At 41.6% G+C, this 57,671-nt stretch carries 55 protein-coding genes and 2 pseudogenes (2 of these 57 cut by a window edge); 34 read left to right on the forward strand and 23 right to left on the reverse strand.

Annotation, left to right across the window (positions count from 1 at the left end):
* Positions 1-994, reverse strand: partial view of a Rieske 2Fe-2S domain-containing protein gene (locus MWG72_RS05320; RefSeq protein ID WP_247143387.1) — the 5' portion only. It extends 56 nt beyond the left edge of the window; the window shows 994 of its 1,050 coding nt (coding positions 1-994); the start codon lies at positions 992-994; the stop codon falls past the left edge of the window.
* A gap of 310 nt (positions 995-1,304) precedes the next feature.
* Here MWG72_RS05320 and puuE point away from each other — a divergent pair, with 310 nt between their 5' ends.
* The 5 genes from puuE (at position 1,305) to MWG72_RS05345 (ending at position 5,460) form a co-directional block, all read left to right on the forward strand.
* Positions 1,305-2,267 carry an allantoinase PuuE gene (puuE, locus tag MWG72_RS05325; protein WP_180087028.1) on the forward strand — a complete coding sequence of 321 codons (963 nt, stop codon included), beginning with the start codon at positions 1,305-1,307 and terminating at the stop codon, positions 2,265-2,267.
* Positions 2,268-2,410: 143 nt separating this feature from the next.
* Positions 2,411-2,914 carry a 2-oxo-4-hydroxy-4-carboxy-5-ureidoimidazoline decarboxylase gene (uraD, locus tag MWG72_RS05330; protein ID WP_247143388.1) on the forward strand — a complete coding sequence of 168 codons (504 nt, stop codon included), beginning with the start codon at positions 2,411-2,413 and terminating at the stop codon, positions 2,912-2,914.
* Positions 2,911-3,231, forward strand: coding sequence for a hydroxyisourate hydrolase (gene uraH, locus MWG72_RS05335; protein WP_004280258.1), 321 nt, complete (start codon positions 2,911-2,913; stop codon positions 3,229-3,231). Before uraD ends, uraH begins: the two co-directional genes overlap by 4 nt.
* 30 nt (positions 3,232-3,261) lie before the next feature.
* A complete protein-coding gene (locus MWG72_RS05340) occupies positions 3,262-4,620 on the forward strand; it encodes a nucleobase:cation symporter-2 family protein (protein ID WP_247143389.1) in 1,359 nt (452 codons plus the stop codon).
* Between the two features lie 126 nt (positions 4,621-4,746).
* Positions 4,747-5,460, forward strand: coding sequence for an outer membrane protein OmpK (locus MWG72_RS05345; RefSeq protein WP_086044844.1), 714 nt, complete (start codon positions 4,747-4,749; stop codon positions 5,458-5,460).
* A 57-nt stretch (positions 5,461-5,517) separates the two neighbouring features.
* Here the strand turns inward: MWG72_RS05345 and MWG72_RS05350 are convergent, their stop codons facing one another.
* Both MWG72_RS05350 and alc read right to left on the reverse strand, forming a co-directional pair.
* A complete protein-coding gene (locus tag MWG72_RS05350) occupies positions 5,518-6,015 on the reverse strand; it encodes an ureidoglycolate lyase (protein ID WP_004646920.1) in 498 nt (165 codons plus the stop codon).
* Between the two features lie 12 nt (positions 6,016-6,027).
* Positions 6,028-7,032 carry an allantoicase gene (gene alc / locus MWG72_RS05355; protein WP_004280253.1) on the reverse strand — a complete coding sequence of 335 codons (1,005 nt, stop codon included), beginning with the start codon at positions 7,030-7,032 and terminating at the stop codon, positions 6,028-6,030.
* Positions 7,033-7,242: 210 nt separating this feature from the next.
* On the opposite strand from alc, the gene hpxO reads away from it, so the two are divergent.
* On the forward strand, positions 7,243-8,400 hold the full coding sequence (hpxO, locus tag MWG72_RS05360) for an FAD-dependent urate hydroxylase HpxO (protein WP_247143390.1): 1,158 nt from the start codon (positions 7,243-7,245) through the stop codon (positions 8,398-8,400).
* A gap of 81 nt (positions 8,401-8,481) precedes the next feature.
* Here the strand turns inward: hpxO and MWG72_RS05365 are convergent, their stop codons facing one another.
* The gene (locus tag MWG72_RS05365; RefSeq protein ID WP_247143426.1) at positions 8,482-9,405 is read right to left on the reverse strand and encodes a LysR family transcriptional regulator; all 924 of its coding nucleotides are present in this window, start codon (positions 9,403-9,405) and stop codon (positions 8,482-8,484) included.
* A 278-nt stretch (positions 9,406-9,683) separates the two neighbouring features.
* Between MWG72_RS05365 and MWG72_RS05370 the strand changes: the two genes are divergently transcribed.
* The 8 genes from MWG72_RS05370 to wecB all read left to right on the forward strand — a co-directional run bounded on the left by MWG72_RS05370 (position 9,684) and on the right by wecB (position 20,357).
* On the forward strand, positions 9,684-10,739 hold the full coding sequence (locus tag MWG72_RS05370; protein ID WP_247143391.1) for an aromatic ring-hydroxylating oxygenase subunit alpha: 1,056 nt from the start codon (positions 9,684-9,686) through the stop codon (positions 10,737-10,739).
* Between the two features lie 714 nt (positions 10,740-11,453).
* Entirely contained in the window at positions 11,454-12,554 is a 1,101-nt protein-coding gene (locus MWG72_RS05375; protein WP_005246410.1) for a BMP family ABC transporter substrate-binding protein, read from the forward strand.
* A 120-nt stretch (positions 12,555-12,674) separates the two neighbouring features.
* Entirely contained in the window at positions 12,675-14,276 is a 1,602-nt protein-coding gene (locus MWG72_RS05380) for an ABC transporter ATP-binding protein (RefSeq protein ID WP_247143392.1), read from the forward strand.
* Between the two features lie 41 nt (positions 14,277-14,317).
* Positions 14,318-15,415: an ABC transporter permease gene (locus tag MWG72_RS05385; RefSeq protein ID WP_247143393.1), complete on the forward strand. Its 1,098-nt coding sequence runs from the start codon at positions 14,318-14,320 to the stop codon at positions 15,413-15,415.
* Positions 15,416-15,448: 33 nt separating this feature from the next.
* Positions 15,449-16,369 (forward strand): ABC transporter permease, encoded by a 921-nt coding sequence (locus tag MWG72_RS05390; protein WP_247143394.1) that lies wholly within the window; start codon positions 15,449-15,451, stop codon positions 16,367-16,369.
* A 43-nt stretch (positions 16,370-16,412) separates the two neighbouring features.
* Positions 16,413-17,786 carry an amidohydrolase family protein gene (locus MWG72_RS05395; RefSeq protein ID WP_247143395.1) on the forward strand — a complete coding sequence of 458 codons (1,374 nt, stop codon included), beginning with the start codon at positions 16,413-16,415 and terminating at the stop codon, positions 17,784-17,786.
* Positions 17,787-18,024: 238 nt separating this feature from the next.
* The gene (locus tag MWG72_RS05400; protein WP_247143396.1) at positions 18,025-19,209 is read left to right on the forward strand and encodes a tetratricopeptide repeat protein; all 1,185 of its coding nucleotides are present in this window, start codon (positions 18,025-18,027) and stop codon (positions 19,207-19,209) included.
* A gap of 2 nt (positions 19,210-19,211) precedes the next feature.
* Positions 19,212-20,357, forward strand: coding sequence for a non-hydrolyzing UDP-N-acetylglucosamine 2-epimerase (gene wecB, locus MWG72_RS05405; RefSeq protein ID WP_247143397.1), 1,146 nt, complete (start codon positions 19,212-19,214; stop codon positions 20,355-20,357).
* Here wecB and MWG72_RS05410 read toward each other — a convergent pair.
* Genes MWG72_RS05410 through MWG72_RS05430 form a run of 5 tightly spaced genes read right to left on the reverse strand, consistent with a single transcriptional unit; the run spans position 20,354 to position 25,944 of the window.
* Positions 20,354-21,229, reverse strand: a complete 876-nt coding sequence (locus tag MWG72_RS05410; protein WP_045796775.1) for an alpha-amylase family protein — start codon at positions 21,227-21,229, stop codon at positions 20,354-20,356. The two genes, wecB and MWG72_RS05410, sit on opposite strands and share 4 nt — an antisense overlap.
* Entirely contained in the window at positions 21,229-23,049 is a 1,821-nt protein-coding gene (locus MWG72_RS05415) for a hypothetical protein (protein WP_338149393.1), read from the reverse strand. Before MWG72_RS05415 ends, MWG72_RS05410 begins: the two co-directional genes overlap by 1 nt.
* Positions 23,046-24,299 (reverse strand): glycosyltransferase family 2 protein, encoded by a 1,254-nt coding sequence (locus tag MWG72_RS05420; RefSeq protein ID WP_247143399.1) that lies wholly within the window; start codon positions 24,297-24,299, stop codon positions 23,046-23,048. The genes MWG72_RS05415 and MWG72_RS05420 overlap by 4 nt, the downstream gene beginning before the upstream one ends.
* Positions 24,296-25,189, reverse strand: coding sequence for a hypothetical protein (locus MWG72_RS05425; RefSeq protein WP_247143400.1), 894 nt, complete (start codon positions 25,187-25,189; stop codon positions 24,296-24,298). Before MWG72_RS05425 ends, MWG72_RS05420 begins: the two co-directional genes overlap by 4 nt.
* A complete protein-coding gene (locus tag MWG72_RS05430) occupies positions 25,186-25,944 on the reverse strand; it encodes a hypothetical protein (protein ID WP_247143401.1) in 759 nt (252 codons plus the stop codon). Before MWG72_RS05430 ends, MWG72_RS05425 begins: the two co-directional genes overlap by 4 nt.
* Before the next feature lie 620 nt (positions 25,945-26,564).
* On the opposite strand from MWG72_RS05430, the gene MWG72_RS05435 reads away from it, so the two are divergent.
* The 7 genes and pseudogenes from MWG72_RS05435 (at position 26,565) to MWG72_RS05465 (ending at position 34,554) form a co-directional block, all read left to right on the forward strand.
* A complete protein-coding gene (locus MWG72_RS05435; protein ID WP_247143402.1) occupies positions 26,565-27,572 on the forward strand; it encodes a DUF1852 domain-containing protein in 1,008 nt (335 codons plus the stop codon).
* 45 nt (positions 27,573-27,617) lie between these two features.
* Positions 27,618-28,661, forward strand: coding sequence for a methionine synthase (locus MWG72_RS05440; protein WP_247143403.1), 1,044 nt, complete (start codon positions 27,618-27,620; stop codon positions 28,659-28,661).
* Between the two features lie 92 nt (positions 28,662-28,753).
* Positions 28,754-29,248 (forward strand): flavin reductase, encoded by a 495-nt coding sequence (locus MWG72_RS05445; RefSeq protein WP_005246437.1) that lies wholly within the window; start codon positions 28,754-28,756, stop codon positions 29,246-29,248.
* A 251-nt stretch (positions 29,249-29,499) separates the two neighbouring features.
* Positions 29,500-30,765: pseudogene (locus MWG72_RS05450) on the forward strand (MgtC/SapB family protein).
* A 105-nt stretch (positions 30,766-30,870) separates the two neighbouring features.
* Positions 30,871-32,556 (forward strand): phosphoethanolamine transferase, encoded by a 1,686-nt coding sequence (locus MWG72_RS05455; RefSeq protein WP_247143404.1) that lies wholly within the window; start codon positions 30,871-30,873, stop codon positions 32,554-32,556.
* Between the two features lies 1 nt (position 32,557).
* The gene (locus MWG72_RS05460) at positions 32,558-33,229 is read left to right on the forward strand and encodes a response regulator transcription factor (RefSeq protein ID WP_247143405.1); all 672 of its coding nucleotides are present in this window, start codon (positions 32,558-32,560) and stop codon (positions 33,227-33,229) included.
* Positions 33,230-33,234: 5 nt separating this feature from the next.
* Complete coding sequence (locus MWG72_RS05465; protein WP_219309457.1) at positions 33,235-34,554, forward strand: sensor histidine kinase; 1,320 nt, start codon at positions 33,235-33,237, stop codon at positions 34,552-34,554.
* A gap of 66 nt (positions 34,555-34,620) precedes the next feature.
* Here the strand turns inward: MWG72_RS05465 and MWG72_RS05470 are convergent, their stop codons facing one another.
* Together MWG72_RS05470 and MWG72_RS05475 are read right to left on the reverse strand one after the other, a co-directional pair.
* Complete coding sequence (locus MWG72_RS05470; protein ID WP_247143406.1) at positions 34,621-35,292, reverse strand: phosphatase PAP2 family protein; 672 nt, start codon at positions 35,290-35,292, stop codon at positions 34,621-34,623.
* Between the two features lie 39 nt (positions 35,293-35,331).
* Positions 35,332-35,718, reverse strand: a complete 387-nt coding sequence (locus MWG72_RS05475; protein WP_005107001.1) for a diacylglycerol kinase — start codon at positions 35,716-35,718, stop codon at positions 35,332-35,334.
* A gap of 187 nt (positions 35,719-35,905) precedes the next feature.
* Between MWG72_RS05475 and MWG72_RS05480 the strand changes: the two genes are divergently transcribed.
* Positions 35,906-36,640: a thermostable hemolysin gene (locus MWG72_RS05480; protein ID WP_247143407.1), complete on the forward strand. Its 735-nt coding sequence runs from the start codon at positions 35,906-35,908 to the stop codon at positions 36,638-36,640.
* Positions 36,641-36,678: 38 nt separating this feature from the next.
* Complete coding sequence (locus tag MWG72_RS05485; RefSeq protein ID WP_247143408.1) at positions 36,679-37,464, forward strand: AMP-binding protein; 786 nt, start codon at positions 36,679-36,681, stop codon at positions 37,462-37,464.
* Positions 37,465-37,562: 98 nt separating this feature from the next.
* Here MWG72_RS05485 and MWG72_RS05490 read toward each other — a convergent pair whose 3' ends face one another.
* Both MWG72_RS05490 and lipA read right to left on the reverse strand, forming a co-directional pair.
* Positions 37,563-38,654 (reverse strand): sigma-54-dependent transcriptional regulator family protein, encoded by a 1,092-nt coding sequence (locus MWG72_RS05490; protein ID WP_247143409.1) that lies wholly within the window; start codon positions 38,652-38,654, stop codon positions 37,563-37,565.
* Between the two features lie 233 nt (positions 38,655-38,887).
* Positions 38,888-39,862 (reverse strand): lipoyl synthase, encoded by a 975-nt coding sequence (gene lipA / locus MWG72_RS05495; RefSeq protein ID WP_004979608.1) that lies wholly within the window; start codon positions 39,860-39,862, stop codon positions 38,888-38,890.
* Positions 39,863-40,204: 342 nt separating this feature from the next.
* On the opposite strand from lipA, the gene MWG72_RS05500 reads away from it, so the two are divergent.
* The 6 genes from MWG72_RS05500 to MWG72_RS05525 are packed head-to-tail and all read left to right on the forward strand — an operon-like array spanning position 40,205 to position 47,028.
* Positions 40,205-41,167, forward strand: coding sequence for a thiamine pyrophosphate-dependent dehydrogenase E1 component subunit alpha (locus tag MWG72_RS05500; RefSeq protein ID WP_004979607.1), 963 nt, complete (start codon positions 40,205-40,207; stop codon positions 41,165-41,167).
* Between the two features lie 15 nt (positions 41,168-41,182).
* Positions 41,183-42,202 (forward strand): alpha-ketoacid dehydrogenase subunit beta, encoded by a 1,020-nt coding sequence (locus tag MWG72_RS05505; RefSeq protein ID WP_004979604.1) that lies wholly within the window; start codon positions 41,183-41,185, stop codon positions 42,200-42,202.
* A 1-nt stretch (position 42,203) separates the two neighbouring features.
* Positions 42,204-43,739, forward strand: a complete 1,536-nt coding sequence (locus MWG72_RS05510) for a 2-oxo acid dehydrogenase subunit E2 (protein ID WP_148826056.1) — start codon at positions 42,204-42,206, stop codon at positions 43,737-43,739.
* Positions 43,740-43,750: 11 nt separating this feature from the next.
* Positions 43,751-45,151 (forward strand): dihydrolipoyl dehydrogenase, encoded by a 1,401-nt coding sequence (lpdA, locus tag MWG72_RS05515; RefSeq protein WP_247143410.1) that lies wholly within the window; start codon positions 43,751-43,753, stop codon positions 45,149-45,151.
* Positions 45,152-45,162: 11 nt separating this feature from the next.
* A complete protein-coding gene (locus tag MWG72_RS05520; protein WP_087012899.1) occupies positions 45,163-45,948 on the forward strand; it encodes an acetoin reductase in 786 nt (261 codons plus the stop codon).
* A 21-nt stretch (positions 45,949-45,969) separates the two neighbouring features.
* Positions 45,970-47,028 (forward strand): 2,3-butanediol dehydrogenase, encoded by a 1,059-nt coding sequence (locus MWG72_RS05525; protein WP_218289552.1) that lies wholly within the window; start codon positions 45,970-45,972, stop codon positions 47,026-47,028.
* A 323-nt stretch (positions 47,029-47,351) separates the two neighbouring features.
* Here the strand turns inward: MWG72_RS05525 and MWG72_RS05530 are convergent, their stop codons facing one another.
* Complete coding sequence (locus MWG72_RS05530; RefSeq protein ID WP_003651786.1) at positions 47,352-47,588, reverse strand: VF530 family protein; 237 nt, start codon at positions 47,586-47,588, stop codon at positions 47,352-47,354.
* Between the two features lie 454 nt (positions 47,589-48,042).
* On the opposite strand from MWG72_RS05530, the pseudogene MWG72_RS05535 reads away from it, so the two are divergent.
* Positions 48,043-48,292, forward strand: a pseudogene (locus MWG72_RS05535) (ISNCY family transposase); the annotation flags it as partial.
* Positions 48,293-48,294: 2 nt separating this feature from the next.
* Here MWG72_RS05535 and MWG72_RS05540 read toward each other — a convergent pair.
* From MWG72_RS05540 to MWG72_RS05570, 7 genes are all read right to left on the reverse strand, one after another.
* Positions 48,295-49,056 carry an alpha/beta fold hydrolase gene (locus tag MWG72_RS05540; protein ID WP_247143411.1) on the reverse strand — a complete coding sequence of 254 codons (762 nt, stop codon included), beginning with the start codon at positions 49,054-49,056 and terminating at the stop codon, positions 48,295-48,297.
* A gap of 898 nt (positions 49,057-49,954) precedes the next feature.
* Positions 49,955-50,323 (reverse strand): hypothetical protein, encoded by a 369-nt coding sequence (locus MWG72_RS05545; RefSeq protein ID WP_247143412.1) that lies wholly within the window; start codon positions 50,321-50,323, stop codon positions 49,955-49,957.
* A complete protein-coding gene (locus MWG72_RS05550) occupies positions 50,324-50,686 on the reverse strand; it encodes an immunity protein Imm33 domain-containing protein (RefSeq protein ID WP_247143413.1) in 363 nt (120 codons plus the stop codon).
* A 129-nt stretch (positions 50,687-50,815) separates the two neighbouring features.
* Positions 50,816-51,418, reverse strand: a complete 603-nt coding sequence (locus MWG72_RS05555) for a nitroreductase family protein (protein ID WP_247143414.1) — start codon at positions 51,416-51,418, stop codon at positions 50,816-50,818.
* A gap of 433 nt (positions 51,419-51,851) precedes the next feature.
* The gene (locus tag MWG72_RS05560) at positions 51,852-52,343 is read right to left on the reverse strand and encodes a hypothetical protein (protein WP_004280216.1); all 492 of its coding nucleotides are present in this window, start codon (positions 52,341-52,343) and stop codon (positions 51,852-51,854) included.
* Between the two features lie 126 nt (positions 52,344-52,469).
* Positions 52,470-53,864: a class II fumarate hydratase gene (gene fumC, locus MWG72_RS05565; RefSeq protein WP_247143415.1), complete on the reverse strand. Its 1,395-nt coding sequence runs from the start codon at positions 53,862-53,864 to the stop codon at positions 52,470-52,472.
* Between the two features lie 140 nt (positions 53,865-54,004).
* The gene (locus tag MWG72_RS05570; protein ID WP_247143416.1) at positions 54,005-55,012 is read right to left on the reverse strand and encodes an NAD-dependent epimerase/dehydratase family protein; all 1,008 of its coding nucleotides are present in this window, start codon (positions 55,010-55,012) and stop codon (positions 54,005-54,007) included.
* Between the two features lie 70 nt (positions 55,013-55,082).
* Between MWG72_RS05570 and tusD the strand changes: the two genes are divergently transcribed.
* Genes tusD through MWG72_RS05590 form a run of 4 tightly spaced genes read left to right on the forward strand, consistent with a single transcriptional unit; the run spans position 55,083 to position 56,474 of the window.
* Positions 55,083-55,451 (forward strand): sulfurtransferase complex subunit TusD, encoded by a 369-nt coding sequence (gene tusD, locus MWG72_RS05575; protein WP_004280211.1) that lies wholly within the window; start codon positions 55,083-55,085, stop codon positions 55,449-55,451.
* A 44-nt stretch (positions 55,452-55,495) separates the two neighbouring features.
* Entirely contained in the window at positions 55,496-55,846 is a 351-nt protein-coding gene (locus MWG72_RS05580; RefSeq protein WP_247143417.1) for a hypothetical protein, read from the forward strand.
* A gap of 17 nt (positions 55,847-55,863) precedes the next feature.
* Positions 55,864-56,148, forward strand: a complete 285-nt coding sequence (locus MWG72_RS05585) for a DsrH/TusB family sulfur relay protein (protein ID WP_247143418.1) — start codon at positions 55,864-55,866, stop codon at positions 56,146-56,148.
* 14 nt (positions 56,149-56,162) lie between these two features.
* Entirely contained in the window at positions 56,163-56,474 is a 312-nt protein-coding gene (locus MWG72_RS05590) for a TusE/DsrC/DsvC family sulfur relay protein (protein ID WP_180038677.1), read from the forward strand.
* 115 nt (positions 56,475-56,589) lie between these two features.
* Here the strand turns inward: MWG72_RS05590 and MWG72_RS05595 are convergent, their stop codons facing one another.
* Together MWG72_RS05595 and MWG72_RS05600 are read right to left on the reverse strand one after the other, a co-directional pair.
* A complete protein-coding gene (locus MWG72_RS05595; protein ID WP_213687226.1) occupies positions 56,590-57,072 on the reverse strand; it encodes a hypothetical protein in 483 nt (160 codons plus the stop codon).
* A gap of 69 nt (positions 57,073-57,141) precedes the next feature.
* Positions 57,142-57,671 carry the 3' portion of a YncE family protein gene (locus MWG72_RS05600; RefSeq protein ID WP_247143419.1) on the reverse strand. Its footprint extends 724 nt past the window's final position, so 530 of the gene's 1,254 nt are visible here — the last part of the coding sequence; the start codon falls outside the window, past its right edge; its stop codon occupies positions 57,142-57,144.

Consider the following 57,671-nt stretch of genomic DNA (forward strand, 5'->3'; position numbering starts at 1 on the left):
TCGAGCTTCGATCTGCCGGAAAATGCGCTTCTAAAGATAAGTCCAGAGGTAAATATTCAGGTTTCTGATTTTCTACAATCACACGATCTTCCTCGAAAATTTTCATATTAAAGGCATAGGCATCTTCAACCGGTAAATCTTTATCATAATTGCGGCAAATAGGTGCAAAAAGTCGTGTTGAACGCGCAGTCATGGGTGAAGCCGCATTCATGATGACCTGCTTGGCATGATTTGGAAAATGAATCGTAAGTGTTGCAGTAAAGGGTAGGCTCACTTCAAAATGACGTAACCATTTAAAATCTTCCTGGCCACGCTGCTCGATTCCGATCGGATAACGTCCCACACTGCTGATATAATCTGCATTAAAACCGACCTCCGTTTCTGTCGTACTGTAATCAGGAACTTCTACATCCTCCGGATCGCCAAAAGTGTCTGGATGCACCCAGGCAAAATGAGCCACATCAATAAAACCTTCGAGCTGTCTTCCTGCAAAACATTGAATGTCTATCTGAGGGCAGACCAGTTGCTGATACTCAGCATCATCCCAAAAAGGCATGTTAGGAATATGAGGTTCTGCATCTTTTGTAGCGCTTAATGAACACCAGATCAGACCATACTTTTCTACCGCAACATAAGTTTTCAAATGGAAACGTTCCGATATTTTATGCTGAGGATGTGCAGGAATACGGTTGCATTTACCTTCATTGCCAAAGCGTAAACCGTGATAACGACACACCACGCCTTGGCCGTCATTTTTTCCCAAGCTTAAAGGTACACCGCGATGCGGACATGCATCTTTCGCCACCACCAGTTCATCGTTCATTTTATAAATCACCAGCGGCATATCAAGCAGCATGCTACTTGTTGGCTGATCTGTAATATCACGCGCAAGTGCAATCGGATACCAGTACTGAGCCAAAAGATGCCAGTCATGTTCCTCGAATGTCATATGGACTGGTAAGTCGGGACTAAAAGCGGCGATATTTGTATTCATAATGGGTTCTGTGTCATGACCTTTAGCTGGACTATAAAACAGCAAGGTGTTCTATGAAATTTCAATTAATAGGACATAGGATTGCGTAAATCAGAACACTGACCGGCGATTGAAAACAAATAAGCATCTTTCTAGGTTTTTTATATTCAACCACGCAAATATTGAGATGGGATATTTCTAAGCTTAAATTTCGCTGAAAATATTTTTTTAAAAAGCGTGCTCTCAGTTTCAATGCTCTAGTTTGGCGCATAAATTGCTTATCACGCGTATAGAAAATTGATCATTTACTCAGAATCGACAAGGAATTGATGTGACGACTAGCTACTTACGCGGACAAGAACTTATCGACAGTATTCGCAATGCACCTTATTCGCGTGACCTGATTGGTTATCATGGCGAACCACCAAAAGTGCAATGGCCAAACGGCGCGCGTGTCGCGGTACAGTTTGTGCTGAATTATGAAGAAGGTGGTGAAAACCACATTGAACATGGTGATGCCGGTTCAGAACAGTTTTTATCTGAAATCATCGGTGCTGCCAGCTTTCCAGACAAACATATGTCGATGGATTCGATGTACGAATATGGTTCACGTGCAGGCTTCTGGCGGATTCATCAGGAGTTCCAGAAACGTGGTTTGCCGATGACTATCTTTGGAGTCGGTATGGCCTTAATACGTAATCCTTATGTGGTCGAGGCGATTAAATCAGCTCATTATGATGTGGTTTCACATGGGCAGCGCTGGCTACATTATCAGGACATGCCGCTTGAACTTGAACGTCAGTATATGGATCAGGCGATCAGTGTTCTGGAAAGCCTGTTTGGTGAAGCGCCTATTGGGTGGTATACCGGTCGGGACAGTCCAAACACCCGTCAACTTCTGGCTGAATTTCCTCACATCAAATATGACGCTGATTACTATGGAGATGACTTGCCATTTTGGAGCACCTTGACCAATCAGGCAGGGGAAACACGTCCGCATTTGATTATTCCTTATAGCCTGGATAGCAATGACATGAAATTCAGTTCACCGGGCGGTTTTAATAGCGGGGAACAGTTTTATCAATATCTCAAAGATGCTTTTGATGTGCTCTATGCCGAAGGCGAAACTGCGCCAAAAATGCTGTCGATTGGCATGCACTGCCGTATTTTAGGACGGCCGGGACGTTTTAAAGCTCTACAAAAGTTCCTGGACTACATTCAAAATCATGACAAGGTCTGGATTTGCCGTCGTGGGGATATTGCCGAGCACTGGTATAACCATCATGCGCCATAATCATAAAACATATTGGAAAAGATCAGTTTAGATGCTCTTTTTTGAGTCATGTACTTTATAAAAATAACAAACACATCAGCTTTGGCACTGTTATTGCAAAACCAGTTTTAAATAACCAAGCAATATAAACAGGCGATTGAATAGTGCAACTTGTTGAATTTAATCAAGCATCAGCAGAAGATGCGATGATCTTTTTAAAGCACTGTGTGCAAATACCCAGCTGGTCGACCGAACTTGCAGCAAAACGTCCTTATGCATCGCTTGAGGATATTTTGAATGCAGCGAACCAACAGGCGGCGACCTGGAGTTGGGATGAAATTAAAACTGCGCTGGATAATCATCCCCGTATAGGTGAAAAACAGGCACAGGCTGAATTAAGTGAAATAGAAAAAGACTTTTCCCATCGTGAGCAATCCTGCATTACAGCAGATGACGATACCCAGCTCGCGCTGCTTAAAGGCAATCTTGCCTATGAAAAAAAATATGGGTTTATCTTTCTGATCAAAGCTGCTGGATTGAGCAGTGAAGACGTCCTTCAAGCCCTGAACTATCGTTTGCTAAATGATCCAGAGATTGAGAAACGTATTGTCCATCATCAACTGGCAGAAATTGCCTTGTCACGACTGGCTCAGGAGCTTCATGCATGATTAGCACGCATATTTTAGATACACATCTGGGAAAACCTGCGACAGACGTGGTGGTACGACTTTTTGCTGAAGACGGTCGCTTGCTTGCTGAGACAAAAACCAATACAGACGGCCGCGTCAGTGATTTTGGCATAGTCGATTTAAAAACAGGTATCTATAGTCTTGAGTTTTTTACATCTGCTTATTTTGAAGGTTTGGGTTTAGAAACTTTTTTTCCTAAAGCAGTTATTCATTTTTATGTGAAAGATGCATTCCAGCATTTTCATATTCCTTTACTGATCAGCCCATTCGCGTACTCCACATATCGCGGAAGCTGATTTTATATTTAGACTTTGAGGGTGAGAAAAATGACAGAACAAAGTAAAACAATATCACCTGAACATGAATATTTAGGTGCGGGGAAAAGTGCAGCTTATGGTTTGCAACACGTACTGACCATGTATGGTGGAATTATTGCACCACCTTTAATCGTGGGAACAGCAGCCGGCCTAGAAGCTTATCAAATTGGATTATTGATTGCGGCGGCGCTATTTGTCGGTGGTTTAGCCACAATTTTGCAAACCGTTGGGGTGAAATATATCGGTGCAAAACTACCTTTGGTGCAAGGGGTTTCTTTTGCCGGTGTCGCAACGATGGTGGCGATTGTGACTACAGGCGGTGGTTTGCAAGCCGTCTACGGTGCAGTCATTGTCGCATCATTGATCGGTTTTTTCCTCGCACCTTATTTTTCCAAAATTATCCGTTTCTTTCCACCAGTCGTGACCGGTTGCGTCATTACTATCATTGGTTTGTCTTTATTGCCGGTGGCAGTCCGCTGGATGATGGGCGGCAATCCCAAGGCACCAGAATGGGGAAGTGTCGAGAATATTGGTCTGGCATTGATGACCTTGGCTTTAGTAATTTGCCTGAATTTGAGCCGACATGCTGCTATTCGTCGCTTGTCTATTTTACTGGCAATTGTTTTAGGTTCAGTACTGGCTTATTTATTCGGTTTTGGTGATTTCTCTAAAGTTGCGAATGGAACATGGATTCAGGTACCCAGCTTCTTCGCCTTTGGACTACCGACTTTTGAGCTCACAGCCATTATTTCCATGCTCATCGTTACTCTCGTGATTATGACCGAAACCACAGCAGATATCATTGCAGTGGGTGAGATTGTAGGTACCAAAGTGGATGCGGATCGTATCTCGAATGGCTTGCGTGCCGATATGTTATCGAGTGCGATGGCACCGGTTTTTGGTTCATTTATGCAAAGTGCTTTTGCGCAAAATGTCGGCTTGGTGGCGATTACCGGAATTAAAAGCCGATTTGTGGTCGCTGCGGGTGGCATGATTTTAGTAGTGCTGGGTTTACTGCCCATTATGGGACGTTTGATTGCTGCCATTCCTGTACCGGTATTAGGTGGTGCAGGTCTGGTACTTTTTGGAACAGTCGCTGCAAGCGGGATTCGTACCTTGGCTAAAATTGATTATAACGAGCAAAAAAATCTCATCATTGTTGCGACCGCTATTGCTGCCGGTATGATTCCAATTATTGATCATTCCTTTTATGCCAATTTTCCAAAATGGGTACAAACCTTGTTTCATTCAGGCATCAGCTCAACCTGCTTAATGGCCATTTTACTCAACCTGTTGTTCAATCAACTGAACTTATTTAAAAATAAAAGTACAGCAACTACAGAAATTGTGGCAAAACTTCCCCATTAGAAAATTTAAACCAGAATGAAAGCAGCCCGGAAAGTGGGCTGTTTTTTTATCAAAAATTAAAAATGTTGGCTTTGTTTTTGCTTAATTCAGAATGTGATTTTTTCATTCCACTGGGGACCCTTATTTATGAAATTCACTCAACTTACTGCTGCAACTTTACTTGTATTGGGTGCGGCATCCGCACAGGCAAAACCGATCTGGCAAGACTTCAGTGTCACCGGACTTTATGGAGAAAACTATGAGGTGGTCAATGAGAAACAGGCGACTGCGACCTTTGAATATACGGCAAAAATAAAATATGCAGATGTCTTCTTCTTCATTGACCGTATGCGCGGCGCAGATGACTTTAAATCCAGTTATTTTGAATTTTCACCACGTTTGAGCTTGGGTGAAGTGTCGGGTCAGAAGCTTGCCTTTGGTCCGGTTAAAGATGTACTGGTTTCAACGACCTGGGAAGGTGGAGAGGGTTTTGATAACTTCCTGTACGGCGTAGGTTTCGATCTGGATATTCCATATTTCCGTTATGCCAGCATTAACCTTTATCGCGTGAATAATGAGAATATTGATGATGATTACCAGTTGACACTGACCTATGGCGTGCCAATTAAACTGGGAACTGAAGAATTTCTGGTGGATGGCTTCTTGGACTGGTCTACAGAAGAAGATACTCATGACAGCGAGATGAACTGGACCACCCAATGGAAATGGAATGTCGGTAAACACATTTCTCCAGACACCAATTTATATCTGGGGATTGAACATTCTATCTGGAACAACAAATTCGGTATCCCAAATGCCGATGAAAATAATGTCAGTGCTTTAGTGAAATATCACTTCTAGGCAAAGTGATGAAGAAATAAGTTAAAAGCCCTGATAAAAGGGCTTTTTTTAATGCGTTTAAAATACGATCTGGATGTTTTCAGGAAAAGGATGAACATCACAATTTGATCCGCTACCTATACGATCCACTACAACAAACTCGCTGGGTGCTTCAAGGGTCAATAATGGATGATGCCAGGTTCCGGCACGATAATTTATCCCTTGAGAACCATCACTGATAAATACCTGAATCTGACTAATATCGGGCTGTGTATAATCAAGTTCAGGCGCTACAACGATTAAAAATTGCTGGCCGTGCATCGGAATAAAAGCCTGTGATCCTAGAGGATGCCTTTCCAGCATTGAGATTTGAAAAGGAATTGCCGTAGCTTGCATATTTCTAAAAATACTCAGTCCGACCTTGGTGTCACTTTCTACTTCAGCCAGGGCATGATAACGCTCAGTCTGCTGCTCATTGATATGAAAATAATGATTACCCTGACAGGCAATGACTTCTCCAAAAGGCAGAAAACTTTCAGTGCTTAAAGGCTGTATTTTTATACTTTGCATAGACATATCATTGATCACTCAAGCCAATTTTCCCCAGAGACGAATCCGGCTGATGCCACCGTCCGGAATCATGTTGACACGAATATGGGAAATTTTTTCGTGTTGTAAAATTTCATTGATGTAATGATGAATATGATCCATTTGCATAGGTTGGGCTGCTAACAAAAAAGGCCAGAACATGCTTTGTGGAATGAGTTGCTCATCGGTTGCATCCTCAACATAGATGGCTTGAATAGAAACCTCTGCAGGGAAATTTCCCTTAAAATGGGCGGTATCAATTTCAATTTTCTCGATTCGGGCACTGGCGCCTAAAGCCAAAATGCACCAGTCAAATCCTGGAGCACGACGCCGTTTGGTTTCCCAGCCATCGCCCATGTTAATGCCACGTCCCGGATTAATCAGATTGCGTGGATGTCCAAAATGCGCATCGCTATAGGCAACGACACGGCCACCATGTTCTAGTGCCAAAACATCTAGCATTTGATCACTATCTTGCAGATTGATTTTTACCTGACCATAGACCTTAAAACGTGCAATCCCACCGTCAGGATAAATATTCAAACGGACATGGGTAAATATCTGCTTTGCTGAAATCTGAACAATATGATGCTGGCTGGGGCCCAAGACATTATTTTCTATAATGCTGATCCATTCTGCCTGATCAAGATTTCCATCTGGCGCATAACATGCTTGCACAGCAGCAGAGGCCGGATAATTACCGCTAAAAAAAGTCGTATCAATATCCAGTGCCTGTATTTGACCTGCAACAGCAAGTTTAATGATGGCCCAATCATAGCCCGTGTGGCGCTTGCGACGGGTTTCCCAGCCATCCATCCATTTGCCATGCTCATCAAACTTGTCTTCGATAAAGACCGGTGCCTCAAATTGCAACATGCGTTTTGCTTCAGCAAAAAACTCATCTGAACATTCAAGAATTTCTGCGCCAATTCGGGCATCTGCAAGGTTAGTTAACTGCTGTACTGGAGCAGGCAGATCAAAAATTGGAGCTAATAAGGTCGCCATCTTAAATTTCCATCATTGGTATACGTCACATGAATATGCACTTTTATAAATACAAATTTAGGTCTTCTGCCTTTATAAAAACAGGACATTGAAGGAATTTAAAAGCACAGCGTGTGCCAACTCTTGCTATTTTTTTAGTGCATTTTTTTCAGGATGGCACGTTTTTAGCATTTTAGCTGGCAATGAAGATGAAATAGCCAGGAGGAATAGATGGAGATTGCAATTATTGGGGCAGGCATGGGCGGATTAACCACAGGAATTGCACTAAAAAAGTTCGGACATCGGGTCACCATCTATGAGCAGGCAGAACAGATTTTACCTGTCGGTGCTGCAATTTCCTTGTGGTCAAACGGGGTGAAGTGTTTGAACTATCTGGGCTTAACTGAACAGGTAGCAAAGTTAGGTGGCCAGATGAATGACTTAGCCTATATCGATGGTTTGAATGGCGAGGTCATGACGCAGTTTAGTTTGGCGCCGTTAATTGAAGAAGTCGGTCAACGTCCATATCCGGTATCGCGTGCTGAATTACAAAATATGTTAATGGATGCGTTTGGCCGGCAGGATATTCAGCTCGGTAAAAGAATGGTGTCTATTGAGGATAAGGGGCAACACGTCGAAATCGGTTTTCAGGATGCCAGCACTGTTTCTGCAGCATTATTGATTGGCGCAGATGGTACCCATTCCATGACGCGTCAGTATGTATTGGGCAAACAGGTTGAACGCCGTTATGCTGGCTATGTGAACTGGAACGGACTGGTTGAGATCTCTGAAGATTTAGCGCCCGCACAGCAGTGGACCACTTTTGTCGGTGAAGGCAAACGCGCTTCACTGATGCCTGTGGCAGAGCATCGCTTTTATTTCTTCTTTGATGTGCCATTGCCCGCAGGTCTGGAGAATCAACGTTCGGAATATAAGATCTTATTAAAGCAATATTTCTCTGGCTGGTGCTCCCAGGTTCAATGCCTGATTGACAGTATTGATGAGCAGAAAACCAATCGTGTCGAAATCCATGATATTGAGCCTTTTAACCAGTTTTATAAGGGCCGTGTGGTAATTTTAGGGGATGCGGCACATAGCACCACACCGGATATCGGGCAGGGAGGTTGCCAGGCAATGGAAGATGCGATCTATCTGGCACGTGCCTTACAAATTAATACGCTAGGTCTGGAAGATGCCCTGAAACGTTATCAGAATAAACGCAATGAACGCGCCAATGAATTGCTGCTACGTGCACGTAAGCGTTGTGATGTCACGCATATGAAAGATGAGCAAATTACCAAAGACTGGTATGCAGACCTACGGAAAGAGCAAGGCCCACATATTATGAAAGGCATTATTAGCAATATTGTGGGTAATCCATTGGATTAAAAACAGTTAATTTCATCATTAATATTAAATAAAAGCCGCGATTTTAGTTATCGCGGTTTTTGTTATTTAGGTATGAAAATACTACAGTTGCTGCACCTTGCTTTTTAAGGCTTCCATTTGTTCAATAATATGTTTGATCATCAACTGGGAAACGCGTGAAATCTGGCGTTTAGGCGCCACACAGAGGGCAATGGTCAGCGGATGCAGCCCTTTTTCAGAGATAGGTTTAAAGACCACTTCATCTCGCTCGACATACGGTAAAACATCGAGATAACTAAAAATTCCAATCCCGGAATTCGCCTTAATGAGAGTATTCATCAGACGGATATCATTCGATTCCGTTTTACGTACAGGTATAAATTGATGATGTTTATACAATGCCTGTACATAATCATGAATAATCAGGGGTTCGGCCGGAATAAAATGGTTGTCATTCAAGGTATCTGAAAAATAAATCTTTTCTGCTTGAGCAAGAGGGTGTGATTTACCCATCACAAAACCTAAAGGTAGTTCCAGAAAATGGAGGACTTCAATATGTTGATGGGATTTCGGATTCAGGATCAGGCCAAAATCCAGATCTGCCTCAATCACTTTTTTGGCTACGATTTCACTGTCTGCGACCCGGATATTAAAATTAATCCAGGGATAATTTTCATACATATATTGCACGGACTGCATGACAAAACCATCATTTAAGGCAGAAATTAAACCAAATTCGATGGTCCCACGCGTAAGTCCCTGAATTTCATCAAAGCGAATCCGGGTTTGCTGGAATTCTTTTTGCCATTTCATAACATCGGCATAGAGTAATTCGCCCGCCAGTGTCAGTTTTAAACCATTGGGCAAGCGCTCAAATAACATAATTCCCAGTTCTTCTTCAGCCAGAGCAATTTGCCGATGTACTGCAGACACGGAAATGAATAATTGATCTGCGGCCTTGCGTAAACTTCCCGTTTTCGCCACCGCGATAAAATATTCTGAAAATCGGGAAAAAGGCGTATTCATCAATTTAGTCAAGCAAGTACCACCGTTTATTTATATCAATATTTGAGATAAACGTGTTTATGCGAGTTTTATGCCAAAGAAGGTAGCTTTAATCGGCAAGTACATTTGTACATGGTTGATGTGTTCTAATTTTAAGAATGAATAGTACGAATCATTCTAATAGACAGAATGACAATAAATTAAGTAATTTCAATCATAAGCAAAGCCAAAATTGCACAGTTCTGTACTGTTCAAGGCCTGTAAAAAGAGACCATCCACAGTAAGAATATAGGTTTGATATGAACGCCATTCCAGTCATCAATTTATTCAACAAACCCTGCTATAGCCAGTTTGATGATCAGGACTGGGAAATTCTGGCTCGTCACTGGTATCCGGTTGCACGGATTCAGGACGTTTCTACCCAACCGCAACAAGTAACCCTGCTTGATGTCAAACTTGCACTGTATAAAACAGACAGTGGTGCAATTCACCTGGTTCGTGATCTCTGTCCACACCGGGGCGTACCCTTAACCAAAGGCTGGGTTTCGGGTGAAAATCTGGTCTGTCCTTATCATGGCTTACACTACAATGGCCAGGGAAAATGTATCAAAATTCCTGCACAACCCGAGCTGACCAACATTTCTGAGCGTTTTTCTCTGACTAAATTTCCAGTGGTGGAAAAATATGGCTTGATCTGGACCAGTATTTTTGGCCGTGACGAAGCAAAAGCCAATTTTCCTGTTTTAGATACCTGGGAGATGCCAGATCATCAGGCAATTTTACCGCCGTTTGTGGATATTGGCGGCTCAAGTGGCCGTCAACTGGAAGGCTTTATTGATGTTGCACATTTTGCCTGGGTTCATCAGGGTTCTTTCGCAGATCCTGAAAATCAGGTTGTACCCAAATACACGACAGAACGTACAAATTACGGCCTGCATACCGAATATGTTAGCAGTGTCAGCAACTATCCACATGGTATGCAAGATCTGGCACCGGAAGGCTTTTTGTGGAAACGTGTATTTGATGTCTATCCACCGTTTTCTGCAGTGCTTACCGTACATTTCCCAGAACAGGGACAATTAAAAATTCTCAATGCCTGTTGTCCGGTCTCACACAATAAAACCCGTTTATTTGTACCACTGACACGCAACTTCGATACCACAGGAGATTTACAGGCGGTATATGACTTCAATGCACAAATTTTTGCCGAAGATCAGGACATGGTAGAAAGCCAGAAACCTGAAGAATTACCGCTCGATATTTCTATGGAAGCGCATTTTGAAGCAGATCGCTCTTCAACGACCTATCGTCGAATCTTAGCCGAGTGGGGATTAAGTAACCGTTATGTTGTCTAATATATTTTAAAATTTAAAAATATGGATTAAATTTTAAATAGAAACCCTATATTTCAATATAGTGGTTTTTATTTATATTATTTTTGAATGATCAAAATATTATTTATATGTCCTTATTTCTTAATTAAAATTGATTAATATTTTCAAAATTTGGAAATTAAATAAATCAATCCAGGCAAGCTCCGATTAGAGATTTCCAACCTCCTTCAATGAGGAGAGAAAATAAAAATATCTACAGAACATCATCCTTTCGGCGTATTACAAGCTAAACCTAACTATAAAAAAACTATTAATATATTTAAATATTAATGATTTATATCTAAAAAAATCCCATTCCCTCAATGAGTCTCAATACCTGATTCTATCATCTAGATTTATCTTTGCTCATGAAAAATATGAAGCTCCAATTAAAAAAGGAATGCACAAATTTAAGGCATTTTATTTTATCTCACCACTTATAAGAAAAAATAAAAAAATCCTTCCATCAAATTAAATTTTAGGGTCAATTATAAAATTATTATTTATAAATTTAATAACAGTACGCTCTTATTAAATAAAAAACAAAAATATCTTTTTAAAAACCCTATTTTTATTATTTTTTATAAAAACTGGAATGCTTATTGCTAATTATATATTGGACAGACTGAGCGCATTTGAGTGAAGTCATTTTAAAGCATGTGTTGTATGACACAGAACAACCAAGAGCAGAATAGAATGAAAGAAAAAAATAGCTTGAAAACCGGATTGAAAAAATTGGTAGGGGTGTTAATGGCAAGCGGTGTAATGAGCATGGCCGCTGTCGCGAATGTTCAGGCCCAAGATAAAGCCGCGTTTGTTTATATTGGTCCAACCAGCGACCATGGCTGGACTTATTCTCATGATCAAGGCCGGATTAAGGCTGAAAAAACCCTCGCAGGAAAATATAAAACCTCTTATATCGAAAATGTCCCTGAAACAGCAGATGCCGAACGTGTGATCCGCAACCTGGCACAACAAGGCAATAAAGTCATTTTTGCGACTTCGTTTGGTTATATGAATGCAATGGAGAAAGTATCCAAGCAATTTCCCAATACAGTATTTATGCATGCAACCGGTTATAAGCAGGGGAAAAATTTAGGAGTGTATGATGTCCGTACCTATGAAGGCGCTTATATGCTGGGTGTGGTCGCAGGGCAAAAAACCAAAAATAATGTTTTGGGTGTAGTTGCGTCTTTTCCGATTCCTGAAGTTATCCGTAATATCAATGCCTATACCCTCGGTGCACAAAGTGTAAATCCAAAAATTAAAACCAAAGTCATTTGGGTGAATTCATGGTTTAACCCGGGCAAAGAACGTGATGCAGCCTTGGCATTGATTGCTCAAGGTGCAGATGTGCTGATGCAAAATACCGATTCTCCGGCAGTGGTACAGGCGGCTGAACAAAAAGGTGTCTTTGCTTTTGGCTGGGACTCTGACATGAGCAAATTTGGCCCTAAAGCGCATCTTGCCGCATCGGTTTTACATTGGGAAAAAATTTACACCCCGGTAATGATGCAAGTCAGCAATAAAACCTGGAAACCAAGTGCAATGTGGTACGGCGTGAAACAAAAAGCAGTCGATATTGAAAGCTTTGGTCCTTCCGTGTCGGCAGCCTCTAAAGCAAAAGCACTCAGCGTACGTGACGGTATTTTAAAAGGCACATTGCATCCATTTACCGGCCCGATTCATAAACAGGATGGCACATTGGTCTTGGCAAAGGGCAAGCGCCTAGATGATGCGGCACTAAGCAAAATGAATTACTACGTGAAGGGCGTAGAGGGTTCATTACCGAAATAAAGCTTTGTCATTTTGCAATTCAAAAAACTTTAAATACTTTGATGTACTTTCCCGCATCCATCTGAATGCCTGCACGCTTCAGATGGATGCCGCACTGTCACAGCATTGAATAGGGCACTGATGATGACCTCTCAAGACGATAGATCTGCTCATGCGCAAGAGTTGAACGCACGTTCTTCTTCAGGTGTACCGCGTTTACAGCTCATCAATATCTGTAAAAGTTACAATTCATTGAAAGCGAATGACCAGATACATTTAACCGTTCAACCTGGGCAAATTCATGCCATTTTGGGTGAAAATGGTGCTGGCAAAAGTACCCTGATGAAAATCATTTATGGGGCAACCAAGGCCAATCAAGGACAAATCCTCTGGAACGGTAAAGAAGTTCATATTGATAACCCGTCGATGGCAAGAAAACTCGGGATTGGCATGGTCTATCAGCATTTCTCTTTATTTGAAACCTTGACCGTGGTGGAAAATATTTTGCTGGGACTGGATGAAAAGATTCATTTAAAAGTCCTGAGCCAAAAAATTATTGAAGTTTCAGAACAATATGGTTTACCCATTGATCCACGCCGCGAAGTACATTCTTTATCGGTAGGTGAGCGGCAACGTGTCGAAATTATTCGCTGCCTTTTGCAAAATCCCGCTTTAATCATTTTAGATGAACCGACTTCAGTATTGACACCACAAGCGGTACGGCAACTGTTTAAAACTTTACGGTTATTGGCCTCCCAAGGCGTTTCAATTTTATATATCAGTCATAAATTACACGAGATCAAAGAACTCTGTGATGAAGCGACCATCTTACGCAATGGCCGTGTCACCGGAAATGTTAATCCCAAAGACAACAGTACCAGTGATTTAGCACGCTTAATGATTGGCCGTGATTTACCGACCTATGTACGCCCTGAATATACAGGTGAAAAACAGATATTATTCCAGGTTGAGAATCTCAATTACCAGTCCGACGACCCATTTGGTGTGTCGCTGAAAAATATCAATTTAAATATTTTTGCCGGTGAAATTGTAGGAATTGCCGGGATTTCTGGCAATGGGCAAGCAGAATTACTGTCTTTATTGTCGGGTGAAAATAGCCTGAAACATGGCCAGATGATTCTGGATCAAATCGATATTTCCCGATTCAGTCCTGGTCAACGGCGTGACTTGGGCCTGGGCTTTGTCCCTGAAGAACGTCTTGGACGCGGTGCAGTCCCGAATATGACACTGTCTCAAAATGCCTTGCTAACTGCATTTCGGCAGAATCTGACGCAATGGGGATTAATCAAGTTTGCGCAATGTAAGCTTTTTGCCGAGCACTGTATTGAAAAATTCGGGGTGAAAGCCAGTGGCCCAGAGGCCGAAGCACGTTCCTTGTCGGGTGGAAATTTACAAAAATTTATTGTGGGCCGGGAAATTCTGCAAAACCCGAAATTCCTGATTGTGGCTCAACCGACCTGGGGCGTTGATGTGGGCGCGTCCATGTTTATCCGGCAAACCCTGATTGATCTCTCTCGACAAGGTGTTGCCATTTTGGTGATTTCAGAAGAATTAGAAGAGCTGTTTGAAATCAGTGATCGTCTCTGCGTGTTGGCCAATGGTGAACTATCTCCAGCGATACCTACTCATGAAACCAATACTGAAAATGTTGGAATCTTGATGTCAGGCATTCCAGGCCATGACACTGCGATCATAGTAGAGGAGCAGCAAGCTCATGCTTAATATAACAAAAAAACAAATATACAGGTTGAGAGGAGAGCGACATGCATTTACTGGAACCGCGTGAACATCCATCTCAAATCATGAAGTGGCTTTCACCGCTCATTGCGCTGCTGGCCATGCTGATTGTCGGCAGTATTCTGTTTTTAATGTTGGGGATTAATCCCGCGCAAGCCATGTACATCTTCTTTATTGAACCGCTGACATCCTCTTATGGCTGGAGTGAACTGGCAGTGAAAGCCGGGCCTCTGATTCTGATTGCCTTGGGACTGGCGGTCGGATTCCGGGCGAAATTATTCAATATCGGTGCTGAAGGTCAGCTTACCATCGGGGCAATTTTTGGTGGTGGTATTGCGATTTTATTTCATGATCAAATCGGTTGGTGGGTTCTCCCGTTAATGATCGTCATGGGCGCACTTGGTGGGGCACTCTGGGGTGCAATTCCTGCCTTACTGAAAACCCATTTTAATGCTGAAGAAACCCTGACCACCCTGATGATGAATTATGTCGCAGTATGTGTGTTGCTATACCTGGTCAATGGTCCCTGGCGTGATCCGGACGGTATGAATTTTCCACAATCGGTGGTTTTTAATGAGAGTGCTACGCTGCCATTCATTGTAGAAGGCACACGCATTAATGCCTCTATCTTTATCACTCTTTTTGCAGTCCTTCTGTTCTGGGTTTTTATGCGTAAAAGTCTGACGGCCTATAAGCTGGAAGTCAGCGGTCAGGCACCTTTAGCTGCCAAATACGCAGGTTTTTCTTCCTCCAAAGCGATCTGGATGAGTCTGGTGATTTCCGGAATGATGGCAGGTATTGCCGGAATCTGTGAAGTGGCGGGGCCTATTGGACAGCTGAATCCGAACCTGTCCCCAGGTTATGGCTATGCAGCGATTATCGTGGCCTATCTAGGGCGCTTAAACCCCATCGGTATTGTGCTGTCAGGCTGTTTTATGGCGCTGATTTATCTGGGCGGCGAAATGGCACAAATGCAGCTCCAGCTTCCGGTCGCGATTACCGGTATTTTCCAGGGGCTGCTGTTGTTTTTCCTGTTGGCTTCCGATGCATTGATTGAAAACCGTTACCGGTTTAGCAAAAAAATGGCGCCGCCTGTCCCTCAGCCCACAGCAACCACCCTTTAACCCAATGTTGTCTACAGCAAAAGGAAGCATGATATGGCTTTAGAAATAACTGCAATTCTTGCAGGTACTGTTGCGGCAGCAACACCACTGATTTTCGCAGGTCTGGGGGAATTGGTCACACAGCGGACTGGTGTGATTAATCTTGGAGTAGAAGGGATGATGCTGGTCGGTGCAATTGCAGGTTTTGCCTTTGCTGCGGAATATAATGCCAGTGTGTTAAGTGCCTTATTGATGGGTGGTCTGGCAGGCATGTTGATGGCCCTGATTTTTGCCCTTTTTACCTTGTCTTTAAGTACCAATCAATCCGCGTGCGGTTTGGCTTTAACTATTTTTGGACTCGGCATTTCTGCATTTTTGGGTCAGAACTACGTCAGTATGGCTTTACCGGGTCTGGCTAATTTTAATATTCCACTATTAGCGGATATTCCAGTATTGGGTCCGATTTTATTCCAGCAAAACTATGTGGTGTATTTGTCGATCTTGATCTTCTTTCTGGTGTGGTTTGTCTTGGATAAAACCCGTTTGGGCTTATTGCTTAAAGCAGTTGGAGAATCACCGGAAAGTGCGCATGCCATGGGTTATCACGTGTTGGCGATTCGTTATGGCGCAGTGCTATTTGGCGGTTTGATGGCAGGGGTTGGTGGAGCATTTTTATCAACCGTCTATACTCCGATGTGGATTGAGAATATGGTGGCTGGTCGCGGCTGGATTGCGATTGCACTGGTGGTGTTTGCGGTGTGGAAACCAACACGTTTAATGCTCGGCGCTTACCTGTTTGGTGGCGTCACCATTTTACAATTTCATGCCCAGGCGCTTGGAATCAAGGTTCCCAACGAGCTGCTGGCCGCATTGCCCTATATAGCCACCATTGTGGTACTGGTCATGATTTCGCGGAATAAAAAAGTGTTGAAAATGAATTTACCATCTTCTTTAGGCAAAACCTTCGTGCCATAACCGCAGCCATTCATCATAAATAGAATAGATTTGAGTATAAATCATGAAAATTTTAACAGCTTCCTATGTCCTTATCATGAATGCGCAGAATGAATGCATTAAAAATGGCGCGATACTGATTGAGGACGACCAAATAAAAGCAGTGGGTACATTGGCGCAATTAACTCAATGCTATCCAGAGGGGCTCATTGAGGATTACCCACAAACGATCCTGATGCCGGGCTTGATCAATACCCATTGTCATTCCGGTTTATTGTGTGGCACGGCTGAAGGATTACCGGTTTGGGATTGGTTACAGCAGTATATTGACCCCATGCACCGGGTGTTGACACCCGAAGATGCGAAAATTGCTTCTTATTTGTGTTATGCTGAGGCACTTTTGTCGGGAACCACCACTATTGTCGATATGTGGCGTTATATGGAGGGTAGTGCGGAGGCAGCAAAAGCCTTAGGGATTCGTGCCGTTCTAGTGCCTTATGTCGCAGAGCATCCGGATCACAATTATTTTGAAACCTTAAAAAGTAATGAGGCCTTAATCAATCGTTGGCATCAGCAGGCGAATGGACGTATTCAGGTTTGGGTGGGTTTAGAGCACCTGTTTTATGCGGAAGCTTCAGCATTAAGCCGTATTGAGAAACTTTGTCAGGATTATCAAACCGGTTTTCATACCCACAGCAATGAAAGCCAATTTGATGTACAGGAAAACCTGCGCCGTTCAGGTATTCGCCCGATTGAAAGTCTGCAAAAGCTAGGCTTGCTAGATCTGCCTAAAACCCTGTTGGCACATTGCGTCTGGGCAGATGCAAATGAAATTCAGATTTTAAGGCGGCATGCGGTCGGTGTCGCCCATAATCCGATTTCCAATATGAAATTGGCCTCCGGTGCAGCCCCTGTGGTTGAAATGCTACGTCAAGGTGTCGCGGTGGGTTTGGGTACTGACGGAGAAAAAGAAAACAATAACCTGGATCTATTTGAAGAAATGAAAACGGCGTCATTATTAGCAAAGTTCTCGAATTTAGATGCGGCTGCTCTGGATGCCTGGTCAGTCTGCCAAATGGCGACTGTCACAGGAGCTAAAGCTTTGGGTATGCAAGATGAAATTGGTTCATTGGAAGTTGGTAAACAGGCTGACCTGATTGCAGTTAGATTGGATACACCACGGATGACACCGTTGATTGATCATGGAAAATTATTTAATTTGCATACCAATTTAGTGCATGCAGTTCAAGGCCAAGATGTCGTGATGACGATGGTGGCGGGACAAATTGTGGTTAAAAATGGTCGCTTGATCAATGCCGATTTACAGGCTCTAATTGATCAAGTAAATAAGGCGGCGCCACGCTTGTTTGAACGTCGTGATCAGTGGTTTGCAAAGCAGGGGCGAACGGTAAATGAATTACAGCGGGAAGAATTTTAAGATTTACGTGGGGGTTGAGGTTATTCATTGATAGTGGGACGACTTTTATCATGATTAGTTACGTTAAAGCTAAAACAGCCATTTATTAAAGGAATATTTTAAAAAATAAGGCTAAATTTTTAATTAAGTTACTTTTTATAAAGAATATATATAGTTTGGTAACCGCGCTTAACTCACGAGAAATTGAAAAATAAATAACTGTTATAGTGATATAGAATATTCAATATATCTCATTAAAATGAAAAAATTAATCATAATTTCAAGTACTTGTTTATTTCTCTTGAGTATTTCTATTCAGGCAGAAACTCGAGCAGAAAATAATTCAGAGATTTATGCGTTATGGGAACAATATTACCAAATAGAAAAAAACAACCCAGAGCAGGCAACGCATCTTTTGCAGCAAATTAGCCAGAAATCGCCGGAGGATCCAAAAGTCTGGAAAACCTGGACATATCTGGAAATGCGAAAAAATAATAATCCCGAAGCTTTAATTTATATTGATCGAACTCTTGAATTAACGCCAGATGATGAACAATTGTTGTTGCAAAAAGCCTATCTGTTGAATGCTGCTCAGCGTAATCCCGAAGCTTTAGAAATATTTAAAAAACTGCAAAGTTCCTCAAATCCTGAAACTGCAGCAAAAGCCGAACAAGCAGTACTCAATTTAAGTGGAACAACAAGTGGTCAGACTCAAAATACCTTTGCTGATATCTATTTTTCTCCTTCTTTTGAAGGACGTTATGACACAGCCATCTTGCCTTTGAAGCTCCGTTATGGACGTTATTGGGGAGAAGAGAACCGTGGCCAGATTTATGGCTTTGCCAGCATTAACAGGGATACCCAATCTACCGGCGGTGCGCGACCTGAGATTATTGACCAGAATGCAGCCATTGTCGGTGTTGGAACAAATTACCGTCCTTGGGAATGGCCGCTCTATCTATATCTGGAACTCGGCGGAAGTTATGATCTAATCGATTTAAACCGAGACAAATTCAGGGAAAGTATTAATTTTGGTTTGACCAGTTATCAGGAATGGTATTGGCATGATTCCGAAACCAGTCATAGTCCGGTTACCCAGAAGACTCAGTATTTTGCCGAACTGTATGGCAATGCAGCGAGCTATTCACGTGAAGATTATAATGTAATTGGCGACCTGCGCTTGCGTACCGGTTGGAACTTTAACCGGGATCATCTAGGCAATATCCAGACTTATCTGAAGCTACATACGATTAATGACTCCAATAACGAGTTTTATAACAACCTGGCAGAGCTGGGACCGGGTATAGCTTGGCAACCTGTAGACTTCCCGGTCAAGCTACGTATTGAACAGATGTATGGCAAATATGTAAATGGGGCACCTGAGTCTGGAAAAAGAACTTTTGATAATACCCGAGTGGAACTGACTTATTACTGGAGCTTTTAACCATGCCGATTGATCTTTCTTTTATTTTTGGTACTCGCCCTGAACTGATTAAATTAGCACCAGTCATCTTAAAAGCCCAGCAGGATTCACGATTTAGAGTCAGTGTGGTATTTACCGGTCAGCATCTGGAATTGGTACAGGATGCGATCGAGTTTTTCCAAATCAAGATTGATCATCATCTGCAAATCATGCAACCTGGCAAAAGTCTAAATATTCTATTAAGCAAGGCATTGACCGAACTCGATCAAGTATATCGTGACATGCCGAAATGTGATGTAATTATAGTGCAAGGGGATACCACCACTGTACTTGCAGGTGCTCTGGTGGCCTTTAACCTGAATATTCATCTGGCGCATGTTGAAGCCGGATTACGCTCTTTTGATCTGATGCATCCATTTCCGGAAGAAGGTAACCGACAACTGGTTTCCCGTTTGGCCCGCTGGCATTTTGCCCCTACCTGGCGTTCTGCAGAAAACTTGCGTCAGGAAAATATTCCGGACCAGCAGATTTTTATTACCGGTAATACCGTGGTTGATGCTATTTATCATGCCCGTGATTTAATGCAATCTTCTTCTCAGCAGTCTGAGCAGAGGTTAGAGCGAATGGGGCTGAAATTAAGTGAGCAAGATAAACTGGTCTTGCTGACCGCACATCGACGGGAAAATTTTGGTGAAGGTATTCAAAATATCTGTGCCGCCATCCATACACTATGTCGCCGTTATCCAGAGCTGCATTTTGCTTGGCCTGTGCATCTCAATCCGCAGGTACATGAAATTGCCTATCGTGAGTTTCTGAATCATCCGCAGGTACATTTGTTAAAACCTCTGGATTATCCGGACTTACTGGCTGTTTTAGGTGCAGCCTATTTTATTATGACTGATTCAGGCGGTATTCAGGAAGAAAGCCCCACCTATCAAAAACCGGTGCTCATACTGCGGGATGTAACTGAACGCCCGGAAGTGGTTGAAGCAGGTTGTGGAATACTGGTCGGTACCGACCAGGCCAAAATCGTACAAGAGTTTTCTCGTCTAATGGATGATTCAGCCTATTATCGACAACATGCAGAAGTCGAAAATCCATTTGGTGATGGTCATGCTTCGGAACGTATTTTGGAACAGATGCTGCAAGATTTAACAGCCAGAGCTTAGTAATTGATTTTCATCCACAAATAAAGCCAGAGCACACTGGCTTTATTTAAATAATGTGGACCATCAAAAATATAGACACGCTCTCCAGCATAAGCTTTTAACTGTTTTGCAATTTCCCAAGGATAAGCTGCACGAAAGCCGCCTCCCGGTTTAGGCCGGAAAGCTTCGAGAATAATCACAACTCTTTTGTCACCAACCTGATGTTTAAGATTTTGATAAATCACCGCTGCTTCTTCGGGGCTGCGCGTGCCCACACCGACGCCATCCTGAAAAAAAACTTGGGCATTATCAGGCAACCAGCTTTCAAGCCAGTAATGTAAAAACCGTGATTTGCGATCTGCACTATAAATGCTGATCCAGATTGGTCGCTGGAACTCGGCAACATAACGCGCCAGATTGGCAACTCCATGCCAGCTTGGATCAGCTTCTACAGGAAAATAATAAGCAGCAGGCTGAACTGGAAGAGAAGTTTTAATAATCTGTTGGGATTGTAAAAAGAGCTGGTCAATATTTTCACGTGCCACAGGTTCCTGAAAAATGCCTGCCAGACCTAAGATAACCTGCTTGGACCAGGGTTGTTCGGTAATCGTATTCCAGTCCGGCTGATGTTGCCATTGGGCTCCGGGGATTTCTTTAAAAAAGGAGCGTCCGTCTACAATACTCCATTGAGTGACTAAGGTATCGATGCCTAATAAGTGCCAGTTACCGGAGGCGTGACTCATCTGGTCAACCTGCCAGAAAATACCCTCAATTTTAGGCGCTGTTACCGCTTTAGCATCTGCACGTGCCATAAAAAACGCAGAGCCAGTAAAAGCCAAGGCAGGAAGTGCCAGTAACACCAGTAAGCCTAAAATCAGGTATTTTTTCATCATTATTCTTCTTTGGTTTTTTGTGCCTTACGGGTTCTGCGCCAGAACAGCAGCCCTATAATAAGCGCAGCAACAATCACTAGAATAATAGCAATAGTTCGCATGGAAATCTGTTCAATTATCGGGGTTTCTGCTTTTTCTATAGCTGTTTGACTAAGTACGGTAATTTGCCCTTGGGCAGAAATAAACAAGGCCGCAGTATTGTTCGGGATTTTCTGCTGGATTTGCGGCCAAAAGCGGGAAAAATTTTCTACCCCGAGGTTGTTGTCGCTATAAATCCAGAAATTCCCGTTTCTGACGGTGATCAAACTACCATTTGCCGTAGTAGGTAAGTAAAGAATCTGACTGTATTTTTGCAATTCGGATTGATAACGCTGGGCATTCAGCAGGATATTAATGGTTTTAGGTGTACTTGGATTCAGCTGGGTGATATTCAGACCAATTGGATCATTACTGAGCAGCATGTTCTTGGCAACTTGAGCTAGGCTGATCGCGATGGGGGTGGCCACAGGCGTATTCATGGCAATTTCAGGAGTCTTGTCAAAAACTGTAGACAGGCTGATGACTCCCTGTTTCATCTGGTAAGGCAGACTAAGCTTGGATTTTTTAGCATCAATCCATAAGGCATTACCCGCATTAGGTAGACAATTATTGCTATTTAACTGGTTATTACTCACCGTCATGTTAAAGCTGTTGGTATAGGGATAATCTGCACCTACAAATTCAAACTGCCGCTCAACCGGGCTGGAATCCAGTTTTGCCAGACTGGTACTACCTGCGAGTACTTCATTGAGCCAAACCTGTAAGGTCGAGCCTTGTAAGAGTCCGCTTTGCGAACGGAAATTAAGCTGACCCTTTAAAATATCCGTAGCTTCCCAAACAGCAGGAAAGACCAGTGAAATATTTTTGGGAGTATTGTCTAGTTTGAAATCGGAAATGCCCAGATCAGCCAAGCTTTCAAAACGGCGTACACTGGCCCAGTTTGGTCGTGCGACAGGGCCATTTAAACTCGCTGTTGCAGTATTTAGTTGTGCCAGATATTGCTGATTGAGCAGGGCATTGACGGCCATCAATAATTGGGATTCTGAAGAGTATTCAATCGTCAGGCTTGGTACCTGGTTAACCTGATTTAGACTCATCCGTGCTGCGGGTAATTTTGCGGCCGAACGCTGAATATTGATCATGAAATCAGGTGCTGATTCAGGAGTGGTATTTAGCCGCCATTGCACAGGTGTCGCAAAATTCCAGGCAGTTGCCAGCCTACTCATCATGGTGGCTTCCAGGAAATTTGCCGTATTAAAACCTAGCAGTGCCTGTACCGGTTCTGAGCGGTTCAATTGGCTATTGAACAGGACATCCGGGAGTTGATTCAGCTGCATGCTGTTACGCTGCGATTGGTAACTCAGATTTGGTTGAGTCAAGGTAGTCTGTAAATTGCTTGATTCAAGACAAATATTGGCAGTACTTTGTCCAGGTCCTGGTTTTTGTAAAATACTGATATCCAGCCGATGAAAACCGCTGTCGGCAGGGGGGAGGCTAAAATTTAATGTGCCTTTACCACTCAAATTTTGTTGATGAATCAGCTGATTGTCATACCGGACAATCACTGTACTGCTACCCTGTACATCGAACTGACTGCTGAACTGGACATCCTGCCAGCTTTCACCTTTTCCAACATAAAAAAAGTAAGGTGCAGTTTGCTCTACATGCCGTGCAACTACATCATCAAGCTTCCAGGTGGCCGCATAGAGAGGTGCACTAGACAATGCCAAGATAAGTGAAGACATTAATCTCAAAGGAGCTGTTTTTATGTGCATGATCATTTTTTTTCCTTCTTTCGTTCTGTCTTGTACCAAGTAATTCCCTCACCCTTGATTTTGCCTTTTAACATGTCCCAGGCGGCTTTAAAGACAATCAGGAGAAATACTTGTGAATAGGTGAAATAAGCGATAAAGGCATAGAAGTAAAATCGTTTAGGCACTTCTTTTTCCAGACTGAGGGTAAACCAGATCTGGACCAGATAAAGAATAAAGGCCAAGATGAAAAGCAAGGTAAAAGGACCGGGAATTGTAGTGCCATCAATACCGAGTAGACCAACCACCAGCGTCATATGACTTAAGAAGAGGGCTGGCACAAAAATGATGTAACACATAATATTGTTGCTGATTTCCATTCCGATTGGAAAAGGATGCCGGAGCGCTGTTCTTAAATATTTACGGGTTACATAAAAGTTACCTTGAGTCCAACGCGAGCGTTGTTTGATAAAAATATTCAGGTCACCCGGATCCTGTTGCCAGCCTACGGCATAAGGCACCCATTTAATCCGTTTATGTCCCAGAAAAATCCGGTAACTCATTTCGGTGTCATCGACCAAGGATTTTTCGTCAAATCCGCCTAGAATATCGAGTGCATCTCGCCAGATCACATAATTGGTTCCCATTAGGGTGGAAAGACGGAAACGCAGCCAGCGTCCACCCTGAAAAATCCACTGGAAATAGATAAACTCGATAGCGATAAAGGTACTAAGGGGGCTGTCTTTCCAGTTGCGGGTACGAACTTTGCCATTCACTGCGACCAGACTAGAATCTGCCAGCAAGGTCTGGGCAATCAGTCGCACACAATCCGGCTCTGGCGTACTGTCCGCATCATAAACCGCGATCAATTCTCCGCAGGCGTGTTTGAGTCCGTTATTCAAAGTTCTGGATTTACCTTTACCGCCTTGACCTTTAGGCACATTGATGACCCGAATGACTGGAAATTCGGCTGCCATACGATCGGCAATTTCCTGGGTATTGTCTTTAGAGGCATCATTAATCAGCAGTACTTCATAGCTTTCAGCCGGATAATCCTGTGCAGCTAGAGAGCGTAAGGTATCTTCAATCACCAGTGCTTCGTTATATGCCGGCACCAGCACACTCAGCATGGGCCAACGTTCAGGTATCGGCAAATTGGTCAGTTCCTGACTGGCTCGAATCGAATAACGCCAGGCAGAAAAGCTGAGCCAGGCCCAAAAGGCCTGTGGAATCCAGATCCCGATAAAGCCAGTAATAAACAGAATATCGATCATGCTCATGATTTTTTGAACCTCCGCCATAACATGGTGATCAGGAGGATGAGCATTAAGATAACGATCACAACAACGGATGCCCAGGAAGTAGAGGTACCCCAGAAGCTTAATAAATTAGGGTAATGGGTCGAGAGCACCAGATGTAATGGCAAGATTACGATTCCTGCTGAGAGCAAGATATAGCCGAGTGGATTGGTATGCATCCGGTTCAGTTGGCTGTCAAAGCGTGTATTTAAAAAGGTCCAGGAAATTCCCAATTCAGGATAAGCGATCTCACTTTCGGCAAGTGGCGCCTGAGGATTCAGGATAATTCCGGTACCATTGAAAGCAGTTTGTGGGTAGGCGGTGTAAAATTGTTGCTGACCCGATTGAATTAAACGGGCGGGTAAAGGCAGTTGTCCAGGATTGGCCTGAACAATGTAAAGTCCCGCAGGTAAAGTTTTGAGATTCGGATTCCAGCCATCCTGTATATAGGCAGCCATGGGACGTAGACCTGCACTGGTGGCGAGGGTCGCAAGTCCGCGAAAACGCTTTGGTTCGATACTGCTTAGATCAAGAATCGGGATAGCACCTTCCGAAACCTCCTGTTTGATCTGAAAGTAGATTGACGGTTTCATGAAATTTTCAGGAATGATTAAACCCGGTTTAATAGCCTGATTTTTCATGTTTTGATAAGTTTCGTAATGTATTTGATCAAAGCTAAATATCGGCCATAACTTCCTAGGAGCTGGGAAATAGGCTGGAATTTGCTTAATATCTGAGGAATCTTGCTGCTGAACCGGATCGGCTGTTTTAAGCTCACATTGATAATATTGTTGATAGTAAGAACTCAGTACCGGGTCAGGCAGTGTATTGACTGAAATGATCAGACCGCAGACATGCAAAAAATGACTCATAGGCGTTCCTCCAAGGAGGGTCGGCCCTGATGATGGGGTAAATGAGTAATCTCTGTTTTAATCAGTTCAATCTGTTTGATTTTTTCAATCAGTTGTTTGGAAATAGTAGATTCTCGATCGGCAATCGTAATTACGCGCAAGACCGAGAGCCGGCTATCAGTAAAGGAAAAGTGAGGAACTTCAAACTTATTTTCCAGCACATGGATAATTTTTTGTTGCAACAGTTTTAGTTCATCCACCTGCAACATATCTCTTAATAAACTGTGGTTGGTAATTTCTATATAAATTTCATCGTATTGAGGAATCAGATTCAGATTTAACATATCCTGAACTTGAGTTTGGGTATAGAAATAAGTACTGATAGGTAATGTTTTATGGGTCAGATTTTTACGATAAGTATCCAGTAAATTGTCGGTTTGCCTGTTGGTCGACATCATTTCATAGTAAATACTAAGTAGAAGTGGCGCTACAGGTAGAATAAAAAGCTGCAAGAAGCGAGTATTGATATCCATGCTGTCAGCCTGGACATTAAATAAAATATAAATAAAAAGAATAATAAAAATGACAATACTTAGTACAACGGACTGAACTACATTTAAAAAGCGGCCTAGCAGAATAAAGCCAATTAGAAGAATCCAGCTTCCGACCAGTTCTGTACGTACCCATTCATAGCCAATTAGTCCTATAAATATAACTATGACCATGGGCAAAAAGGTAATGGTTTGATTTGTTCTGACCAGCCAGTTTTTTTTCATTAAAATTACTTTTTAAGGAGTCTAATAATATAAAAGTGTTAGTTTCCAATTAAATTATTACATAAAGAATTGTAAAGGAATTGTGTAAAAAAGATGCGATATTATATTTAAGAAAATTTAATTTGTTTAATTTAGAAATAAAGAAGATATTATTCAATGTCTTTTAAAGTAGCCAATTTTAAGATTAAAATTTGTCCGATACGAATAAGTAGAATGTTTAAACCTTGATATCTAACAATTAGATTTGAAATCACACACAGTGAATAGACTGATATTTTCTAATCTTTAGATGAGTTTCATTCATTCACTTCTAAATTGCATCTAATAAGCTATAAAACCATTCTTTGAATTTACCCCTCAATTTCATCCACTTAATATTCGATAGAATTTATCTTAAGTTATTAATATTCATTATTTTATCATCTATTAAACCCTAAAATTACATAGAAAAAATCTGTCATATTTTTCTTTATTAAGTGATCTTGATATCTTAAGAACAACCAAGAATGAATAAGATTCACTTTTCATTGAGTTTAAATCAGTTTTATTCATCTTAACGTTCACGTATAACTAGGCTCATTCAGAAATTTGGTTATTAGAACTTAGGGTAGTGAATCACAATGAGTAAAAAGTTTGCATGTTCAATTAAGCGCATTCGTTTTGACGAAAACTATCAACCTGCAGATAGCACACGTCTGACGACGAACTTTGCCAATTTGGCGCGTGGCGAAAGTCGCGAACAGAATTTGCGTAACACTCTACGAATGATCAATAACCGTTTTAATGCATTGGCACATTGGGATAATCCAAAAGCAGATCGTTATTCAGTTGAAATCGACATTATTTCAGTTGACCTGGATGTTGAAGGAAATGGTAAAACATTCCCTGCAATTGAAACTTTAAAAATCACGATTATTGATCATCAAACCAATCAGCGTATTGATGGCATGATTGGCAACAGTTTCTCGTCTTATGTCCGCGATTATGATTTTAGCGTGGTACTTCCTGAACATATCAAGAAAAATCCAACATCGACCAAGCCAGAAAATTTTGGTGATTTACATGGCAAGCTTTATCAATATCTCGTCAATTCTGAAGTATTTAAAGCAGAATTTAAAAAACAGCCGGTGATTTGTTTGAGCGTTTCAACCTCGAAAACCTATTACCGTACCGCGAATGTGCATCCTGTATTGGGTGTGGAATATAAAAATGATGAGTATTCACGTACCGATGAATACTTCGCCAAAATGGGCTTAACCGTCCGTTATTTCAAACCTGAAAATGCTGCTGCACCTTTAGCATTTTATTTCGCAGGTGATTTATTACGTGATTATACCGATCTGGAGTTGATCAGTGCGATCAGCACCATGGAAAGCTTCCAAAAGATTTACCGTCCTGAAATTTATAATGCGAATTCTGCTGCGGGTCAGGTGTATCAACCCAGCCTTGAGTACCCAGATTATTCATTGACTCAAATTGTGTATGACCGTGTTGAGCGTGGTCAATTGGCAGTGAAGCAAGGGAAGTGGGCGGAAGAACACTTTATCCAGCCTTATAAAGACATTCTGGAGCAATGGGCCGCAGAGTTCACAATCAAAACTACTGCTGACCAAGAACGCGCTGCTTAATACACAACATTATTATTTTACGAATATAGAGATAGAAGATTAGACATGGCACTTTTACAACCTAAAAAGCTACTCCTAACATCAACTGCTGGCAGCTTACCGAAACCGTCTTGGCTAGCAGAACCTGAAAAACTTTGGTCACCCTGGAAATTGGAAGGCCAGGAATTATTGGATGCAAAACAAGATGCACTGCGTTTGTCACTGCATGAACAACAGCAGGCAGGCATTGATATTGTCAGCGATGGTGAACAAACCCGTCAGCATTTTGTGACGACATTTATTGAGCACCTTGAAGGCGTTGACTTCAATCAGCGTGAAACGGTTAAAATCCGGAATCGTTATGAAGCGAGCGTTCCATCAGTCGTGGGTGAAGTTTCTCGTCAAAAACCTGTCTTTGTTGAAGATGCCAAATTCTTACGTTCTCTCACAGATCAACCGATTAAATGGGCACTGCCTGGTCCAATGACCATGATTGATACGCTATATGACGGTCACTACAAGAGCCGTGAAAAACTGGCTTGGGAATTTGCCAAGATCCTGAATCAGGAAGCTCGCGAGCTTGAAGCGGCTGGCGTGGATATCATCCAGTTTGATGAACCTGCATTTAACGTGTTCTTCGATGAAGTGAATGACTGGGGTGTGGCAACTTTAGAGCGTGCACTTGAAGGCTTGAAGTGTGAAACTGCGGTACACATTTGCTATGGTTATGGTATTAAAGCCAATACCGATTGGAAAAAGACCTTAGGCTCAGAATGGCGTCAGTACGAAGAAGCATTTCCGAAACTGCAAAAATCAAAAATTGATATTGTGTCGCTCGAATGCCATAACTCACGTGTTCCGATGGATTTGATTGAGTTGATTCGTGGTAAAAAAGTCATGGTCGGTGCGATTGATGTCGCAAGTAATCAAATTGAAACAGCTGAAGAAGTGGCAAATACGTTGCGTAAAGCACTTCAGTTTGTGGATGCAGACAAACTCTATCCATCAACCAACTGTGGCATGGCACCACTTGGTCGCCAAGTGGCTCGTGGCAAACTCAATGCACTCAGTGCAGGTGCTGAGATTATTCGTCAGGAATTATCTCGCTAATTAAAGTGAATCCATGATGCTTTTAAAAGATTGAAAGTATCATTTGAGTGATATAACGCTCTTTATAAAAAGCTGAATATTGGAATACGGTGATGGTTGAAGCGACAGACTTTAGAAACGCAATGTCTTTATTAACAAGTGCAGTGAATGTAGTGACCACGATGGGCGATTCAGGTCGTCATGGTTTTACTGCGTCTGCCGTGTGTAGCGTGACCGATACACCACCGACATTGTTGGTTTGTATGAATAAATCATCGCGTTCTTATATCAACTTTGTTGAAAATAAAGTGCTGTGCGTAAATGTACTCAGTGCAGATCGAGCGCATCTTTCAAATGTTTTTGCATCTTCAAAATTCAGTTCTGAACAACGATTTGAACAGGGTGAGTGGACTGAATTAGAAACAGGTTCTCCTGTACTTCAAGATGCACTGGTGAGCTTTGATTGTGAAATTGGGCAGATCCAGGAAGTTGGTACACATACGATTTTGATTTGTCCGATTGTTGCCATTCAACAGAATCAGGAAGATCAAGCCCTGGTTTATTTTAATCGTGCCTATCATCAGGTCGGGGAAACAGAGTCTGTCTAATCCTGGAGCTGATGTAGGATTAAAATATTTTAGATTTAAAAGCTTATTAACTTCCGTAATTTTGATTAAACTGGTCTACTAAGAATAAGGAATTAGGTAGACCATCAACAAGGATGAATGGCGGACTAATGCAATAATTTACAGCTATCTATAGCCTAGAATTTAAAGATACAGCAGTTAAATTGATGTGCTGCTTTAAAAAACTGTTTATATAATAAAAATACGTACAGTCACTGGATGACACAAGGTGAATGCTCTTGAATATGCTTTTGCAAAGTTTATCTTTTCAGGAATTACTGACCATCATGCTGTCGGCATTAGGCTGTGGGCTTTTAATTGGGCTTGAGCGTGAACGTCATAAAAACAATAACAATGAGCAGAGTTTTGCAGGATTAAGATCATTTACGATTACAGCTTTATTGGGTGCTTCATGTTTCCTTTTGCATCTCTATATTGGAGTAATAGGAACCGTCGCGGTCAGCCTGTTCTGTGTGTATAGCCTGTTTCAACAAAAACAAGATATTGGATCTACCACTGAACTGGCTTTTTTGATGACTTATATCATTGGCGCTATTTGTGTGTGGAATATCCCACTGGCTGCAGGGATGGCGGTTCTACTCACGATTATCCTGATGGGCAAACAGACATTGCATCAATTTGCCGGAAAAACGATCCAAAGCTATGAGTTAAGAGATGGCTTACTTTTATTGGCTTTGATATTGATTGCGTTGCCGGTCATGCCCAATAAGCCCTTGTGGGGCGCCGTACTGAATCCCTATATCATCCTTAAACTACTCATTTTAATCTTGATTGTGCAGTCCATGGCACATGTGGCAAAACGAATCCTATCCAATGATAAGGCTCTCATTTTATCTGCCTTAGCCTCGGGATTTGTCTCCAGTACGGCCACGATTGCCAGTTTGGGCATGCAAGTCCGATCCGGGCGGGCCAGTGCAAAATTAAATGCAGGCGCCGGATTGATCTCCTGTATTGCCACCTTATTACAGCTCTTGCTGATTGTTCTGTGAGTGAGCGTAGAGTGGTTCAAGTTCCTGCTGATTCCGAGTTTGGTGGGGATCGGAATTTTATGTATTGCAGCCGGATTCTTGATTTATCGAACTCCCCAAGCGGACAACAGTACGACCATCAATGAAATACAAGAAATTGATAGCCGAATGTTCAGTATCAAAGAAGCGGTGATTATTGCGGTCAGTTTGACCTTAATCCAGGCTGGGATTTACGGCGCGAATCTTTTACTGGGAGATAGCGGCTTAATCTTAGGTACTTTTTTAGCCTCTTTATTTGAAGTGCATGCTGCTGTAGCAGGTGTAGTGATACAGGGAAATCCTCATAACCTGACTTTAATTTATGCTGTCATGATTGGACTTGCGGCACATGCGGTGTCTAAAAGTATCAATTCTTTTGTGACTGGGGGATGGAAGTTTTTTCTGTATTTTGCGCCTAGCCAAATTCTACATATGTTAGGGCTTATCTTTATTCTTCTGAGTTTGAAATAAAAGGGAGCTGGTTTGCATATATTATAAAATGATCCAGTCATTTTAAGCCATTTTTAAGTTTCAGATTCTAGGCTAAAGCATCTTAAAGTCTTTGAGCCACGGATCATGCTGAAGCTGTTTTCCCATTCGTCTTTTTTTAGTCAGCGACCTAAAAAGTCGATTAGTCTTTCAGGCTTCAATATGTTGCTCGCTATTTGGCTAGGACTGATCTTAAACTTTGCTTTCTATCAGAAAATTCATGAATTTACGCCTTATGCCAATCTGAAAGCAGGTCTGTTACTGGCCGCCACGGCATTGATCATCATTGCCTTTTACAACTTGGTATTACAGTGGCTGAACTGGAAATGGAACGCCAAAATACTGGCCAGTGTCCTGATCATTCTGGGTGGTTTTAGTGCTTATTTTGTCAATAGTCTGGGGGTCGTTATTACGCCTGACCAGATCCAGAATATGCTGCAAACTGATGCCCGTGAAGTCCGTGATCTTTGGTCAATGCGACTGATCATCTGGACACTGGGATTTGTAATATTTCCACTCGGCATCGTCTGGATGCTTCAAATTCAGCCTACATCGACTGGGCATCAGCTGGTGCATAAAAGCCTGAGCAGTGTAGTCTCACTCGGACTGATTCTAGGTTTATTGTTCTGCTTCTATGTCGACTATGCAGCCATCTTCAGAGAGCACCGTGATCTGAAGGGAATGCTTTCTCCACAAAATAGCATCGCGTCCACCTTATCCTATTATAAAAAGAAAGCACCTAAAGCGAATTTACCTTTGGTGGCTTTTGGCGCAGATGCTCATCTGTTACAGCAGGCCCAAATGCAGGAGCATCCTAAATTAATGGTGCTAGTTGTTGGAGAAACTGCACGTGCCGAGAGTTTTGCCTTAAATGGCTATGCGCGTAATACTAATCCTGAACTGAGCAAGTTAGCGGTGATTAATTTCAATCAGGTCAGCTCTTGCGGAACTGCAACAGCCGTTTCAGTCCCGTGTATGTTTTCGGGCATGTCACGTGAAACCTATGATGAACAGCTAGCCAGCCACCGTGAAGGTTTGCTGGATATTGCCCAGCGCGCCGGTTATCAGGTGACATGGATTGATAATAACTCAGGCTGTAAAGGCGCCTGTGACCGAGTACAAAAATATCAGATTCCGACGCAACTGAAACAGAAGTGGTGTGATGCTGGTGGTGAATGTTTTGATGAAATCCTGGTGGATAGCCTGAAAGATTATCTGGCGCATCTGGATAAAAACAACCCGAAACCGCAGTTAATTGTACTGCATCAGATGGGCAGTCATGGGCCGGCATATTTCAAGCGTTCCAAAGCGCCGTATCAGCCATTTCAGCCGACCTGTAATAGCAATGCCATTCAGGGCTGTAGTACAGAAGAATTAAAAAATAGCTATGATAATTCGATTGTATATACAGACCATGTCCTTGCTCAAATCATTGAAACTTTAAAGCAGCAAACACAGTATCAGACCGGTTTCTGGTACCTGTCTGATCATGGAGAATCTACCGGAGAGCATGGTTTATACCTGCATGGTGCACCTTATAGTATGGCGCCGACCCAGCAAACCCATGTCCCGATGCTGATGTGGTTCTCCGATGCCTGGAAGCCGCAGAATACTCATCAGGTCAGCTGTCTTAAAGGACAGACCGGACAGGCACGCAGTCACGACCATCTTTTCCCCAGCTTATTAAGTTTACTGGATATAAAAACGCAAGTGACTGAAGCTAAAAATGATATGCTTGCACAATGCTCACCATCATTAAAGAATAGAGCTTGAAATGCATAAAATACTGATTATTGAAGACGACTTTATGATTGCCGAGTCGACTGAAACATTGCTCAAGCTGCATCAGTTTGATGTGTACTGGGTCAATAATGGGATTGAGGGTTTAAAACAGTTACAGCAGCAGGCCTATGATATTGTCCTGCTCGATTTAGGCTTGCCGATGATGGATGGTATGCTGGTGCTAAAAAATATCCGGCAGAAGTTTCCAAATTTACCGGTACTGATTATCTCCGCCCGTGATCAGTTACAAAACCGGGTAGATGGGCTGAATCAGGGAGCAGATGACTATTTAATCAAGCCTTATGAATTTGACGAGTTACTGGCCCGTATTCATGCCTTAATACGCCGTAGTGGTTTAAAAAATACCGGGATAGATACGAATAAGAAATTATCACACAGTGGTTTGGAACTAGATCTGGAGCAGCATATCGCTCTGTTTAATGGACAGGCTATAGAATTAGCCAACCGGGAATGGTCTATCTTAATGGCCATGCTAAATCATCCGAATAAAATTTTTTCCAAGAATGATCTGGAAGACAAGCTTTATGACTTTGATAGTGATGTCAGTAGTAATACGGTAGAAGTCTATATCCATCATCTGCGGGCAAAATTAGGAAAAGACTTCATCCGTACCATACGTGGGCTAGGATATCGCTTAGGATGAGCGCCATGCAGAAACGTTATTCCTTGCAAAAACGTCTGGTTATTTATATTTCATTATTTAGCGTAGTACTGGGCTGTGTGCTGATCTTTTCGGCATACCGGATTGCGCTCGAAGAAATTAATGAAGTACTGGATAAACAGATGCAAAGTCTGGCAGAGCGCATTGCAGAAAATCATCCGCAGCCCCTGCAGAGCCAAATAGATCTGGCAAAACAATACAGTGAAGAAGATTTATTTGTAGATATCTGGTCCTATACAGATACAGCCACTTCCTTGCATCCGCAGGATGTTCTGGTGGCACCGGTCAGGAAAGCAGGTTTCTACAAGCATCAAACGCCATATGGAACCTGGTTAACTTATATTATTCCTGCTAAGCAATTACAGATTCAGGTGAGCCAGCAGCAAAATGTCCGGCAGGAACTGGCGCTGGAACTGGCAGCCAATATGTTTCTTCCTTACGTACTTTTTTTACCTTTTGCAGTGTTTGGCTTAGGCTGGATGATCCGGAAAAATTTTCAGCCACTCAATGACTTTAAAACTGAATTGGCCAGCCGCAAGGCACAAGACTTAAAGCCAATTGCAATGAAAGATTATCCCCTGGAGCTGGAACCGACCATTCAGGAAATGAATTATCTGTTTGGCCGCATCTCTCTAGCCCAACAGGAACAACGTCAATTTGTAGCGGATTCTGCACATGAATTACGCACGCCACTGACCGCCTTGAATTTACAGCTACAAATTTTGCTACAGCAGTTCCCTCAGAGCGAGTCTATCCATAATTTGAGTCAAGGCATTTTGCGCATGCAGCATCTGGTCAACCAGTTATTAAGTCTGGCCAAACAGGATGTGACTGAAGGTTTAAGCGAACCTGTTCAATTGCTATCACTGAATCAAATGACAGTCACCTGTATCGAAGAGCTGATTCAACTGGCGCTACAGAAAGACATTGATTTAGGGGTAGAGCAGCAGCAGGAACTATTGATTCAGGGCCAAGCTTCGGCCTTGCACTCGATTATTTATAATTTAATTGATAATGCGATTAAATATAGTCCGAAGGATGGCGTGATTAATGTGTCGATTTTCCAGCAAGGCCATCAGGCAGTTTTACAGATTGAAGACAGTGGTGCAGGGATAGATCCCGCTCAATTCAATCAGATCCGGCAACGCTTCTACCGGATACATAACCATGCAGAAATTGGCAGCGGTTTGGGTTTATCCATTGTAGATAAAGCCACCGAGCGCTTGGGTGGAACACTAGAATTTTCGCGAAGTGTCAATCTGAGTGGCCTTTGTGTACAGGTCAAGTTTCCTTTGGCCAAAGCCTAAGCAAATAGGCTTCTAGTTTTTGGAGTTAAGGTTGCCTGATACTAGAGCGTATAGGAGTGGTCTTTTCTATTGGGGGAGTTTGTGGCTAAACAGCGTATAGCCAATGACATTGATGCACCAGATAATCCAACCAGTCCATAAATTATGACTCAGGAAATGTGCTCCGCGCATCATTTGTGCCCAGCCCATGGCCAACCCTAAAATTACTGCACCGATCAGAAGAAAATAAGCACGCTTGCGGTTAGAAATACGATAAACAAAATAGCCGGCCATTAAAGCAAAACCACTAGATGCATGCCCTCCAGGAAAACAGTGGCCTGCAGTGGCACTAAAATCCCACAAAATCCCATTATGGGTAGGTATGGTCATATCCCAGGGACAGGCATGGGCTGACTGGGATTTTAAAATTCCGATCGAGGCTGTGGTCAGCACTACCATGCTAAAAAAATAGCCAAATTCCCAGCGCCGTATATACCAGTTCTGCCATTTCAGTGATGCCAACCAGCCCAGTAATAATGTGATATACACTAGAATCAGCAGGTCTTTCACATAGCGATGATTGAGTTCTGCCAGTGCCCATTGTTTTCGAAGGGGAAATTGACCATGATCATCGATAAAGGGATAGATGAGCTGTAAGTCCAGCACTCCTCCAATGTCAAAGAAGTTGAGAAGAATCAAAAAACTGAAGATCAAAAGTAAAGTTTGGGTCAGTAAAAACCGGGAACGGTCAGTGATCATTTTTAAGTTGTCCATTTCAGGCAGTAGCAAGAGCAGAGGTCAAATCAAATGACCAGCCAAAATGATGCCCCAGGTCAGGGCAATTAAACTAAGTGCTACAAACTGAGCCGCACTGCCCATATCCTTGGCATTTTTAGACAGTTCATGCCGTTCCATGGAAATACGATCTACCACTGCCTCTATCGCTGAGTTAATCAGTTCAATGATCAACGCCAATAGGCACACGGCGACCATGAGCGCTTGCTCAACTCGGCTAACTGGCATCCAAAAGCTTAGAGGAATCAAAATAAGATTAATCAGCAGGATCTGCCGGAAGGCGGCCTCATTTTGAAAGGCGGTTTTAAAACCAGCCATGGAATAACGGGTCGCATTAAAAATACGCTGCGTTCCTGAGGTGCCTTTATAAGGTGATCGGTAGGAAGACATAAAGCAGATTCAGTCAATAGAGAGATAGGAATAACTTAAATTTTCAATCTTAAAATGCTCTTAAAAAACCGGCCGTTCTCTGGGTTTTTTATACACACAGCTTTTACATTCTTTTGCACAAAATTAAGAATTTTTTAAGTTTGGACTTCTATCTTGAGTAGCAAGTTAATTTCGTGGTGTGAGCCAAATGATCAAGTTTAGTTTTGATCCTTATTTATCTAGTCAGATTCACTTTCTAAATACATATTTCAAGCAGTCTCAATACAAAAAACAAATCAGTCTAAATAAATTTTCACTACAGGCCCATCACTTTGATCCCGTGATCTCGGTACAAGATAATGCTCTACAGCTAAGCGTACAAACTGTACACCGTGGTGAGACGTGTGAACGTCGAGCACTGGAAAATTTTATTCAAGAAAAATATCAACAAGTCCATCAGGCCACGATATCAACCTTCTCTTCGACCCTGTTTGCCGGTTATGACGGAGCCAAAATGCAAGTTGTTATTGGCATGGAGCATTTACACCAAACCAATGCCTTACTGGAACAGTATCTCGATGAACCAATTGAAAATATTCTTGGCAAGCTCAGTCAGGCGGAGGTTAGTCGGAACAAGATTGTAGAAATTGGCAACTTAGCTGCAGTAGACATGAATCAGGCCAAACTGATAGTGGCATTTCTGGTCTTTCATCTCTCGCAGCAATGCATTGAATGGGCAGTATGTACCGGAACAACTGCAGTACGTTATGTGTTGCAACAGATGGGATTACGTTTTCATATGCTTGAAAAGGCTGACGCGCAAGTCCTAGGGGGGGCACAGCGCCTGTGGGGCAGTTATTATCAGCAGAAACCTTATGTCCTGGCGATTGATGTGGCAGAGGCCCTACAAGTCGCTCGTCAATTTTATCAATTTAGTCATTAAAGCATTTTGCTTGATTAGCGAGGCACAGAATTTAAATGATGACTGCTTTATTTGAACGTATCAGCCTGAAAGCACGACAATATCCGCAGCGAGAAGCGGTAGTCACCGCACAGGCAACCCTCAGCTATGCCGAGCTGCAGCAGCGGGTAGAATTATTGAATGCCGGGTTCAAGCAGCTTAATCTGCACCATCTGGCCTTGTGGGGCGTAAATAGTATGGACTGGATTGTAGTCGATCTTGCCGCACAAAAAGCCGGCATGACTGTAATACCTGTTCCTCTATTTTTTACTGTAGCCCAAGTACGGCATCTGCTTTCTGACAGCCAAACCGAGCTGCTCTGTATTCTGGATGAATCTTTCTCTGCATCAGAATGGCTGTTAAATCTGGCTCAAGACATGAGTGGAGATGAGATATTTATTGCTGGCCAGCTACATGCACGCTTTTTTCAGCTAAAGCAGGCCGTACAGTATTCATCTTCTTTACAGACCCAGCATCCGGCAAAAATCACCTATACCTCAGGCAGTACCGGAACACCGAAAGGCGTGTGTCTGGCAGAAGATACCATAGAATCAATTACGTATTCACTCAGTCAAGCACTGGCCAGCAGTCAGCTTGGACGGCATTTGTGCCTGATTCCATTTGCCACCTTGCTAGAAAATATTGCCGGCATTTATGTCGCACTGAGTATGGGACGCGCTGTAGTAGTCGGTGAGGTGAGCCAGTTCGGTCTGGTATCTAACCATACTTTTGATACACAGCGGTTTTTAAATACAGTACAGAGCTATCAAATCGAAAGTGTGATTTTATTGCCGCACTGTAGTTAGTTCTCAATTTTAAATTTTATTAAAGGAAGTATGAAAGTCATACTTCCTTTTCAATCTTCTACACAATAAAACTTTAGAGTTGAAGCCAAAAATAATATTTAAATTAGGTTTGAAAAATAATTACGGTGGGCGCTATCTTGTGGTAAGAGTTCTAATAAGCGTTGTATTGCATCAATTCGATCATGTGTTTGCCCAATAATTCGTAATAATTGATCGATATCCTTTATTTGATAGATCAACTGGCTTAAACGGGCATCAAAACAATGTCTCCATGTGCTGAGTAATGGGCTTTCTGATTTAGATAAAAAGCTACCTTTATATAGCGAGAATGTACTGGATATAAGATTTGCATTTAATGATTGTTCAGCACGTAAAAAATCACATTGAACTTCACAGCTAAGCCTATAAATGCGAGCCTCAATTGAATGGGGTAATAAGCTACGAAGTTGTGAAAGCTCAGCCTTTAGGGTTTTTAGGCTGACACTACGCGCACCATAAAGGGCATAGTGTAACTCTTCTAAACAAATGCCATGGGGATACAAAGCTAAAATGCATAGTATTTCAATTTGACGGTGACTCAAGTTCAATGTATGCCCATTAAATTGAACCCAAGGCGAGCCTAGTGCCTTAATGTATAAAAAATTTTGCTGTTCAAGTTTTATGGCGCGTTGTATTAAATCTGCACAGCGTTCAACTGCAAGCAGCCCTAAAGGCGTATGTTTTTTATATTTTGTGGAAAGGTTAATAATGCCATGAAATTGACCTGATGCTGGATCCCAGATCGGCGCGGCATAACAAACCCAATCTCGAACACTGTCCATTTGGTTTTCATGAGAATAGACACAACTTGATATTTGGCTGTTTAAAGTCATACCTATCGCATTGGTCCCAACAGCCTGTGTAGACCAATGCCCACCCTCAATAAAATGAACCTGTTCGGCAGAAGAAAGCATTACAGAACTACTCCATGTCCATAAGAGAGTACCTTGATGATCTGTGAGACCAATCGCCATATCTGAATCATCAGCTATTTTGAGTAAGTCGGCATAATTATGTTGGATAGAGCGGCGAAATAAAGAAGTTTTATCTTCTGGAGGTAAGGCTAAAACAGGAGCGGCATGAACAGTATGTTGATTAATTAAATGGGTTGTTTGCAGATTTTTTGCAGATGCGGTATTGAACAGGTTCATATCATATTCCTTTATGATCAGACTGTAATATTTTTAAATTTTAGAAATGAGTTTCCAAATTTATAGTCATTTACGTCATTTCTTCTTGCTTCAATTTTAAATGCTTTTATCTTTGCTTGGTTAAATCATATCTTTTGGCTTTACCAGTCCTTGAGTTACTTTAAAAGTGTTCTTATGAGCTGAAAATGGCTATTTCCATCTGAAATGTTAATAAACGTAAATAGGATGAAAATTCATTCGCTCATGTAAGGGCTAGGCACAGCTTCACCATGATACTGACGGTCTGCAAAATAACTTGATCGTACTAATGGCGCACTCCAAATATTTTTAAACGCTAAGCGCTCTCCATGTGTTTGATAATGCTTAAACTCTTGCAACGTAACAAAACGATGAATTGGCGCATGAGATTTAGATGGCTGTAAGTATTGACCGATTGTGACATAGTCCACTTGATAATCTTTCAAATCATTTAATAACACAATAACCTCAGCCTCGACTTCTCCTAAACCGACCATCAAACCACATTTCGTTGGAATTTCAGAACAGTAGTGTTTAAATTTTTTGAGTAAATCCAATGAGTGCTTATAGTCAGCGCCTGGTCGCATGGCTTTATACAGACGTGGAACGGTTTCAATATTATGATTAAAAACATCGGGTGGGTTTTGGCTCAGAATCTTCAGGGCAATATCTGCACGACCACGAAAATCAGGAACCAAAATTTCTATCAGAGTTTCTGGACTGGTTTGACGAATTTCTCGAATGCAATCTGCAAAATGCTGTGCGCCACCATCTTTTAAGTCGTCTCTATCAACAGAAGTAATCACGACATACTTTAAGTTTAGATTCTTGACTGTTTCAGCCAGATGCTTTGGCTCATTAGGATCTAGGATATTAGGACGACCATGTGCGACATCACAGAATGGGCAGCGTCGAGTACAAATATCTCCCATGATCATAAACGTTGCAGTCCCTCCGCTAAAGCATTGTGGCAAATTGGGGCAGGCCGCTTCTTCACAAACCGTATGTAGTTTCTGTTGTCGTAATAAATCCTTAATGATTTGAACTTCCTCAGGTTGACTAATTTTAGTCCGAATCCATTCTGGCTTTTTCGGTGTCGTTTCCGTTGGAACAACTTTAATTGGAATACGCGCCATTTTTTCAGCGCCACGTAGCTTTTTTCCAGTTAATACTGTGTTATTTAAATCCATTACAAACACTCCATCGTTTAAAATAATTAATATAGATCCCGATATTAAATAAGCTCTTTTAGGTGCTTTAATAATATTAAAACAGTGCAAAAAACTTATCATATAAAATAAAGGTTGGTTAAAGGTTTGTTTTCATATGTGATTGAACTACTGTAAAATTTTTAAAAAATTTTTAAGTTCATAACCTTCTGTTTTTAATATTTTTCCCATCTCTTAATGCATTATATTTTTTTAGTCTAATATGAAATTAAATAAAAATATATTTATATAAATATACGGTTTAAAAATCCAACCATTAATTTTTGGATTTTCTTTTAAGCGTAGTTAATAAGGAACAAAGATATGCAATTAACGGAAGAGCAATTGCTAGCAGCATACAAAAGAATGCGCGACATTCGTGAATTTGAGGATCGACTTCACGATGAAAATAATACAGGTGATATTCCCGGTTTCATCCATTTATATAGCGGTGAGGAAGCTATTGCCGTAGGGATCTGTGAAAATTTAACAGACAAGGACTTCATTACATCAACGCATCGTGGTCATGGACATTGTATTGCTAAGGGCTGTGACATTCACGCCATGATGTTAGAAATTTTTGGCAAAGATGATGGTTTGTGTCGTGGTAAAGGCGGCTCAATGCACATTGCGGACTTAGATAAAGGCATGCTCGGTGCAAACGGTATTGTGGGTGGTGGTCCACCTTTGGCTATTGGGGCAGCTTTAAGTGCTAAAACACTGAAAAATGGTGGGATTGGTCTATCATTTACCGGTGATGGCGGGTCAAATCAGGGCTTAACTTTTGAAGCCATTAATATGGCTGTCGTGTTAAAGCTCCCTGTCATTTTTGTTTTTGAAAATAACGGTTTTGGTGAAGGTACTGCACATGACTATGCCGTAGGCAGTAAAGACATTGCAGGTCGAGCGGCAGGTTTTGGCTTACCTGCTGAAAAAGTAGATGGAACAGACTTTTTTGCTGTGTATGAAGTTGCACAAAAAGCCATTGAACGTGCCCGCTGTGGTGAAGGTCCGAGTGTGATTGAAACGGTAACCAACCGTTTTTATGGACATTTTGAAGGTGATCCGGGGCTTATTCGTTCCAAAGAAGAACTGGATTATGTCAAAGAACATAAAGACCCATTGAAAATATTCCGTGAAAAAGTCAAGGATAAAATTGACGAAGCCAAACTGGATGCGATTGATGCCCAGTCTAAAGCCAATGTAGACGATGCCGTTGCAAAAGCACGCGCAGCTAAGTACCCAGAAGTCTCTCAGTTACTTACTGATGTTTACGTCTCTTACTAAAGGAATAGTAGAAAAATGCCAAATAAAAGTTATCGAAACGCGATTAAAGAAGCAATTGAATTAGAAATGCGCCGAGATCCGAGTGTCATTGTGGTCGGTGAAGATGTTCGTGGTGGGCATGGTGGCAAAAATACCGATGACAATAAACTGGAAGGTTTTGGCGGTGTACTTGGTGTAACCAAAGGCTTATGGACTGAATTTGGTTCTGAGCGAGTCATTGACACCCCGATTACAGAATCGGCGATTATTGGTATGGCGGCAGGTGCTGCTGCAACGGGTTTAAGACCTGTGGCAGATTTAATGTTCATGGATTTTTACGGCGTGTGTTATGACATGCTGTATAACCAAGCGGCTAAATTCCGCTATATGTTTGGTGGCAAAGCCAAAGCGCCACTCGTTGTACGAGGCATGATCGGTGCAGGTTTTTCCGCAGCAGCGCAGCATTCTCAGTCGCCATATAACGTGTTTGCCTCAGTGCCTGGTTTAAAAGTGGTGGTGCCTTCAAGTGCCTATGATGTGAAAGGGTTGTTGATTCAAGCCATTCGAGATGACGATCCAGTAGTCTTTTGTGAGCACAAATTGTTGTATGACATTAAGGGCGAAGTGCCAGATGAAGCCTACACTATTCCTTTTGGTGTCGCAAATTACACCCGTGAAGGCACTGATATTACCATTATTGCCTTAAGCTTGATGGTGCATCGTGCCAATGAAGTTGCGGATAAGCTCGCAAAAGAAGGCATTTCGGTTGAAGTGGTTGACCCTCGAACCATTTCTCCATTAGACGAAGATGGCATTTTAGAATCAGTGGCGTCAACAGGTCGCGTAGTGATTGTAGATGAATCTGCGGCGCGTTGCGGTTTCGGACATGATGTGGCTGCACTCATTGCACAGAAAGGCTTTCATTATCTTAAAGCACCAATCGAGTTAGTCACTCCACCACATTCACCCGTACCATTTTCACCAGTATTAGAAAAAGAATGGCTACCCAGTGTAGAACGCATCGAACAGGCTGTACGTAAGACGTTGGAGGCTTAGGATGAGCGAAATTAAAACTTTAGAAATCCCAAAATGGGGTTTGTCCATGGAAGAGGGTACGATTGCCCAATGGCTGATTGAGGAAGGTACGCAATTTAGTAAAGGACAGGAAATTTGTGAAATTGAAACCACAAAAATCGTCAATGTTCTTGAAGCACCTTTTGATGGCTTGCTACGCAAAATTATTGCTAAAGATGGTGACACTCTGGTTGTAGGTGGAGTTATTGCAATTTGTGCAGACGCTCAAGTTTCAGATACAGAAGTTGAAGCATTTGCACAGTCCTTAGGTGGAACACCTGCTGTAACAGAAAATAAAGCGGTAGCAGCGGTTCCTGAAAAAGTAGCTGTAGCTCAAGTTGAAACCAAAGTGCAAGCTGCTCCTAAACAGAACAGTGTTGGTAATGGATCAAAAGCGGTGACTCAGGGCGGATATTCTATTCCTGCTGCGTTACAAGGCTACCAACAAAGCGATGATATTTTTGCAACGCCACATGCCTTGAAATTGGCTGAAAAGCATAATGTAAACTTGTCTCAGATTACGGGTTCTGGACGTGAAGGTCGTATTAGTGTTCAAGATATTCAGACCGCAGTTCAAGCTGCTGGTGGTTCTTGGCCAGATGTGCGTCATCAAGCCAGTACCAAAGCCGCGAAATCTAAAGCAGATGATAGTGATGTTCTAGCGACACCTGTTGCCCGCCGTTTGGCAAGACAATGGGGCATTAATTTGCATGATTGTCGTGCATCGGGTTCACGTGGACGAGTCTGTAAGGAAGATGTTGAAGCTGTATATCAACGTGAAAACCCTGTACAAGCTCAACATGCTGATCATGCGCATCCAGCAGAGTTCGCAAAATTCACCACCGTGGCTATGAATGGTATGCGTAAAGCAATCGCTTCACGGCTACAAGCGGCAAAACGCAATGCACCACATTTTCGCTTAACGATAGACTTAAATGTTGAGTCGGTTCAGGCTTTGCGTCAGCAAATTAACAGTACCGTACCGCAAGTCAAGCTGTCCATTAACGATATGCTGATTAAAGCTGCTGCTGCCGCACTGATCAAAGTTCCACAGGTCAACGTTCAGTTTGATGAAGAAAATCAGCAAATTTTACAGTTTGAGCAGGCTGATATTTCGGTTGCTGTGGCCATCGAAAATGGACTGATCACGCCAATTATCAAAGCAGCGAACCATAAATCTTTGGCACAGATTTCCAATGATATGCGTGATCTGGCGACACGTGCCAAAACTGGAAAATTAACGCCTGATGAGTTTCAAGGTGGAAGTTTCAGTATTTCCAATTTGGGAATGCTGGGTATTCAGCAGTTTGATGCCATTATTAACCCACCTCAAGGTGCAATTCTAGCCCTAGGTGCAGCAGAGAAACGTGCTGTCGTCGAACATGATGAGATTGTTGTTCGCCAAATGGTGACAGCAACATTGTCTTGTGATCATCGTGTCATTGATGGTGCGTTGGGTGCTCAATTCCTATCAGCGTTTAAGCAGTTTGTCGAAAATCCTGCATTAATTTTGGTGTAGGAGGAATAGCCATGTCAGATACACAATTTGATCTTGTGGTTATTGGTGCTGGTCCTGGAGGATATGTCGCTGCAATTCGCGCAGCGCAACTGGGATTAAAAACTGCAATCGTTGAAAAACAACACTTAGGCGGAGTGTGTCTTAATTGGGGATGCATTCCAACCAAGGCATTATTGAGCGGGGCTGCGCTTGCGCAGCAGTTCAAACATGCAGAACAGTTTGGTTTTACGCTTAACGCGATTGATTTTGACATTCAAAAACTGGTCCATCATAGCAGACAGGTTTCTGAGCAACTCGTGCAAGGTATCGGTCAATTATTGAAAAAAAATCAAATCACTGTTTTTAACGCAGCAGCCCAGTTTATTGCCAAAGAGCAATTAGAGCTTACAGATACGAATGGTCAAAAACAGCAGATTTCTGCACCACATATTATTGTCGCAACAGGTGCACGTGCAGCCAATTTGCCTCATATTCCTGTAGATGGTCGTCAGGTCTGGAGTTATAAAGAGGCTTTAGTTCCAGAACAATTACCAAAATCTTTACTGGTCATTGGTTCGGGTGCTATAGGCAGTGAGTTTGCAAGCCTATACCAAGACTTAGGCTGCCAAGTCACCTTGGTTGATATTGCAAAGCAGATTCTCCCTAGCGAAGACATTGAAGTTGCGAAGTATGTACAAAAGCAATTTGAACAGCAGGGTATGCAGGTTTTAACCGAAGCGACCGTAAAAAAAATAGAAACTGATCATACTCAAGTACATTGTCATATTGAAACTGCCGCAGGTGTGCAAATCATTAGCGTTGAAAAGGTACTTTCAGCTATTGGCGTGAAACCAAATGCTGAAAATCTGGGCCTAGACGCTTTGGGTGTTGAACTTGAGAATGGTTTTATCAAAGTTGACTCATGCTGTAAAACCAATGTTGTGGGCGTTTATGCAATTGGTGATGTCGCAGGCGCACCCTGTCTGGCACACAAAGCCAGTCATGAAGCCATTCTTTGTGTGGAGAAAATTGCAGGCCTGAGTCATGTACATGCTTTAGATCGTACTCAAATTCCGGGCTGTATTTTCACCCATCCGCAAGTGGCCAGTATTGGTTTGACCGAACAGAAAGCGAAAGCTGCGGGTTTGAATATCAATGTGGGTAAGTTCCCTTTACAAGCCAATGGTAAGGCATTGGCTTTGGGCGATAGCGCAGGATTTGTTAAAACCATTTTTAGTCAGGAAACAGGGGAATTGTTAGGTGCTCACATGGTCGGACATGAAGTCACCGAACACATTCAAGGTTTTGCCATCGCAAAATACCTAGAAGCTACGGATGAAAGCCTAGCGAAGGTCATTTTCCCTCATCCTACTTTGTCTGAGGCGATGCATGAGTCGGTATTGTCGGCGATGCAACGTGCAATCCATATTTAAGGAGTCGCGACATGCCTAGAGGTTTAAACAATAAAGTTGCATTAATTACGGGTGCGGCACAAGGTATTGGACGCGGTATTGCCTTACGTTTAGCACAAGAAGGTGTTCATATTGGATTGGTCGATCTTCACCAAGAAAAGTTAAATACTGTTCAACAAGAGGTTGAAGCCTTTGGCGTAAAAGCCACCACATTTATTGCGGATATTTCAGATCCAATACAAATCAGTGACGCTATTAATCATGCAGAATCGACACTTAATGGTTTTGATATCATGATTAATAATGCAGGTATTGCACAAGTCAAAGCTTTGGCAGAAGTAACGCCGAGTGAATTTAACCAAATTATAAACATCAATGTCGGTGGTGTACTTTGGGGGATTCAAGCCGCAGCAAATAAATTTAAACAACGCCAACAGGCTGGAAAAATTATTAATGCATGCTCAATAGCAGGTCATGAAGGCTTTGCTTTACTCGGTGTTTATTCGGCAACTAAATTTGCAGTTCGTGCATTGACGCAAGCTGCGGCTAAAGAATATGCCAGTGTTGAAATTACTGTAAATAGTTATTGTCCGGGTGTTGTTGGTACAGACATGTGGGTCGAAATAGATCAGCGGTTCTCTGAAATTACAGGTGCACCAATTGGTCAAACGTATAAAAAATATGTAGATGGTATTGCTTTAGGACGTGCTGAAACACCAGATGACGTGGCTGCATTAGTTGCATTTTTAGCCAGCGAGGATGCAAACTATATTACAGGTCAGTCTATTTTGACAGATGGTGGAATGGTTTACCGTTAATATCAACATGAGGAATACACAATGAAAGCAGCTCGTTTTTATGATCGAGGGGATATTCGAATTGAAGATATCCCTGAACCGAAAGTACTTCCAGGCACAGTTGGAATTCAAGTTGCGTGGTGTGGTATTTGCGGTACAGATTTACATGAATTCATGGAAGGTCCTATTTTTATTCCACCTTGTGGTCACCCACACCCAATTTCGGGAGAATCTGCACCTGTAACAATGGGACATGAATTTTCAGGCGTGGTTTATGCAGTTGGAGAGGGTGTAGACGATATCCAAATTGGACAACATGTCGTAGTTGAACCCTACATTATTGCTGACGATGTGCCGACTGGCCCGAATGATAAGTATCATTTATCAAAAAATATGAACTTTATTGGTTTAGGTGGACGTGGTGGCGGTCTTTCTGAAAAAATTGCAGTTCAACGACGTTGGGTACATCCTATTTCAAATGATATTCCCTTAGACCAAGCAGCGTTGATAGAACCTTTATCTGTCGGTCATCATGCTTATGTCAGAAGTGGTGCAAAAGCTGGCGATATAGCATTGGTTGGTGGAGCAGGCCCTATAGGCTTACTTTTATCAGCCATTTTAAAGGCCAAAGGTCTCACAGTCATCATTACTGAGCTGAGTGCAAAACGTAAAGAAAAAGCGATAGAGGCTGGCGTTGCAGATTATGTATTAGATCCCTCCCAAGTTGATGTGGTTGATGAAGTAATGAAAATTACTGAAGGCCGCGGTGTAGATGTCGCTTTTGAATGTAGTAGTGTCAATAAAGTCATGGATACATTGGTGGCTGCAATGAAACCAACTGGTGTGGTTGTTATCGTTTCTATTTGGAGCCATCCTGCCACAATTAATGTACATAGTGTGGTGATGAAAGAGCTAGATATTCGTGGCACGATTGCTTATGTAAATGACCATCAGGAAACCATCCGTTTAATCGAGCAAGGTAAGATTAATTTAGAACCTTTTATTACTCAACGTATTGCATTAGATGATCTTGTTTCCAAAGGCTTTGAAACGCTGATTCATAATAATGAGTCTGCAGTAAAAATTATTGTTCATCCATAGTAAAGCCTAATTTGAATAAGCTAGAAATAAACTCTATGTCTATGTAGCTATTTCTAATATCTTTATCGATAGGAAATGAGTCTGTACCTACAGATTCATTCTCAAATTTACAGTGTTGAGTGCCAGTATGATTTTGATCATACAGCCTAGTAAAGATAGAAAATAAGTTTTTAAATAAACCAGAGGGATATAGACTAAATTTTGCTAGGAGAGTGGTGGCAGTCCACCACCAATTAAAAGGTGTCTACAAAATCATTGGCTATTCAATAAGTTTAGTTTACTGCTTGGTATAAAATATTAGGCTGAGGTTGGGGTTTTGAAAGCTACGATTTCTGTTTGGCTTTTTGGCGTAAGACATACAAATATAAGCTTTCTACTTTTTCACGTGCCCATGGTGTGGTACGTAAAAATCGCAATGATGACTTAACACTTGGATCTATGCAAAAACATCTAATTTCAATTTTACGACTTAAGCCTTCAAAGCCACCGTAGTAATCCAATAACTCATCCAAAATGTCAGCAAGTTTTTTGCCGTGTAGAGGGTCATTGGAGGCGTTCATAATAAATAAACCATATTTTTGGAGGCCATTATTATAACCTGAGCTAGTTGAAAAATGGGAGGGTTGAAATTTAAACATAATTAACATTGATGTGTGCTGAAATAGCAGGAGACATTCACTTGTGAGATTCTAGTCAGCCGACTTGTAAAAATCTTCTGCCATTTGATTTGGTGTCTTAAAATGTAGACCTTTCTTTTTATAGAATAAGACCTTAAAGAAAATCTATTTAACTGAAGCAAACATAAAAGTGCATTACTAATTTGACAGATAATAAAACCTGATTTAATCTATATCAGAAATAATGAACAAATTAGCAGGTGTTATTTATTTAACATAATATACATTATACGAAATGCATTTGTAACTCCAAAATAGAAATGTCCGGTTTCTCCAAAGTAAAAATGTCCGCTTTTAGAATATGCACTTTTGCAATTTCCTTAGCGGACGGTTTGATATGTTGGTGTCTATGTCTGACAAAGAAATTCAACGTCTTGCAGAACTGCAAGACGTTCGAGATCAAAGTATTACACAAGTCCGTGCTGCTGAAATTCTGAATCTTTCAATCCATCAAATACTCGGTTATTACATATCTGATGCATGCCAGATGTGGCCAAGCGGGTCATCGTCGCCATGACGATCTGTTAAAATCAGAATGCCTTGCCATTATTTCTGAACATCTGCTTAGCTTTGGCCCTACATTATCAGCTTAATTCAAAAAGGCTTTCATGTGCTGGATCACTTCTTCTGGTTTTTCACCATGTAGCCAATGTCCTGTATTTTCAATGCATTCAATTTTCGCCTGAGAAAATTGTTCATTGATTGCCGCAAAATGTTCAGGTTTTGAGATATAAAAAGAATTACCGCCACGAAGAAATAAAGCTGGCTGATTCATTTTTTCGACCTTTTCCCAGGCCATAATATCTGGATAATGATCAAATAAAGCCTGAACATTAAAGAGCCATTGCCCTTTATTAAAGGATTTTAATAAAAATTGAATCACCATTTCTTCATGAATATGTTCACGCATAATTTTTGCTGCCTCAAGTCGTGAAGTAACATTTGCTTGCTGCACAGCAAATAAGGCTTTAAAAATTTCAGTATGATGATTCTCATGATATTGGATTGGTGTAATATCTAGGACGACCAACCTTTCAGTTTTTACGCGGGCTAAGTCCGCTATTTTCATAGCAATTTTCCCACCCATGGAATGCCCTACTATTACGAACTTTTGGATATTTAAACTCGATAAAGTTTCTATTACGTCTTCTGCCATAAGCTGATAATTTAAGTTTGAACTATGAGCAGAAAGACCATGATTGCGTATATCAATTTGAAGCACGGTTCTTTGCTCAGAAAAATATCGAGCTAGTATCCCTAAATTACTTAAACTACCGAATAAACCATGAATAAAGACCATTGGAGATAGTACTGACGTTTCGTGGTGTTGAAGTTGATAATTTAGGATCATTTGAGTATTCCGTGATTTCTTTATTTAAATGTTTATAGTGGGTTTATATTGGGAATTAATCAATTGCGAAATTTTTAAATATAAAATTTTGCTTAGGCTATTCTTTGAGGTTATTTTTTTGCTTAGGCTAAATAATTTATAATCGATTCATAAGTATTTTAAATTACGATTTAAAATCTGGAGGGATATCTGGTTATACATATGAAAGAAGATGGTTGAATTGTGATGCTGGATGGTGATGTAGAATAAATATAATTAATAAAAATCTTAAAACTGGGATTTAATAACATATAAACCACTTTTATGTCGGAGTTTTTCTTAAACTAATTCTCTGTTATTGAAATATACTGAGGGAATTTTGAAAATATTTCTTTAATTATTCATTACTTATTATTTGTAAAAAAATGACTATTCATAAGTAGCTTATTAATCGACTTGATTCTTTTTAGAATAATAGGTCTTAAGTCCAAATGAGTTACAGACAGTAAACATCAGTATTATAAATTTCCTCCTCTCCCTTTCTTAGGAAATTTGTTAAACCTATGTGTTGCTTAGGCTATTTTAGTATCTTAGGATGCTTAAATATAAGCGTGCAATTACGTTATCCTACTTAAATTGTCCTGATCAAGAAATTACATCACATAAATAAGATATTTTTAGAAAATTATAAAAATCCAGATTATTCATTTATTCTTATCAATATATTGACTACTGCTGATATATCCCCGAGATATGAGGTGATTCTGTCAAAATTAATTTAACAGATTCTTTATTAAAATTATTCTAATGAGGGCTTTTTAGATTTTAATGTCTGTAAAATCTGGTTGTGAAATAGACTTACCTACTTAATTTTTATTCCACTGCAAAAAACTTTCAAGATAGAAAAGTATTTTATAACTTATTCTACATCCCTATTTTTACAAAATACGTTTGTAGTCATTCCAGATTGAGTCAAACTTTGATCCTGCCGCTCAAGAAAACTTTTGGCAACCATAGCCATCGTGGGCGCCATATCCAGACTGCTATTTTCTTCGGACACCTTTTGAATATCCTGATAGGCTTTCAGTCGTTTGCAGAAAGCCTGGCGTTGAGTTTGAGCATCTGCCTTTTGATCATCTTCATCTAAAATATGTTTGGTTTCATTCACGATTTCAGTCTGTGCTGAAATAAACTCATCATAGGCACTTTGTGAAAGCGGCTCTGCGAAGACCAAGCTACTCAGTCCTAATAATAATCCAGCACAAATGAAAGATGATTTTTTTAGCATTTAAATTTCTTCTTTCCAGACATCTTCATAATCATCGGCATCAATCATGAAACGAAAACCTGTTTCCAGAGCCAGATACGGTAAAACTTCTGGTGCGATGTCCTGTAATTCACGTACTGTCATGGTTTCAAAAGCCTCTTCACTTGAAGGCTCTCCGCCATAAATGTACCAGCTGATATTTTCAGCCGTTTCAGGCTTTTTACGGATGCCGACAATCGGATCTTTTTTCAAGGTATGTACAGCCACGGCAACAACATCATCACCCGTGACTTCAACATAAGCCGAGCCTACTTCTTCACAAAGTAGCTTTTGCTCTGCGATCAGTTCTTGTAAAGGTGACAGGTTTTGCGTGTTTTTCGACATTCGGTCTTACTCATCAATTTTCATTAGCGCGCTATTTTAACTTAATTTTAATGAAGCTGATTGGGATTTCATCGAGATCTAAAAAATATCTGCCCTTAAACCGTGTTAAGCGCAGATATGGATCCCAACTTATTGGAAGACTTTAAAGCGCTCTTCATCCGCCAGATAATCTTTAGCGCGCGGCTCGCCTTCTATCGAACCGAATACCAACTGTGCACGCAACTTCCAATTCGATGGAATGTCCCATTCCGCATGAACTTGCTCATCCACGATCGGATTGTAGTGCTGTAATGATGCCCCCAACCCTTCTGTATGTAATGCTGTCCACGTTGCAAATTGCGCGATCGCAGTCGAATGCTCTGCCCAGATTGGGAAGTTATCAGCATAAGATGGGAATTGTGCCTGTAAGCCTTCTACGACTGTGTGATCTTCAAAAAATAAAACAGTGCCTACCCCCGCCGCAAAACTTGCCATTTTTGCTGTGGTTTTTGCAGCGCTTTCTTCATCTTTGGCATAGCTTTTTAATTTATCTGCGACGAAGCCCCAGAACTTTTCATGTTCTGAATTGAATAAAATGACGGCGCGCGAAGACTGAGAATTGAAAGAAGATGGGCTTTGTTTAATTGCAGTCTGAATCAGATCAGTCAATTGTTCAGGAGATTGTTCAACATTCTTGGCAATGGCATAAATAGTACGGCGTTTAGTAATTAAATCTAAAAACTGATTCGACATTTTTGAAAATCCTGGGATATATCTTCGGGAAAATTTGAACCTTCAGTTATTTTTGTGAAGGATAGCTAATCAATAAAGCTTTTTACCTTATCTTAAGATAAAGCTTATATACCTTAAAAAATAATAGACTGAATTACTAGGCTATTTAATTGATATTTTTATATATTTTTTAGCTAAAAATGATCATTTTCATCTATTTTTTGAACAATCGTTAAAACTACTGCCCTATGCAAGTGCCTGACGCTAAACAATGGTTCAACATGCGCTATTATTGATCAAAATTTTAAGAATAAAGAAGTTCAATGACCATATTTAATATTGCTTAGGCTATTCTAAGCGATAGCGCATCATGAAATAAATCTCATCTTGCAGATAAAAATTAATCCCCCAAAATTGGAGGATTAATTTTATAATTAAAAGCTAAAAAACCGATTTAAAACTTCGCGTTCAGCACCTGAGCAGATACTTTAGTCTTCCAGAGCTCACGTAAAATCGGTAAATAGAATTTCTCACCGAGTTCCACCAGTTCTGCATCAATCAGAGCATGCATCTCATGCATAAACAAATAATCCAGTTCAACTGTGGTTAGTTTAGTCTGCTGTTTTTGATAGTCTTTGCGTTTCTGTTGGGCTTGTTTAACCAGACGATCCGCAAATGCTTTATCTTTAAACTGGGTAATTGCTTTTAATCGCAGTTCGATAATGCCCCATCCGGTTAAAAACATCTGAAAGGTCTCAAAATCATCGCTGGTCGATTCCCAAGACATTTCTTCCAGATTTTCATTATCTGGGAGTACAGGTAAAAGAAGTTCCATCACACTCGGAAAAATCTTTTTGAAATTCAGAATAAATTTAACAGGATGCTCACCTGGATAATCCTTGAATTGCACCTTTCTTTGAACATCTGTTAAATAAATATCAAGCATAAAACAATCATCAGTGGTTAATCTCATCTAGCACTATTGTACGCAACTCTGCCTGAGATAAAAACCACTGCTGCCTATTCCATGATAAAACAGGCGGAAAGATTGAAAATAAAAGCGCTACAGCCCTTATTTAGCATTCGGTGAGACCATCTGTTCAGGACGCACTACTTCATCAAACTGTTCAGCAGTGACTAAACCCAGTTCAACAGCCACCTGTTTTAAGGTTTTTCCTTCCTTATAGGCGGTTTTAGCAACCTTGGCTGCATTCTCATAACCAATGACCGGATTTAAGGCTGTGACCAGCATTAAAGAATCATGCAAGAAATGTTCAATTTTCTCATGATTCGGCTCAATACCGACGGCGCAATGATCATTAAAACTATTACAGGCATCGCCTAAAAGCTGGATGGATTGCAACAGGTTATAGGCAATCACCGGCATAAACACATTCAGTTCAAAGTTACCTGACGCACCTGCCACATTAATGGTGGTGTCATTGCCGAGAACTTGTGCAACTACCATCGTCATTGCTTCACTTTGCGTCGGATTCACCTTACCCGGCATGATGCTAGAACCCGGTTCATTTTCAGGAATACGCAATTCACCAAAACCACAACGTGGCCCACTGGCCAGCCAGCGAATATCATTGGCAATCTTATTCAGGCTAACCGCTAAAGTTTTTAATGCTCCAGACGCGAATACCGCAGCATCACGGCCTGCCAGAGCCTCAAATTTGTTTGGCGCAGTTACAAATGGCAAGCCAGTTAACTGTCCCAGGGCTTTAGCAGACTGAACGGCATAATCAGGATGAGCGTTCAGACCGGTACCAACCGCTGTACCGCCTAATGGCAATTCATAGAGTCCGACCAAAGCCTGTTCTAGACGAAGAAGTCCATGATCCAGCTGAGAAACATAACCGCTAAATTCCTGACCCAAAGTTAAAGGTGTAGCATCTTGTAGATGAGTACGGCCAATTTTTACAATATCGGCAAAATCCTGAGATTTGGCATATAAAGTATCGCGTAAGCGTGTGACTGCCGGAATTAATAGTTCATTGATCTGCAAGCTCGCAGCCACATGAATCGCAGTCGGAAATGAATCATTGGTAGATTGTGCACGATTGACATGATCATTCGGATGAACAGGTTTTTGTGCCCCTAAATGATTACCCAATTTCTGGTTGGCAATATTGGCAATCACCTCATTACAGTTCATATTGCTTTGTGTACCTGAACCGGTTTGCCAGACCACCAGTGGAAATTGACTGTCCCATTTCCCGCTGATAACTTCATCTGCCGCATCCACAATATAGCGTGACAGTTCTTGGGGAATCTGATTCAGCTCGGCATTGGTCAAGGCCGCAGCTTTTTTGACGAGCCCCATAGCACGAATCATTGGGCGTGGCAAACGCTCATTTCCAATTTTGAAATTTTGCAAGCTACGCTGAGTCTGAGCGCCCCATAAAGCCTCGCTCGGTACAGCCACTTCTCCCATCGTGTCATGTTCAATACGTGTTTGCATGTTCAACCTCAATTCTTCTTGCCTGTTACTAATCTTAGGAATTTCAATATGAATGATTTAATCTATTGATTTAAAGTAATCGATCACAGCAATCATGTAAATGATAATTATTATCAAATATAGTTAAATACTCTTAATTACTACCCTCTGAGCATATTCTGATAAAACAACCATTCATCCTCAAGCATCTTTCTGAGTGATCGCTGAGGTTGCCAATGTAGAGTATTTCGAGCTTTTTCGATATTCGCCCCTAATTGATCCATTTCAGCCTGTGGATATGGCAAAGCATCCATGGTTTTGATTGCAGATTGAGTTACTTCAGCCAGTTGATCTAGCAAATCCTGTATGGAAATCAATTCACCGGCAATATTAAAGGCTTCACATTTTAATTCCTGCTGTTGTGATAGCCATTGCAAGGACTTGATCACGGCATCACAACAGTCTGCGACATGCAGAAAACCGCGTTCTACTGTGCCATCCGCAGTATGGGCCTGACGGCGTAATTCCAGATATTCACGTTGCTGTGCAGCGACCTGCATCGCCAAAGGCAAAATATTTTTCGGTAAAGGTGGCACCGCTTCCCCCAGCACACCGTGTTCAAAGGCGCCGGCGATATTGGACAGACGCAGGATCGCAATCCGCCATTCATTGTCAGTTTTGGCAGTATCGCGGATAATTTCCTCAACCATTTGTTGCGATTTGATATAGGGATTCGGATAAGTGAAGTTAAAAGGCAGATCTTCGCTTAAGTCTGCACCAGATTGTCCATATACCGCCAGACTGGATAAATGTACCAGATGACGCACGCCGGTACGCTGCATGGCACGCATGAGACTCATAATACAGCTAACATTATCATTATAATATTCAAGTGGTTTTAATACTGATTCTTCCAGTGATTTAAAACTTGCGGTATGCACCACAGCCTGAATCGAATGCTGCTCAAAGACTTTGTTCAATGCTGGCGTATTGCGAATATCAATTTTGATAAAAGGTACATACATACCAGAAATAAATTCGAGGCGCTCCAGAGTCTGTAAGTTAGCATTGGCCAAATTATCGACCACAATGACCTCTAGTCCTTGTGCTAACAGACTTAAAGCAATATGTGAGCCTAAAAAGCCTAATCCACCCGTCACTAAAATCATTTATACTACCTACTTTCTGATGAAGCCAAGATCAATCTGTTGCTATTGATCAAGCCTGTAGTGAATTTCGATGAGCACCTTAATTCTTGTTACCTCCGCACCGACTTCCATTTATGCCTGGCATGCCCTGGGTTTGGCTCAGGCCTTGCAAGATAAACAGGAAGCATTCCGTGTATTCTTCTATCAGGACGGCGTATCGGTCGCAAATGCACTGCAATGGGTACCCGACGATCAACGTCATCTTACACATGCATGGCAAGCGCTACAGATTCGCCTCCCGGTCTGTGTAAGTGCAGCATTGGCACGTGGAATTACAGATCTGGACAATGCTCGACGTCACAATATTCAGCAGCATAATCTGGCAGATGCCTTTGAATTGGTCGGTTTAGGTGAACTTGCCGATGCTGTTCAGTCCTCACAACGTCTCATTCAATTCTAGATGTTTCATTTTTTAGAATGTGTTGCTTTTCCAAGGAATCTTGTGTGAAATCTGTACTTGTTATATTAACCCAAGCCAATCTGACCAGTCTGCAGGTGCATGAAAGCCTATCGGCTACGATGGTCCTGGCAACTTTTGGCGCAGAAGTTAAAGTCCTGCTACAAAGTGCTGCCCTCAGTTTGCTGCATTCAGACCTGCAATTTGACCAGGTGCATCATGCATTCAAACTGGCATCAAATATGGTCGACAGTTTCGAGTTTTATGATCTCACTCCAGTTCTGATTGAGCAGAAAAACCAGAATTCTCCATTTGTGACGCAGAGCGAACAAGAAATCGAATTTATTGAGCTTAATCCTGAATTTATTCAAGGCTTTGATCATGTGTTGTATTGGTAAGGAATAAGGATATACAAATGTCAAATCATACACTTTACCTGATCCAATCCAGCTATTCAGCAACAGCGCAGACCCTAGAGCAACTGGCTCAAACTTATACAATGGGTGATCAGGTGGTGCTGATGGGTGAAGCAGTTTTGCTGCTAGAGCATTCATTTCTGCAAAGCTTACCGAAAATTCACATGCTGGAAAATGATGCGGAGTTATTAGTACAGCCTTTGCCTGATCAGATAAAGCTTTTGAATTATGCGGATTTTGCAGATCTTTGCCTCGAGTTCAATCGCTGCATTTCAATGAAATAATGAATGAGTTAGATATGAATTTAGAATTGGATCAAGATGGCCATCTGATTGACTATACCATCTGGAATGAAGACGTTGCTCAAGTGCTGGCCGATAGTCTGGAACTGAGCTTAACTCCTTGGCATTTTGAAATTCTGCAAGCGGTACGTCAGTTCTATCAACAATTTGGTCATTCACCGGCAACACGCCCACTGATTAAATTTTTAATGAAAACTGTCAGTGCCGATATCAATAATGCCATGCTTCAGGAAAAGTTTAATACTGGTCTAGTTGCCCGTCACTTAAGCCGTTTGGCTGGTGTACCCAAGCCTGCGAACTGTTTATAAAGATACTTAGCTTTTTAAAGTATGTATTTAAAGGCCCAAATCATATTTTGGGCTTTTTTTTATGAGAGCAATTTTCAGACTGAGAATAATGAAAGATACAGCTGGATCTAATTCGTCAAGTTCGAGTTTGTTCTAATACTCGCAACGCCCGATGCAATTCATGATCCATTTCAGGCAGAACTTTAATCAGAAACTCAATTTGTGCTTTCGCTTCGGCCTTGCTCACCAGTTGGGCCTCTACCAGTTTTTGCTGCTGACTGATCAACAAACTGACTTGTTGAGGATTTGGTCGTTGTCCCTCACTTAAAGCGTTAATGATCTGAGTAAAGTCCAGATATAACTGTTCTTGTTGTTTTGATAATTCGCTTTGCTTTGCAACCGTATCGTTCTGTTTCTTCTTCGTAGTTTGACTATTCTCAGGAGAGTTAACAGATATATAGCTTGCCGATTTTTCAACTGGCAGGACCGGATCAGAATGGGTCTGATCAGTAAAATTCGTCCGATAGATTTCTTGTCGTACCTGATAACCAATACCCACTAAAGTCCCCAACAAGAGCAATCCGATCATTACATAGAACAGAATTGTTTTATCATTCATTTTTATGTCCTCAGCTCAACAAAGACAACCTTTATCAAAAAGCTGTCTTTTTCGCTAATCGACGATTGACTACGGCGTTGACCAGTCTGCTGGTGCATAACCAATCCGAACGCGTTGTGGATGATTTCCTACCGGTACACTCAGCACTTTATTGCCTGTGGCAAAATCAATCACTGTGACTACATCTGTTTCACTTTCTGAAATTACACAGCTACGACCATCCGGGCTTCGCGTTGCCCAATAAGGTTTACCTGCAGAAATCAGTTTTCCGGCTGTCAGTGTTTTGCGATCTACAATCGTAGCGTAGTTATCCATGGTACCGGCGACACAGAGCTTTTCACCATCAGCACTGATTGATAGGCCATGATGACGCGAATCATTCACCCATTTTGTCCGGTCTTTCGGAATACTGTCACTGCCAAGCAGCTGTCCGATCCGGCTAATCTTGTTCTGATTCAGATCGTACTCAATCAGCCCATTAAAAAATGAAACCTGGGCATACAGTTTGGTTTCATCCTTACTAAATACCATTGGTCGTACTGAGTTGGACAAATCTTTTCGACCAAATGCATCCAGTGCAGGTCTGAAATCGATTTTTC

Source organism: Acinetobacter lwoffii (assembly GCF_022967985.1).
Lineage (GTDB): Bacteria > Pseudomonadota > Gammaproteobacteria > Pseudomonadales > Moraxellaceae > Acinetobacter.

Coding starts and splice junctions, on each gene's coding strand:
- uraH (WP_004280258.1), top strand. CDS start 2,911: ATGATTAGCACGCATATTTTAGATACACATCTGGGAAAACCTGCGACA.
- MWG72_RS05340 (WP_247143389.1), top strand. CDS start 3,262: ATGACAGAACAAAGTAAAACAATATCACCTGAACATGAATATTTAGGT.
- MWG72_RS05345 (WP_086044844.1), top strand. CDS start 4,747: ATGAAATTCACTCAACTTACTGCTGCAACTTTACTTGTATTGGGTGCG.
- MWG72_RS05350 (WP_004646920.1), bottom strand. CDS start 6,015: ATGTCTATGCAAAGTATAAAAATACAGCCTTTAAGCACTGAAAGTTTT.
- alc (WP_004280253.1), bottom strand. CDS start 7,032: ATGGCGACCTTATTAGCTCCAATTTTTGATCTGCCTGCTCCAGTACAG.
- hpxO (WP_247143390.1), top strand. CDS start 7,243: ATGGAGATTGCAATTATTGGGGCAGGCATGGGCGGATTAACCACAGGA.
- MWG72_RS05365 (WP_247143426.1), bottom strand. CDS start 9,405: ATGAATACGCCTTTTTCCCGATTTTCAGAATATTTTATCGCGGTGGCG.
- MWG72_RS05370 (WP_247143391.1), top strand. CDS start 9,684: ATGAACGCCATTCCAGTCATCAATTTATTCAACAAACCCTGCTATAGC.
- MWG72_RS05375 (WP_005246410.1), top strand. CDS start 11,454: ATGAAAGAAAAAAATAGCTTGAAAACCGGATTGAAAAAATTGGTAGGG.
- MWG72_RS05380 (WP_247143392.1), top strand. CDS start 12,675: ATGATGACCTCTCAAGACGATAGATCTGCTCATGCGCAAGAGTTGAAC.
- MWG72_RS05385 (WP_247143393.1), top strand. CDS start 14,318: ATGCATTTACTGGAACCGCGTGAACATCCATCTCAAATCATGAAGTGG.
- MWG72_RS05390 (WP_247143394.1), top strand. CDS start 15,449: ATGGCTTTAGAAATAACTGCAATTCTTGCAGGTACTGTTGCGGCAGCA.
- MWG72_RS05395 (WP_247143395.1), top strand. CDS start 16,413: ATGAAAATTTTAACAGCTTCCTATGTCCTTATCATGAATGCGCAGAAT.
- MWG72_RS05400 (WP_247143396.1), top strand. CDS start 18,025: ATGAAAAAATTAATCATAATTTCAAGTACTTGTTTATTTCTCTTGAGT.
- wecB (WP_247143397.1), top strand. CDS start 19,212: ATGCCGATTGATCTTTCTTTTATTTTTGGTACTCGCCCTGAACTGATT.
- MWG72_RS05410 (WP_045796775.1), bottom strand. CDS start 21,229: ATGATGAAAAAATACCTGATTTTAGGCTTACTGGTGTTACTGGCACTT.
- MWG72_RS05415 (WP_338149393.1), bottom strand. CDS start 23,049: ATGATCATGCACATAAAAACAGCTCCTTTGAGATTAATGTCTTCACTT.
- MWG72_RS05420 (WP_247143399.1), bottom strand. CDS start 24,299: ATGAGCATGATCGATATTCTGTTTATTACTGGCTTTATCGGGATCTGG.
- MWG72_RS05425 (WP_247143400.1), bottom strand. CDS start 25,189: ATGAGTCATTTTTTGCATGTCTGCGGTCTGATCATTTCAGTCAATACA.
- MWG72_RS05430 (WP_247143401.1), bottom strand. CDS start 25,944: ATGAAAAAAAACTGGCTGGTCAGAACAAATCAAACCATTACCTTTTTG.
- MWG72_RS05435 (WP_247143402.1), top strand. CDS start 26,565: ATGAGTAAAAAGTTTGCATGTTCAATTAAGCGCATTCGTTTTGACGAA.
- MWG72_RS05440 (WP_247143403.1), top strand. CDS start 27,618: ATGGCACTTTTACAACCTAAAAAGCTACTCCTAACATCAACTGCTGGC.
- MWG72_RS05445 (WP_005246437.1), top strand. CDS start 28,754: ATGGTTGAAGCGACAGACTTTAGAAACGCAATGTCTTTATTAACAAGT.
- MWG72_RS05455 (WP_247143404.1), top strand. CDS start 30,871: ATGCTGAAGCTGTTTTCCCATTCGTCTTTTTTTAGTCAGCGACCTAAA.
- MWG72_RS05460 (WP_247143405.1), top strand. CDS start 32,558: ATGCATAAAATACTGATTATTGAAGACGACTTTATGATTGCCGAGTCG.
- MWG72_RS05465 (WP_219309457.1), top strand. CDS start 33,235: ATGCAGAAACGTTATTCCTTGCAAAAACGTCTGGTTATTTATATTTCA.
- MWG72_RS05470 (WP_247143406.1), bottom strand. CDS start 35,292: ATGATCACTGACCGTTCCCGGTTTTTACTGACCCAAACTTTACTTTTG.
- MWG72_RS05475 (WP_005107001.1), bottom strand. CDS start 35,718: ATGTCTTCCTACCGATCACCTTATAAAGGCACCTCAGGAACGCAGCGT.
- MWG72_RS05480 (WP_247143407.1), top strand. CDS start 35,906: ATGATCAAGTTTAGTTTTGATCCTTATTTATCTAGTCAGATTCACTTT.
- MWG72_RS05485 (WP_247143408.1), top strand. CDS start 36,679: ATGACTGCTTTATTTGAACGTATCAGCCTGAAAGCACGACAATATCCG.
- MWG72_RS05490 (WP_247143409.1), bottom strand. CDS start 38,654: ATGAACCTGTTCAATACCGCATCTGCAAAAAATCTGCAAACAACCCAT.
- lipA (WP_004979608.1), bottom strand. CDS start 39,862: ATGGATTTAAATAACACAGTATTAACTGGAAAAAAGCTACGTGGCGCT.
- MWG72_RS05500 (WP_004979607.1), top strand. CDS start 40,205: ATGCAATTAACGGAAGAGCAATTGCTAGCAGCATACAAAAGAATGCGC.
- MWG72_RS05505 (WP_004979604.1), top strand. CDS start 41,183: ATGCCAAATAAAAGTTATCGAAACGCGATTAAAGAAGCAATTGAATTA.
- MWG72_RS05510 (WP_148826056.1), top strand. CDS start 42,204: ATGAGCGAAATTAAAACTTTAGAAATCCCAAAATGGGGTTTGTCCATG.
- lpdA (WP_247143410.1), top strand. CDS start 43,751: ATGTCAGATACACAATTTGATCTTGTGGTTATTGGTGCTGGTCCTGGA.
- MWG72_RS05520 (WP_087012899.1), top strand. CDS start 45,163: ATGCCTAGAGGTTTAAACAATAAAGTTGCATTAATTACGGGTGCGGCA.
- MWG72_RS05525 (WP_218289552.1), top strand. CDS start 45,970: ATGAAAGCAGCTCGTTTTTATGATCGAGGGGATATTCGAATTGAAGAT.
- MWG72_RS05530 (WP_003651786.1), bottom strand. CDS start 47,588: ATGAACGCCTCCAATGACCCTCTACACGGCAAAAAACTTGCTGACATT.
- MWG72_RS05540 (WP_247143411.1), bottom strand. CDS start 49,056: ATGATCCTAAATTATCAACTTCAACACCACGAAACGTCAGTACTATCT.
- MWG72_RS05545 (WP_247143412.1), bottom strand. CDS start 50,323: ATGCTAAAAAAATCATCTTTCATTTGTGCTGGATTATTATTAGGACTG.
- MWG72_RS05550 (WP_247143413.1), bottom strand. CDS start 50,686: ATGTCGAAAAACACGCAAAACCTGTCACCTTTACAAGAACTGATCGCA.
- MWG72_RS05555 (WP_247143414.1), bottom strand. CDS start 51,418: ATGTCGAATCAGTTTTTAGATTTAATTACTAAACGCCGTACTATTTAT.
- MWG72_RS05560 (WP_004280216.1), bottom strand. CDS start 52,343: ATGCTTGATATTTATTTAACAGATGTTCAAAGAAAGGTGCAATTCAAG.
- fumC (WP_247143415.1), bottom strand. CDS start 53,864: ATGCAAACACGTATTGAACATGACACGATGGGAGAAGTGGCTGTACCG.
- MWG72_RS05570 (WP_247143416.1), bottom strand. CDS start 55,012: ATGATTTTAGTGACGGGTGGATTAGGCTTTTTAGGCTCACATATTGCT.
- tusD (WP_004280211.1), top strand. CDS start 55,083: ATGAGCACCTTAATTCTTGTTACCTCCGCACCGACTTCCATTTATGCC.
- MWG72_RS05585 (WP_247143418.1), top strand. CDS start 55,864: ATGTCAAATCATACACTTTACCTGATCCAATCCAGCTATTCAGCAACA.
- MWG72_RS05590 (WP_180038677.1), top strand. CDS start 56,163: ATGAATTTAGAATTGGATCAAGATGGCCATCTGATTGACTATACCATC.
- MWG72_RS05595 (WP_213687226.1), bottom strand. CDS start 57,072: ATGAATGATAAAACAATTCTGTTCTATGTAATGATCGGATTGCTCTTG.